48 protein-coding genes and 1 tRNA gene are annotated in these 48,277 nt (G+C 47.4%); 19 read left to right on the forward strand and 30 right to left on the reverse strand.

What is annotated here, in order from left to right; all coding sequences use genetic code 11:
- The 5 genes from QZT80_RS06245 to QZT80_RS06265 all read left to right on the forward strand — a co-directional run.
- The coding region (locus QZT80_RS06245) for a RagB/SusD family nutrient uptake outer membrane protein (protein ID WP_295119260.1) at positions 1-833 on the forward strand (833 nt) is incomplete at its 5' end.
- A gap of 79 nt (positions 834-912) precedes the next feature.
- Positions 913-1,857: an ABC transporter ATP-binding protein gene (locus QZT80_RS06250; protein WP_295119263.1), complete on the forward strand. Its 945-nt coding sequence runs from the start codon at positions 913-915 to the stop codon at positions 1,855-1,857.
- Positions 1,854-4,064, forward strand: coding sequence for a Gldg family protein (locus QZT80_RS06255; RefSeq protein WP_295119266.1), 2,211 nt, complete (start codon positions 1,854-1,856; stop codon positions 4,062-4,064). The genes QZT80_RS06250 and QZT80_RS06255 overlap by 4 nt, the downstream gene beginning before the upstream one ends.
- Before the next feature lie 138 nt (positions 4,065-4,202).
- Positions 4,203-4,433 (forward strand): hypothetical protein, encoded by a 231-nt coding sequence (locus QZT80_RS06260; RefSeq protein WP_295119269.1) that lies wholly within the window; start codon positions 4,203-4,205, stop codon positions 4,431-4,433.
- A gap of 94 nt (positions 4,434-4,527) precedes the next feature.
- Entirely contained in the window at positions 4,528-5,169 is a 642-nt protein-coding gene (locus tag QZT80_RS06265; protein WP_295119272.1) for a DNA alkylation repair protein, read from the forward strand.
- Positions 5,170-5,628: 459 nt separating this feature from the next.
- On the opposite strand, the gene QZT80_RS06270 is transcribed toward QZT80_RS06265, so the two are convergent.
- A complete protein-coding gene (locus QZT80_RS06270; RefSeq protein WP_295119275.1) occupies positions 5,629-6,402 on the reverse strand; it encodes a hypothetical protein in 774 nt (257 codons plus the stop codon).
- Between the two features lie 755 nt (positions 6,403-7,157).
- On the opposite strand from QZT80_RS06270, the gene QZT80_RS06275 reads away from it, so the two are divergent.
- Both QZT80_RS06275 and QZT80_RS06280 read left to right on the forward strand, forming a co-directional pair.
- Complete coding sequence (locus tag QZT80_RS06275) at positions 7,158-7,697, forward strand: hypothetical protein (protein WP_295119277.1); 540 nt, start codon at positions 7,158-7,160, stop codon at positions 7,695-7,697.
- Positions 7,698-7,758: 61 nt separating this feature from the next.
- Positions 7,759-8,013 carry a hypothetical protein gene (locus QZT80_RS06280; protein ID WP_295119280.1) on the forward strand — a complete coding sequence of 85 codons (255 nt, stop codon included), beginning with the start codon at positions 7,759-7,761 and terminating at the stop codon, positions 8,011-8,013.
- A gap of 60 nt (positions 8,014-8,073) precedes the next feature.
- Here QZT80_RS06280 and QZT80_RS06285 read toward each other — a convergent pair whose 3' ends face one another.
- Complete coding sequence (locus tag QZT80_RS06285; RefSeq protein ID WP_295119282.1) at positions 8,074-8,415, reverse strand: helix-turn-helix transcriptional regulator; 342 nt, start codon at positions 8,413-8,415, stop codon at positions 8,074-8,076.
- A 162-nt stretch (positions 8,416-8,577) separates the two neighbouring features.
- Between QZT80_RS06285 and QZT80_RS26695 the strand changes: the two genes are divergently transcribed.
- Genes QZT80_RS26695 through QZT80_RS06295 form a run of 3 tightly spaced genes read left to right on the forward strand, consistent with a single transcriptional unit; the run spans position 8,578 to position 9,475 of the window.
- Entirely contained in the window at positions 8,578-8,829 is a 252-nt protein-coding gene (locus QZT80_RS26695) for a SymE family type I addiction module toxin (RefSeq protein ID WP_367112855.1), read from the forward strand.
- A gap of 32 nt (positions 8,830-8,861) precedes the next feature.
- Entirely contained in the window at positions 8,862-9,317 is a 456-nt protein-coding gene (locus QZT80_RS06290) for a hypothetical protein (protein WP_295119285.1), read from the forward strand.
- Complete coding sequence (locus QZT80_RS06295) at positions 9,317-9,475, forward strand: hypothetical protein (RefSeq protein WP_295119287.1); 159 nt, start codon at positions 9,317-9,319, stop codon at positions 9,473-9,475. Before QZT80_RS06290 ends, QZT80_RS06295 begins: the two co-directional genes overlap by 1 nt.
- 158 nt (positions 9,476-9,633) lie before the next feature.
- Here QZT80_RS06295 and QZT80_RS06300 read toward each other — a convergent pair whose 3' ends face one another.
- Entirely contained in the window at positions 9,634-9,861 is a 228-nt protein-coding gene (locus QZT80_RS06300; protein WP_295119289.1) for a hypothetical protein, read from the reverse strand.
- 878 nt (positions 9,862-10,739) lie between these two features.
- On the opposite strand from QZT80_RS06300, the gene QZT80_RS06305 reads away from it, so the two are divergent.
- From QZT80_RS06305 to QZT80_RS06315, 3 genes are all read left to right on the forward strand, one after another.
- Positions 10,740-13,460: a hypothetical protein gene (locus tag QZT80_RS06305; protein ID WP_295119292.1), complete on the forward strand. Its 2,721-nt coding sequence runs from the start codon at positions 10,740-10,742 to the stop codon at positions 13,458-13,460.
- A gap of 311 nt (positions 13,461-13,771) precedes the next feature.
- A complete protein-coding gene (locus QZT80_RS06310) occupies positions 13,772-14,791 on the forward strand; it encodes a hypothetical protein (RefSeq protein ID WP_295119295.1) in 1,020 nt (339 codons plus the stop codon).
- A gap of 48 nt (positions 14,792-14,839) precedes the next feature.
- A complete protein-coding gene (locus QZT80_RS06315) occupies positions 14,840-15,796 on the forward strand; it encodes an STING domain-containing protein (protein ID WP_295119298.1) in 957 nt (318 codons plus the stop codon).
- A 69-nt stretch (positions 15,797-15,865) separates the two neighbouring features.
- Here QZT80_RS06315 and QZT80_RS06320 read toward each other — a convergent pair whose 3' ends face one another.
- From QZT80_RS06320 to QZT80_RS06355, 8 genes are all read right to left on the reverse strand, one after another.
- Positions 15,866-16,381, reverse strand: coding sequence for a hypothetical protein (locus QZT80_RS06320; protein ID WP_295119301.1), 516 nt, complete (start codon positions 16,379-16,381; stop codon positions 15,866-15,868).
- Between the two features lie 88 nt (positions 16,382-16,469).
- Entirely contained in the window at positions 16,470-17,330 is an 861-nt protein-coding gene (locus QZT80_RS06325; protein WP_295119304.1) for a hypothetical protein, read from the reverse strand.
- Positions 17,330-17,617: a helix-turn-helix domain-containing protein gene (locus QZT80_RS06330; protein WP_295119307.1), complete on the reverse strand. Its 288-nt coding sequence runs from the start codon at positions 17,615-17,617 to the stop codon at positions 17,330-17,332. Before QZT80_RS06330 ends, QZT80_RS06325 begins: the two co-directional genes overlap by 1 nt.
- A gap of 150 nt (positions 17,618-17,767) precedes the next feature.
- Entirely contained in the window at positions 17,768-18,964 is a 1,197-nt protein-coding gene (locus QZT80_RS06335; protein ID WP_295119310.1) for a hypothetical protein, read from the reverse strand.
- A 261-nt stretch (positions 18,965-19,225) separates the two neighbouring features.
- Positions 19,226-20,485, reverse strand: coding sequence for a site-specific integrase (locus tag QZT80_RS06340; RefSeq protein ID WP_295119313.1), 1,260 nt, complete (start codon positions 20,483-20,485; stop codon positions 19,226-19,228).
- A 241-nt stretch (positions 20,486-20,726) separates the two neighbouring features.
- A tRNA-Lys gene (locus QZT80_RS06345) sits at positions 20,727-20,799 on the reverse strand.
- A 62-nt stretch (positions 20,800-20,861) separates the two neighbouring features.
- Positions 20,862-23,270, reverse strand: a complete 2,409-nt coding sequence (locus tag QZT80_RS06350) for a penicillin acylase family protein (protein WP_295119316.1) — start codon at positions 23,268-23,270, stop codon at positions 20,862-20,864.
- A gap of 56 nt (positions 23,271-23,326) precedes the next feature.
- On the reverse strand, positions 23,327-24,484 hold the full coding sequence (locus QZT80_RS06355) for an 8-amino-7-oxononanoate synthase (RefSeq protein WP_295119319.1): 1,158 nt from the start codon (positions 24,482-24,484) through the stop codon (positions 23,327-23,329).
- A 54-nt stretch (positions 24,485-24,538) separates the two neighbouring features.
- On the opposite strand from QZT80_RS06355, the gene QZT80_RS06360 reads away from it, so the two are divergent.
- The 4 genes from QZT80_RS06360 to QZT80_RS06375 all read left to right on the forward strand — a co-directional run bounded on the left by QZT80_RS06360 (position 24,539) and on the right by QZT80_RS06375 (position 27,231).
- A complete protein-coding gene (locus tag QZT80_RS06360) occupies positions 24,539-25,141 on the forward strand; it encodes a tRNA-(ms[2]io[6]A)-hydroxylase (protein ID WP_295119321.1) in 603 nt (200 codons plus the stop codon).
- A gap of 191 nt (positions 25,142-25,332) precedes the next feature.
- A complete protein-coding gene (locus tag QZT80_RS06365) occupies positions 25,333-26,178 on the forward strand; it encodes a polysaccharide lyase (protein WP_295119324.1) in 846 nt (281 codons plus the stop codon).
- A gap of 170 nt (positions 26,179-26,348) precedes the next feature.
- The gene (locus QZT80_RS06370; RefSeq protein WP_295119327.1) at positions 26,349-26,561 is read left to right on the forward strand and encodes a hypothetical protein; all 213 of its coding nucleotides are present in this window, start codon (positions 26,349-26,351) and stop codon (positions 26,559-26,561) included.
- 31 nt (positions 26,562-26,592) lie between these two features.
- Positions 26,593-27,231 carry a hypothetical protein gene (locus tag QZT80_RS06375; protein ID WP_295119330.1) on the forward strand — a complete coding sequence of 213 codons (639 nt, stop codon included), beginning with the start codon at positions 26,593-26,595 and terminating at the stop codon, positions 27,229-27,231.
- Between the two features lie 17 nt (positions 27,232-27,248).
- Here QZT80_RS06375 and QZT80_RS06380 read toward each other — a convergent pair whose 3' ends face one another.
- Complete coding sequence (locus QZT80_RS06380) at positions 27,249-29,477, reverse strand: patatin-like phospholipase family protein (protein WP_295119333.1); 2,229 nt, start codon at positions 29,475-29,477, stop codon at positions 27,249-27,251.
- A gap of 216 nt (positions 29,478-29,693) precedes the next feature.
- On the opposite strand from QZT80_RS06380, the gene QZT80_RS06385 reads away from it, so the two are divergent.
- Positions 29,694-31,208, forward strand: coding sequence for an MFS transporter (locus tag QZT80_RS06385; protein WP_295119336.1), 1,515 nt, complete (start codon positions 29,694-29,696; stop codon positions 31,206-31,208).
- Here the strand turns inward: QZT80_RS06385 and QZT80_RS06390 are convergent.
- From QZT80_RS06390 to QZT80_RS06430, 9 genes are all read right to left on the reverse strand, one after another.
- Positions 31,195-32,172 (reverse strand): GSCFA domain-containing protein, encoded by a 978-nt coding sequence (locus tag QZT80_RS06390; protein ID WP_295119339.1) that lies wholly within the window; start codon positions 32,170-32,172, stop codon positions 31,195-31,197. The two genes, QZT80_RS06385 and QZT80_RS06390, sit on opposite strands and share 14 nt — an antisense overlap.
- A gap of 15 nt (positions 32,173-32,187) precedes the next feature.
- Positions 32,188-33,054 carry a hydroxymethylglutaryl-CoA lyase gene (locus QZT80_RS06395; RefSeq protein WP_295119341.1) on the reverse strand — a complete coding sequence of 289 codons (867 nt, stop codon included), beginning with the start codon at positions 33,052-33,054 and terminating at the stop codon, positions 32,188-32,190.
- Positions 33,055-33,094: 40 nt separating this feature from the next.
- Positions 33,095-33,928 (reverse strand): 23S rRNA (guanosine(2251)-2'-O)-methyltransferase RlmB, encoded by an 834-nt coding sequence (gene rlmB / locus QZT80_RS06400; RefSeq protein WP_295119344.1) that lies wholly within the window; start codon positions 33,926-33,928, stop codon positions 33,095-33,097.
- Positions 33,929-33,953: 25 nt separating this feature from the next.
- Complete coding sequence (locus QZT80_RS06405; RefSeq protein WP_295119347.1) at positions 33,954-34,514, reverse strand: NUDIX hydrolase; 561 nt, start codon at positions 34,512-34,514, stop codon at positions 33,954-33,956.
- A 94-nt stretch (positions 34,515-34,608) separates the two neighbouring features.
- Positions 34,609-35,544: a GNAT family N-acetyltransferase gene (locus QZT80_RS06410; RefSeq protein ID WP_295119349.1), complete on the reverse strand. Its 936-nt coding sequence runs from the start codon at positions 35,542-35,544 to the stop codon at positions 34,609-34,611.
- Entirely contained in the window at positions 35,531-36,472 is a 942-nt protein-coding gene (locus QZT80_RS06415; RefSeq protein ID WP_295119352.1) for an EamA family transporter, read from the reverse strand. Before QZT80_RS06415 ends, QZT80_RS06410 begins: the two co-directional genes overlap by 14 nt.
- Positions 36,473-36,826: 354 nt before the next feature.
- Positions 36,827-37,345: a methylated-DNA--[protein]-cysteine S-methyltransferase gene (locus tag QZT80_RS06420; protein ID WP_295119354.1), complete on the reverse strand. Its 519-nt coding sequence runs from the start codon at positions 37,343-37,345 to the stop codon at positions 36,827-36,829.
- The gene (locus QZT80_RS06425) at positions 37,305-38,183 is read right to left on the reverse strand and encodes a hypothetical protein (RefSeq protein WP_295119357.1); all 879 of its coding nucleotides are present in this window, start codon (positions 38,181-38,183) and stop codon (positions 37,305-37,307) included. Before QZT80_RS06425 ends, QZT80_RS06420 begins: the two co-directional genes overlap by 41 nt.
- Positions 38,180-38,710, reverse strand: coding sequence for a metalloregulator ArsR/SmtB family transcription factor (locus QZT80_RS06430; RefSeq protein ID WP_295119360.1), 531 nt, complete (start codon positions 38,708-38,710; stop codon positions 38,180-38,182). Before QZT80_RS06430 ends, QZT80_RS06425 begins: the two co-directional genes overlap by 4 nt.
- A 108-nt stretch (positions 38,711-38,818) precedes the next feature.
- On the opposite strand from QZT80_RS06430, the gene QZT80_RS06435 reads away from it, so the two are divergent.
- Positions 38,819-40,258, forward strand: coding sequence for a PLP-dependent aminotransferase family protein (locus QZT80_RS06435; RefSeq protein WP_295119363.1), 1,440 nt, complete (start codon positions 38,819-38,821; stop codon positions 40,256-40,258).
- Between the two features lie 227 nt (positions 40,259-40,485).
- On the opposite strand, the gene QZT80_RS06440 is transcribed toward QZT80_RS06435, so the two are convergent.
- From QZT80_RS06440 to QZT80_RS06480, 9 genes are all read right to left on the reverse strand, one after another.
- Positions 40,486-40,989, reverse strand: a complete 504-nt coding sequence (locus QZT80_RS06440) for a hypothetical protein (RefSeq protein WP_295119366.1) — start codon at positions 40,987-40,989, stop codon at positions 40,486-40,488.
- A gap of 23 nt (positions 40,990-41,012) precedes the next feature.
- A complete protein-coding gene (locus QZT80_RS06445; protein ID WP_295119369.1) occupies positions 41,013-41,363 on the reverse strand; it encodes a hypothetical protein in 351 nt (116 codons plus the stop codon).
- A gap of 341 nt (positions 41,364-41,704) precedes the next feature.
- Positions 41,705-42,823, reverse strand: coding sequence for an ABC transporter permease (locus QZT80_RS06450; protein ID WP_295119373.1), 1,119 nt, complete (start codon positions 42,821-42,823; stop codon positions 41,705-41,707).
- Positions 42,823-43,929 (reverse strand): ABC transporter permease, encoded by a 1,107-nt coding sequence (locus tag QZT80_RS06455; RefSeq protein ID WP_295119376.1) that lies wholly within the window; start codon positions 43,927-43,929, stop codon positions 42,823-42,825. Before QZT80_RS06455 ends, QZT80_RS06450 begins: the two co-directional genes overlap by 1 nt.
- Position 43,930: 1 nt before the next feature.
- Positions 43,931-44,671, reverse strand: coding sequence for an ABC transporter ATP-binding protein (locus QZT80_RS06460; protein ID WP_295119379.1), 741 nt, complete (start codon positions 44,669-44,671; stop codon positions 43,931-43,933).
- A 1-nt stretch (position 44,672) separates the two neighbouring features.
- On the reverse strand, positions 44,673-45,584 hold the full coding sequence (locus QZT80_RS06465; protein ID WP_295119382.1) for an ABC transporter ATP-binding protein: 912 nt from the start codon (positions 45,582-45,584) through the stop codon (positions 44,673-44,675).
- A 5-nt stretch (positions 45,585-45,589) separates the two neighbouring features.
- Positions 45,590-46,483, reverse strand: a complete 894-nt coding sequence (locus QZT80_RS06470) for an HlyD family efflux transporter periplasmic adaptor subunit (RefSeq protein ID WP_295119385.1) — start codon at positions 46,481-46,483, stop codon at positions 45,590-45,592.
- A gap of 3 nt (positions 46,484-46,486) precedes the next feature.
- The gene (locus tag QZT80_RS06475; RefSeq protein WP_295119387.1) at positions 46,487-47,749 is read right to left on the reverse strand and encodes a TolC family protein; all 1,263 of its coding nucleotides are present in this window, start codon (positions 47,747-47,749) and stop codon (positions 46,487-46,489) included.
- A gap of 47 nt (positions 47,750-47,796) precedes the next feature.
- Positions 47,797-48,277 (reverse strand): hypothetical protein (locus QZT80_RS06480; RefSeq protein ID WP_295119388.1); only part of this gene is annotated, 481 nt, incomplete at its 5' end.

Genomic DNA, 48,277 nt, shown 5'->3' on the forward strand with positions numbered 1-48,277 from the left:
CTGTAAAAAATAAACTCACGAAATTCAGGGCTTCCAAAGCGGGCGGATACGCGCTGCTGGCCAGAACGTACCTGTTCATGGGCGATTATGAGAACGCACGTAAAAACGCGGAGCTGGCCCTTTCGCTGCAGGGTGAACTGAAGAACATGAATGATTACAGCATCATCATTCCTGGCCCGTTCCCGAACGTACCAGGCGCACCGCTGGGCTGGACCAACATCCCCGACGCGCAGCTGAATGCCGAAACCATCGTGGCGCGCCACTTCCTGCGGCCTTTCGGGCTGGGTATGGACGTTTGTGCCTCCCCGGAACTCAGCGCCCTGTTTACCAACGACGATAAACGCTGGACGCTTTACTACGCAGATGGCTGGCCGCCTGCGCCGCCGTTCAATTATATGTCGAGGTACCAGGTAAAGATCTTCCTGCGCGGCGATTTCTATTCCAACTACCTCAACGTACCCGAAATGTACCTCGTACGCGCCGAAGCTTTTGCCCGCGAAGGCAAGAAGCAGGAAGCGCTGGACGATATCAACAAACTGCGTTTGAACAGGATCACTCCGGCTGCGTATAAAGTATTTACACCGGCCGATTTCGGTAACGACGACGAACAGGTGCTCCGCTTCGTGCTCGAGGAAAGGCGTCGTGAGCTGGCATTTACCGGCATGCGGGTGATAGATCTGAAACGACTCAACAAAGAAACCCGTTTCCGCAAAACCATTAAACATACCGCCGAAGGAAAAGAATATGAATTGCAGCCCGGCAGCGATAAATACCTGCGGCAGCTGTGGCCTAACGCCACCATATTTAATCCGGACTGGCCACTGAACCCATAAACCATCGCACCAACCATATACCAACCCGGCGCCGGAAACTTCCGGCGCCATTCATCTCTTATTGCGTAATAAATTGAATATGCAAGATAATATCGTAAAGATCGAAGGGCTGTTTCACCGCTACAGTAAAGACTGGGCGGTGCAGGACATCAACTTCGAGATCAACAGGAACGGTATTGTAGGACTGCTCGGTTCCAACGGCGCCGGAAAATCTACAACCATGAACATCCTCTGCGGCGTGTTGAGTCAAACCCGCGGCCAGGTGCTGATAGAAGGCATCGACATGCGTACCGACCCGGAAGAGGCCAAGAAACGGATCGGCTTTTTGCCACAAAACGCGCCGCTGTACCTGGAACAAACCGTAGACGAATACCTCACCTACTGCGCGCACCTGCGGCTGATCGAAAAAAGCAAGGTCCGCGAATCGGTAGACAGGGTAAAGGAAAGATGCGGTGTAGCGCATTTCTCCAAACGGCTGATCGGTAACTTATCCGGCGGCTACCGTCAACGCGTAGGCATTGCCCAGGCCATCATTCACCGCCCCCTGCTCGTGGTGCTGGACGAGCCCACCAACGGCCTCGATCCTAACCAGATACTTGAAGTGCGACAACTGATCAAAGAAATAGCGACCGACCGGGCCGTGATCTTTTCTTCCCATATCCTTTCGGAGATACAGGCCACCTGCCAGGATATCATCATGATCGAAGGTGGTAAGATCGTGTTTAAAGACACGATGGATACCTTCAACAATTACATCGAACCCGATAGCCTGGTAGCCACCATGGAAAACCCGCCGGCAGCCGAAGAACTGCGCACCATCGAAGGCGTGAAAGAAGTGGTGTTCCTCACCGACAAAACCGTTCGCATGCGCTTCGACCCTACCGCCGACATTGCGGAAGGACTGGTAGAAACGAGCGTTCACCGCAAATGGCGCCTGAAAGAAATCACACTGGAGAAAAGTTCGCTCGACGCCATTTTCGCACAGTTATCCAACAAAACATCTAAACCGACCGTTCAATCATGAAAGTAATTACCAGAATAGCCCGCCAGGAACTGAGTCTCCTGTTTCATTCGCCGGTGGCCTGGCTTATCCTGATCGTGTTTCCCGTACAGATAGGCGTTAATTTTTTGTATTACATACAGATGATCGGCCGCGCACAGCGGATGGGCAACCATTTCAGCGATGTTACCTCCATGGTGTTCGCAGGTTTACAGGAAGGATTTTATCCCGGTATGAAAGGCACCCTGTACTTCTACATTCCACTGCTGACCATGGGCCTGATCAGCCGTGAAATGCACAGTGGCTCTATCAAACTGCTATTATCATCTCCCATCAAAGTAAGGGATATCGTACTCGGCAAATTCGTGGCCATGATGGGCTACGGCGCACTGCTGCTCGTGATCATTTGTTTATACGGCGTAGCCGGTTCGTTTTTTATCACCAATATCGACTGGCAGTTCTTAGCTTCCGGCGCTATCGGCCTGTACCTGTTGATCTGCGCCTATGCAGCCATCGGGTTGTTTATGTCGTCGCTCACCACCTACCAGGTAGTAGCGGCCATCAGCACCCTGGCCGTATTAGCAGGACTCAACTTCGTAGGCGGATTGTTCCAGGGCAACGATACCGTACGCCATATCACCTACTTTATGTCCATTGCCGGCAGGACCGAACAATTCATTTTCGGCCTGATCAGCACCCAGGACATCATTTACTTCCTGATCGTGATCGGCTTCTTTTTAGCCATCACCGGCATGCGCCTGCAAGACCAGCGCGAAGCCCGCTCCGGGACAGCGCGCACGGCCCGCTACCTTGGCTTGATCGGAGTGTGCTTCCTGGCAGGCTACCTAAGCACCATCCCTGCTTTAACCGGTTATATCGATATGACGGCCACGCAAACGCATACACTCGGCAAACAAAGCCGCGAGTTGATCTCCAAAATGGAACATCCGCTGAAAGTAACCACGTACGTGAACATCCTCGATAATAACTACTACCTCGGCGCACCGGAAAAGAAAAGTGAGGACGAACGCATCCTCACCCCCTACCGCCGGTTCATGCCCGATATGAAGATGGAATACGTATACTACTATGACTTTTCCAACAACGAAGGCCTCTACAAAAACTACCCCGGCGAAACCGATGCCGCCATCGCCAAAAAGGTTGCCGACATCCAGGACCTCGACTACCGCAAAGTATTGAAACCGGATGCCGTAAAGAAACTCGTAGACCTGAACCCCGAAGAGAACCGCCTGGTGCGCCTGTTGGAGTATGGTGATAAGAAAACCTTTTTACGCTATTACAACGACATCCGCATATACCCTGGCGAACAGGAATTCACCGCAGCCCTGAAAAGGCTGATCACCCCGGCGGATATCCCCGTTATTACGTTCCTGCGTGGCAACGGCGAGCGCAGTATCACCAAAGCCGGCGATGCCGAATTCAAGACCTTCGTAAATGAATTGACGTTCAGGGGCGCGCTGATCAACCAGGGCTTCAACGTAGACACCGTAAACCTTGCCCGGCAAGACATACCCGCTACTACTTCGGTGCTGGTGATAGCCGATCCCAAAACCGCGTTCTCCCCCGAAGTGCAGCAGAAACTGGCCCAATACGTAGCCAGCGGCCGAAACCTGTTCGTGATCACCGAACCCGGTTCGCAAGACGTGGTAACACCGCTATTGCAGCCGCTCGGCATACATCCCGGCGCCACGCCCATCCAGGAAGAAAGCCGCGATTACGCCCCCGACTTTATCCTCGCCCGCTTTGCGGACAGTGCAGGCACCATAGCGCCCAGATTGGCCGGTTACAGGGCTGATAAGGGCGTAGTGTCGATGGTGGGTACCGCGGGTATCAGGTACGCAGACACCGCCGGCTTCCACACCGTTCCGTTGCTGATCGCGAAAAACAACGAAGCACTGGCCATAGCCGCGCAACGCCACGTAAACGGCAAAGAACAGCGGATCGTAGTAACCGGCGACGCTGATTTCATGAGTTCCGGAGAACTGGGCCGCCGTAAACCTTACAACTGGAACCAGCCGTTGATTACGGAGATGTTCCGGTGGTTTACGTATGGCGCGTTCCCGGTTAATACTGGCGCTATCCGCTCGCAGGATGCGATCGATAGTGATGATCAGGGGATTTTGATGATGCGGGTTATTTTCTTTGGGGTGATACCTGGAGGGTTGTTGATATTTGCGGCGGGCCTTTTGTTGTACAGACGCAGAAGATAGGATTACGGAGCAGCTGCGGTGTCGCAGCTGCTTTTCTTGTTTTCGGCAATATGTTACATATAGTCGCTGCCTGCATGCAGCAGTGGATCGCGCTATCTTAGAACAGATACAGGCATTCCATTACCTTAAACCCTTCTTATGCTCCAAAGTACCTTTCAACGTATTGGCCTATTCCTGCTGCTGGTAGCTGCTGCGGCCACCTGGCAGTCCTGCAGCAAGGATAACGAAATACAGCCGGAAAAAGTTTCCCTTGAAGTTGAAACGGCTTCCGTGCCACCGCCAGATCCGGGCGACATTGAACTGCCACCTCCCCCACCAGGATATCCTGATCCGGTTGGTCCGGATATCCCCCCGGCCCGGCCATTTTAAATCCTGGAAGCCCGCCCTGCGGCGGGTTTTCTATTTGTGGATGTCAGATCGTATTAACTCCGTATTTTTAGCCTCAACAAACCAGGAGATTGCAATGAAAGTTTCTTCGAAAACAGCAACCATTTTGGGTCAAATCGATACCAAAACTAACCTTGGAGACTTACGGAAAATCGCCAAAAATATAAAAACGGATCACGACCTTGCTATGGAGTTATGGTCAACCGGCAAGTTCTATCCCAGGCTATTGGCAATCTTAGTTATGGATAACAAAAGTGTTTCACAAGATATCGTCGATAAGCTGGATAAGGACATGCATACCCATCCATTTGATGAGCGAAATCAACTCATGGACTGGCTGATGGCTAACCAACTCATGAAAAACAAGAAAACAATTGCGCTGATCGAATCGTGGGAAAACAATTCTTCGGCGCTGCAAAGGCGGGTATTCTGGTACTACCAGGCCCGTTTAAGATGGACAGGACAAACGCCGCCTGCCAATACACCAGCATTGTTAACTAAAATAGAAGCTCACATTGCCAAAGAAGACCCAGCCGTTCAATGGGCAATGAATTTCACTGCCGGTTGGATTGGCGTTTATGAAAAGCTGTATCGAAATAGGTGTATCGCCATTGGAGACAAAACAGGTCTTTATAAAGGTGAAATGGTGTCAAGAGGGTGTACGCCGGATTATTTGCCGGAGTTCATTGCTATTGAAAGTAGGAAGCGGAATTTGTAAGGTGCGAGGCTGTTGTGGGAATGGCTGCTCATGGAGTCCTTGGGGGAGTGAATGGTTCGTATTCTCCCGCTGGGACTCACAAGATTTTCAGAAAATTCACACTGTGCGTATAGATCGGGCGCTTTTAAAGGATATGTAACCTTTTTTGCGACCGCTCCAAATAGCCTATTTTGACTAGGTTTAAAATTAAGATCTTATCAATGCAAAGGTATGCATATAAGCCCAAAACATAGCAAGGTAAATTTAAAAACAAGAACGTACCTAGTCAGCGTGAAGTCTCTTTGCAACCCGCTTCATAACATCGTTGAGGGTACGCATATTGAACATACCCTTCTTTCCTTCACTTCCCCAATAGGAGTACCGAAAAATGACGCTCAGAAAGTTATAGAAGACAATCACATTAATTCCGTACGCCATCATGTTCGGCATTATTGAACTTGATTTTACATACATCTGATATTAGACACCAACACGATTCCTGGTCACTGCATTGAACCCCAAACCCCTCAGAAAAAATGGAAATTCCACAATAAAATCTTCATGACATCGATTAACAATATACTCCAAATCAGTAATCACATCCCTCACATAATTAGGATTAATGTTTCGCCTATTAATAGCTATTTTAGGTCTATCACAATTGTGTATACAATCATGCCTTCGTTGAAAGATCATCGTAAGCCGCTCTTCCATTTGTGCTATCGCCTTTTTGCGTAAAGAGGATTTTGCCGCCCCCGTAACTCCGCGATATTGCGTCCTCGTACAACCAAATAATCGATTCATAGTCTGTTGCCTTTCAATCCATCTGTCTATTGGTGCTCCGCTTTCGGTAAAAAGTTTATGACTGGGTCTAAAAAAAACATTAAAAAGTTCCTTTATTTTTTTGACTGATAAAACGTTGTCCTTTTCTATTAAGTCTCTTGCAATCATTCTCCACAACCATCCATCATTTAAATTATTATCCAAAACAACCAATATCGGTACCATTATGTTTTTCATTTTCGGTGGTAGATTGACGGCTGGCTGGATTTTTTTGGCCCTAAGTGTTCTTGCAACAAGATCACCGTAAGCATCACAAAAATAGGCGTCGATCGAACCTACAGCAAGCATCCATGATGTCCTTAAAATATCATCTTTAATTGCCCCGACAGGCAGTCCGCCTGCGTGATCTTTAAGATCTTTTGCTCTTTGAATATCCTGATTAAAATGAGCAATTGCTGTTTGTAAAATCATCTGTCTCCAAATATTGTAGAATAATAATACACGTATACTATATGATCCCTGCTTTTACGGACACTAATGTATATCAAATCAATCGAATTATTACGTCCAGTCACACATTAAATTCCGGTCGAATAATAACAAAGACTTTATTATAGTTCATACCTGCCCCAAACATTGAGTAAACCCTGATCAATCATATAAGAACCTTAGTACTTCGCATTCTCTTAAACCAGTAAATTCACAAAACTCTGCGACCGAAACAAACTGCCCCTTCTTTTTCTCTTTCATTAAACGTATTCGTTGCAGCAACGCACGCGGTACGTTCGGAGCCGCCCGTAGTATTCTGTACATCTTTTGCGTAAACCACCATGCGGCGAGGTATCATTTTATGCGAAATCGGCATAAACGGAATGGAAATTTTATCGATTAAAAATGCCGGCATACCTTGGTGTGGTATTACAAAATTACGACATCGTGCACGATTGGAAAAGCCTAACGGGGCGGGCTGTGTGAAGTGCTCCTTCTTTTTTATTAAACATCTTCAATTTGGCAAGACAAAAGGGGTTTATGCCCTTAGAAGGTACTATTGGTAATATTACCTTCTACAAATCAAAAGCCGGATACCTGGCGCGTGAAAAGGCGGCGTAGACGCTTCCCGCATCGCTACAGATCCGGCGTTCGAAAGGACCCGTGAAAACGGGGCCGAGTTCGGCAGAGCAGGGAAAGCCGGTAAACTGCTCCGCACTGCCTTCCGGGCTTTACTCATGAACGCTAGTGACAGCTACATGGCCGGCCGTTTGACCAGGCAGTTCGTAAAAGTGATCCAGGCGGATGCGACCAGCACACGCGGACAACGTAACGTGATCGACGGAGAAACGGAGTTACTCCAGGGTTTTGAGTTCAACATCAACGGCAGACTGCCGGGCACGTTGTATGCACCCTTCACAGCTACGATCAACCGCGTTACAGGCGCCCTGACAGTAGACGTGCCTCCGTTCGTGCCGATCAACATGATCGCAGCTCCTGCAGGAGCGACGCACTGCAAGCTGACGGCTGCCGCTGCGGAAATCGACTTCGAGGCGGAAACGTTCATAAACGACACGACCGGGTCTGGCGATATCGTACTGGGACCTGAAGTAACTGTCGGAAACAACCTCGAGCTTACTTTAACAGCAAACAGCACAAAACCGCTGTTCCTGGCATTCGGCATCGAGTTCTATCAAGAGGTTAACGGCAGCATGTACCTGCTGAAAAGCGGCGCTTTCAATGCGATGCAGCTGGTCAAAATATCCAGCGGTGTGTAATGCTCGCGGACAGGATCGCCCGTAAGCGGTTGGTATTCTTTAACAGGTAAAATGTGTGCGTATGAACATGTCGCGAAGTATGGCAACACCTGTTTTGACTTTTTTTAAACGGCTTAAAAATATCGGGATCTTCCTGGTCGCCCTGGCTGTTGCTATTATCGGCATCCCGTTTAAGCTGCCGGCTTATGTAGTAAGTGTAGCGGAGTACCTGGCGCTGGTTGGCGCGGTGATGATCGTAGTAGTAATGGCAACAGGGAATCTGGACAGACCGGGTGTCAGGTCAAAGACAGGCACCAGAATACGTTCTCCCGACTAATAGGTGTGGTTACCTTCGGGTTGTTTTGGTGTAAGGTCTCCGCTTTTGCGGGGGCCTTTTTTATTGGCCTAAAATCTCCTGCAACTTCGCCTTGGTGGCAAAGGCATCAAGTACCGCAAGTACGTACTCCTGATCTTTTTCCGATAATCTATCGAATTGCTGTAGCTTCTGGTTAACAGCTGCCGGGCTATTTGCTGGTAGCTCTTCCACCCCATTCACCAGGTGATCGAGCGAAACACCTAATGCTTTAGCAATGCGCGCCGCTACCTCCACCGACGGCGTGATTAAATCCTTTTCATAACGGCTCACCTGAACAGGGCCGATTCCCAACTGGCTTGCCAGTTCGTTTTGCTTCATGTCCTTTTCCTTCCGCAGTGCGGCAATACGTTCTCCGAATGTCATTCGTGTCAATTTAAATAATCTTATATGATATTAGATTAATATAAATAATAACAAATTTATTAATCAATGGTCTAATTTAACGAAATTATTTACAAATATGTTTATAACTATTTGGCTATTTGTTATCATTTTCGTAAATTTATATAACAAAAATGTTAACAAATGAATAGTAAAACAAGCCAACCTACGCAGCGATTCACCACCATTTACTCCCGTGATCATTCGGCCGCCGGTATAGAAATCCCTTCTATACGGGTACGCGGGCTGTGGCTGCATAACGCTGGATTCCAAAATGGCGAGATACTGGAAATAGAAGTACGGGAAGATTGCCTTATTCTAAGAAAGACAAACAAGCGCTGGAAACAAAAGTTGATTGTTGAGCGTACTATGGTCGATTGCACCGAGAACCGATAAAATTACTATCACTTCACTTTCGTATTTTTGTTATGGTTAATGTTTATACCGATACATCAGTTATAGGCGGATGCTTTGATGTAGAATTTAAGGAATGGAGCCAGGCATTATTTAAAGAGTTTGCCAGCGGCGCCAAAACGTTGATACTTTCGGAAAGCGTAATATTTGAGCTGGAGGGCGCCAGCGATAATATAAAAGGCATGCTAACTACCGTACACAGTAATAATCAGCTTATTTTACCGCTGACCGAAGAAGTTAAGATACTGGCGCGAACCTACATAAACGAAGGCGCGCTAAGCAACAAAAGCTACTACGATGCCCTGCACATTGCCTACGCTACCATTTGCCGGGCCGATGTGCTGGCCAGCTGGAATTTTAAACACATTGTAAACCTGAATAAGATTAGGCTTTACAATGCCATAAACGAGCGGCTCGGCTACCAACCGATAGAAATAAGAACACCGCGGGAAATTTTAAACACTGAGTAATGAAAAAGGACAAAAAATACGACGCTGTAAAAGAGGCACGAAAAGTTCGTGAGAAGTTAAGCGAGGAGTATTTCAAAGATCCTGAAGGCCAGGAAAAGGCCTCGAAGGCTGCACGCGAAAAGTACGAACAGCAGCTAAAAGATAAAAAGACCAAATAGCGCACACTGTTGCGCTTTTGGCATTACCGCCCTGCCCCACTTTCCCTAATTTAGGTTTGACCTGGTACACATTCCCCCCTTTGTGGTTTTGGGGTGCGTGCGGACGGCGGTGCCCTGCTTACGGCACCACTCACCATATTCTACATTGTGCACAACCGCTAGAAGAAAAAGCTGGGCATCTGGCCGAAGATGGATGGCACCGGACCACCCGTAATTACAAAGCATCGCTGTTGCCATCCATCTTCGGGCAGATGCGGGCCAAGATTGTTCCGCAGCTTAATAGAGATCCTGCCGCCGCCGTTCGCGGCAGGCCCTTCCTGCTGCTGATCGGCGTTCTGTCGCCAGGTCTTGGCGGACGTATACAGCCTGTACACAAGGCTACTCACTGTCGGCTACTACGAAAACGCACGGCCATACTAACTTTCTCCCTTACGTACCGGGATTGACGGCCGACCTCCACGACGTATTGCACGTATTATCCGGCCTTCTCGTCCTACTTTAGCCAATCAAGGTAAGCCAAACCATGTCCCCACATTATTGCTTCGTATAATATCGTTTACCAGTTGCGAATAAAAGATACGGGGCAAGTCGGAAGACGAAAAGAAAAACCTTAATTCTTAATTTTTCCCGCCACCGCCCGCCATGTGGCCGGGGTTGTTGGGGCGGGAGCGCGAAGCGCGAAGCCACAACCTACCCCGGCCACCGGCCGGTGGCGGACGTATATGGGGGCCCGTAGGGATTTTTGGCGTTTCGCCAAAAAGACCGGGAGGGGCCCGAACGGAGGCGCGGGGAGGTAAAATTTGCGCAGCCAAGGAGCGCAGCGACTGGCTGGCAAATTTTGCCGACACGCGCCGCAGTGAGACCTTTTAACCGGCTTGCGGGACAGGGAACTTCGTACGGACAGAGAAGACTACCGACTTGCTGGCTACATAGGATGACTGTACGGACGAGAGGTTCGGCATTTACCTGCACGAAGAATCTGTACCGAAAAGAACAGTTTCTTCTAATAGCCAGAGCACAGCCCTGCTTAATCGAAGAAGTCGGTACCTAATAATAATCGATACAAAATGCCAGATGCCAGATACGGACGCCGAATATTACAACGGAGGCATTTAGATTGATTACCAGTTAATTAATAGCAAAAATTTGAATTAACGAATAAAAAATCGCTAAAAATTTTAACGATTCAAAAATTGTCATAACTTTGGCGAGAAAATAATCGTTATCGATAATGTACGACAATTTATTAAAAAACAACTCGGGATTGAAGAGCAAAGAAGGGCTAATAGATGGGTTCGTCGTACGCACTGATGTATTAAATGTTCTAAAAAACGAGATTGATAAATCTAACCTGCATTGCGCGCCGGCCAATTTCCTAATAATTGGCCCCCGCGGCGCCGGTAAGACAACTCTCTTACATCGACTAAAATATGCCATTGAGGACGATCTAGGATTAGACAATGTGTTGACCGTGATGCTTACGGAAGAGCAATATAATATCACAGACATAACTACCTTATGGTTAAGAGTTATTGAATACGGCCAAGACTGGTATGGATGGAACGACATCTCTAACAGGCTACAGCATTATCTAGAATCTCCCAAAGTAAACAACCGCGACCTTTACGAACTTCTTCTAAGCCAATTGGGTAAACAGCGACTTTTTATTTTCATTGAAAATATTAATATATTCTTTAAAAAACTCGGCACGACTCAACAAGAGGAACTTAAAGCAATTATTGCACCTTCATGTCAAATAAACTTTATTGCTTCATCGACCGTTTCCACGGATTCGCATGTAGATTTTAGTGATATCGTTTTCGATTACTTCAAGCTCATAGAGTTAAAAGGCCTTACTAGGAAAGAATGCGAAAAGCTGTTATTGAACATTGCTGAAGACTTTGGCCAACGTCCACAACTTGAAGACATAATAAGAAATCACCCTGGCAGAATAGAATCACTTCGTCGACTTACTGGCGGAACACCAAGAACGATCACCTATCTCTTTCAAATTTTGCTCGACAACAAAGGGGGCCGAGCCCTTACCGATTTGTACCAAGCGATCGACACCTTAACCATTTTATACAAATCTGAAATTGATCAACTATCAATTCAACAACAACAAGTAATTGATGTAATGGCAAAAAACTGGGATGCTATCGCGGTTAAAGACATTGTGAAGTCTACACGACTAGAAAGCAAAAACGTTTCGTCGATCCTTGCCACGTTGGAAAAAAATTCCTTAATCGAAAAAATCCCGACTAAGACAAAAAACAATCTCTACCGAATAAAAGAACGATTCCTAAATATCTGGTACTTAATGCGCTTTGGCCGTAAAGCAGAGAAGGAAAATGTCAAGTGGCTAGTGCGATTTTATGATATGTGGTGCGATGAACTGGAACTATCAAAAAGAATTTCGGCTTACCTGGACGATATCAAGGGAGGAGGATATAACCTGACAGCAGCCATAGACATGGGAAACACCTATATTTCTTGCCAAAAAGCCCCTGCAGAGCTTCGATATAGGGTATATAAGGAGACTTTAAACCTCCTTCCAGGGCGGCTCGAAAAAACAATTAAGATCTCGGATGAAGTTCTTTATAAGCGTATTAATTCACTTGTTGAACAAAATAAACATGAAGAGGCTTTAGAGGTACTAGAAGAAGTTAAAGAACATGATGAAAAATACTTCGCATTTCTTTTATATATACATTTTGTAAAAAAGAATTTTGTAAAAGCTGCTGAAGCTGGCCAAAAGCTTCTTCAAATAGAACCTAAAAACGGCAAAGCGGCCATTACTCTCGGCCTCATTTATGATGAAATAAAAGACATTGAACAAGCAGAAAAATATTACGAACTGGCTCTTCGCCTAAACCACAAGTACGCAGCCACTAAAATGGCCAATATTGCCTACTACTACAAAGACGATACCCGATCAGCAATTGATCTTCACAAGAAAGCGATAAAAAGAAAGATAAAGGAATCTTATATAGAATTAGCGGGAATTTATGCTTTCAAAGGCGACTTGTCAGAAGCAGAAAAAATTCATCTTCAGGCAGTTCACGACAATATTGAAGGCGCTCACAGGCGCTTAGGTCTCCACTACGAGAAAACCGGAAAGTATGAACTGGCCGAATCGTCGTTTGAACAAGCAATTCAAAAACGAGATTGGATTGCTGAGGTATTTCTAGCAACGCTAGAATTAAAAAAGACAACGCCTTCCCTTGATCGCGTTCAAAATTTACTAGAAAGTGCTATTAATCATGAAATCACTCAGGCTTATGCCAAATTGGGTAAATTTTTCTTATATGAACGAAACGACAAAGAAAGAGCTAAGGATATATTAAAAACCGGGGTAGAAAAAGGCGATGCCGATTCAGCCCATCAACTTGGACACTTTTATGACGCCGAACGTTTATTCGAACTTTCCGACGAGATGTTCGTAACGGCAATTAAACTAGGGCATGAATCGTCTGTTTTTTGTCTCGCGAATAGCATTTACAATAGCGCGAGGAATTCGAGTAAAGCATTTGCTTTAGAACAACTTGAAAAAAACTCAAGTATCGTAAATAAATATGCACCTTACGGACCATTACTACACGCCAACATCCTACTGTGGAACGGTAAAGAACAGGATGCCATCAAAGAATTCAGGTCGACTTACAGCCAAATCTCGATCCTTATTAATTCATCAGAAACCGACCGACGGGAACAGGCCTTGGAACAAGCCGCCAATAGCCTATCAAAGTTCATGCTTCAACTATTAGCCTTAGAGCGCTATGATTTATGCATTGATCTTTTTGAAGACCAAATTGACGGAGTAGACATGAGATCCGTATTAAAACCGCTCTACTTTGTGTTAATGGAAGCCAGGAAACAAGATTTTCCGGTCGAATATCTTAAGGCAGGTGCCGAGTTCACCGAAACCATAAAAGAAGTTAAAGAAAAAATATCTGAACTTAAAAAAAACCTAAATTATATATGAGTTAGATTTCATAAAAATGGAGGCCTGACATAGCCTCCATTCAACCAAAATTTTTTCTGCTTGGGGAAGCGAATAAAAAATGGGATAACTCACCCATTCTAAATAGCGGTTGTTTCTTGGTCAAACTTAGTAGTAAAACTTTGAACCACCAAATTATGTCCGGAAATTTCAGCGCCGAAGGATAAATGGCTGTGCAACCAAAAGGAATCAACCAAACAGTAATTCTTACAAATTTCAAGCGTTAACGAATTACCGTATCACTCTATAAACAGTGATGGGATTGGCTTCTTTTCCCAAAAAACATTATTAACATGGCTGTAAATTATTCAAAACGGCTACAGAACGTACAGAATCGAAAATTCGACAGGGGACTTAATGAATCACTGACATCTCAATCATTTGCGAAAAGAGATCTGCCAGAAAACATGAAATACTTGTTAGAAGCAATGAGACCAATCGGCAAGAAATATAACGATCGAACAATCGCTGCTGCCGAAGCGGTACAGAACCATTTAGAGAATGGATACAATCTACATTTCTTGCGAACCTATAGACGGCAAGGATCTGTAGAAACAAATACAAATATCGAAGCGCATAGCGACATCGATTTGCTGACAATTATTGGTCGATACCACTTCCTCGCGCCAGGCATACCAAACAACGATCCGTATACCTACTCAGAACCGCAAGACGACATTAAGTTATTGCGGACGCAATCCAATCTAATTCTTAGCAGGCAGTACGATGAAATTGACAACAGTGGGGAAAAGTGCCTTTCAATTTTCAACAAACATTACCAAAGAAAGGTAGATGTTGTGTTTGCCTTCTGGTATAGCACACCAGAGTACATATCGCTGTTAGACGAAAGACGTAGAGGAATATTGATAGGATCAAGGCACGCAAAAGCAGACTACCCCTTCGCGCACATCGACGCTGTAAACAACAAAGGTAACCACACCTTCGACGGATCAAAAATGGCTATAAGGCTTCTCAAAACACTGAAGGCTGATGCAGACACCGATTGGGATCTGCTAAAAAGTTTTCAATTAACAACAATCGTCCATTCGATGAATAACAACTCTCTTCTCTTTCTGCATTCAAATCAAATTCAGATTGCATCGGCAATCTCTGAACACCTCAGCAGAATTATTGATGATAGGGATTTTCGTCGTGGGATTTGGAGCCCGAACAGCAGTGAGCTTCCATTACTTGACGAAAAAATAGTTCCTCAACTCGTTATGCTAAAACGGGATTTAGATGAACTTATCATCGACACTAGTAACGAATTAAGAAACAGCTTCTTTATTAAACAAGCCATGCAATCTTACTAATTCATCATGCCGTGGTTACTAGGTAACCACGGCATTAAAAACTAATATATGAAACCAAAAATATTTATTGGATCATCAAAAGAGGGCCTACCTGTAGCCGAGAAAATTTTTTCGGGTCTAAGTCATGTCGGCGACTGTCAAATGTGGAATACCGTATTTGATTTTGGGAGCAGCACTTATGATGATCTTGTTTCTCAAATACCATTATTTGATTTTGCTATATTGCTTGCCACAGCAGACGACTTCACAATATCAAGAAAAACTGAATTTCATACCGTTCGAGATAATGTGCTTTTTGAATTCGGTTTATTTGCTGGCGGCCTTGGAAAAAGTAAAGTTTTTTATATTGTTGAAGAAGGGACCAAGATACCATCCGATTTGTCAGGAATTACATTACCCTTTATCCCTAAAATTAAAGACAAAGGCTTTGAAGATGGCTTGAATGATATTTTGCAGAAAATTGCTTTGCATATCACAAACCAAGAAAACACCTACCAACTCGGACTACTTCCTTCAACTGCCATAGCATATGGCTATTTCAATAATTTTATTGAAAAGACTACCCAGAGCCTATTAGAAAGCAAATCTAAAGGAAAAGCGATAACGGTTGGCGAACAGCAAATCTTCATCACCGACTTAAAGTTTACCATTCTCGTTCCGAACGACTTGAGCGAAGATATGTTCAAAAAAGTCGCTGCCAAAAGGCTGATACACGGCTGGGAGAAAACAAAGGTCGTAGCGGAGGGTGTAAGAGATTACGATTTTTCTGTTGACACCAGCAAGGTTAATAATGGACATTTGCTTCTAATTGACATTCCTCTAACACTCAATGCGCTCAATCTAGCGATTGAGCTATATGCCGGCAAAAGGCATCTCGGAAAAAATGCTAAAGAATCATTATTGGAATACAGAGAAATTAGGAATTTCACCAGGACCCTTGAATACCTAATCAATAGAAGCTCATTTACAAAAAATGTTGTTACTGTGGAAATTGTAGAAATTTAATTTGATAGTTGACCAACGGGCATTTCAGAATTCTGAAATGCCCGTTTTTTTTCTGCATGCCGATCATACTCATTTTCTTTTATCACTAGACTTCTCCGAAAAACCAACAACGTTAAACATCTCCCGCATCCTACTCCGCAAACGATTCCCATACTGCGCCTCCAGCTCCTCGCTGTTCTTATTCGTAGTAACATGCGTCACCATCTTATGCGAAATAAACAGGTCATACCTCGATAGCAGTATCTCCGCCATCACATTACAAGTATTCCCCCAAAACGTAGTCACCTGCTCCAGCCCCAGGTCATCGAAGCAATGCACCCGCGGCGCGTTCGTATACGGAGAAAAAGCCTCCCGCCCATACTTCAACACCACATTATACCCCATACGGCTAAACTCCATCGCAACATCCCTTGCCGCTGCCATCACCGGCCGGTATTCATCCGGGCACAGTAGGCGCATGATGTTCATCAGGGAGGTCTTTCCGCAGCCCACTGGCCCACGGAGCATCAGCCCTTTCGCCAGGTCAATCCCCTCCGACGGCGCCACGTCCTCGTCCTGAAGGAAATAACAGAGTAATTTCAGCACTACCGGCCGATCAATTTCGTGGATGGTGTACTTCGGGCCGTAGATGGCCTTCCCCTGCTGCTCGACTATCTGCAGATAGCGGTGGTAGTCATAACGGGTCCGAATAGTTTTTGTCGGGATTCGAGTGGAGTCGTCCTGCGGTTGGTGTTGGTTCTGATCTTCGGTAACCATTTTGGGTGTTTTTGTCGTGAATGTTAAGTACCCACTTATGCGCGGCAGCCTGCCAATCGCTTATGGGCGTTTTTCCGGCCTGTTTCCAGCCGTTTGCCTGGTAATGGTGATAGAACTTCAGCGCCTCATCGGAAGGGTACTTATTCGCACTAAAAAACGCCTTTACGTCGGGAAGATCGGGAGCGATCGGCGCGCAGGACGAAAAAACGTCCGCGGCGGCGCCAGCCCCATTTACCTTATTATTTTTTTTAATGGGTGGGTGCGTTTCCTCCCTATCAGTTTTATTACTGTTTATATTGTTTATATAAGTGTCGCAATTTTGCGACAGGGTCTGTATCATTTTTGCGACAGGGTGTGTCGCAATTTTGATACTGCTAACCTCCGGGGCTGTCGCAAAATTGATACTGCCCGGTACCGGATCTTCCTCAAAAAGCGCGAGCTGCGTAAACCGTGAAGGCGCGGCGCCGGCAGGAACCAAATAAACAATACGGATAAGGCAAAGGGGGTGCTGCTTCCCTCCTGGTTGGTACAGGATGTACCCAAATGCGTGCAGGTCCTTCAGACAGCGGGTGTAAGTGTTAGCCGATCCGATCCCGCTAAGCCGTATAACGGCATCGCGGAGAACGGGGAATGGCTGCCGGAACTGCTGCTGGTTCCAGTGCTGGAACAGGGCCAGGTAAAGACTGATGTGATTAGACTTTAATCGGCCATCCTCCTGCACGCGGGCAAAAAAGGCGTTGAGGTGACGAACGTAGTTCACCTTGGCGGGCGCGTTCATCAGAACATGCGGGGGTTAGGATTACCTTTTTTCCGGCCCTCCATCAATCCCAGGATGTCGTCGTAGTCGTAAAAAATGAGCCCGCCGATCTTTGAGTAGGCGATGGTGCCGTTGACACGCATGTTCTGCAGCGTGCCAGGAGAAATACCGAGCATATCGCGTACTTCGTAGGACTTTACCCATTTCTTTTGGGAGGTAGCCGGGGATACGATTATGTCCCGTATGGCCTGGAGCAATTCGGCCTTGAATACTTGCAGATCTTCTTTTGTGATGATTTCTGCTGCCATAGTTTGAGGTTGTTTGATGAGGCAGCAAAACAATTGCAATCATGCGGGTTAAAACAGTCACAGGGGTAACAGTACCCCTGTGACTTGCCTGATTTTCAATTCATATAAAAAATAAAATTCTTTGTTCTATTTCACTAATCATTCAAATTTTTAGTTTTTGCGCGATTGATTCATGAGGTTCGCCAAGATACCGCGAACAGCTTCGCTGACGCTGGCGTTTTCATTATAAAAATTCTTTCGTAGGCTGATGACCGATATTGCAGTTTGCCTTTGTGACGTAAAGAATGTGGCGAAGAACTCAAGAACCTCCGATTTGTTTTGATTGGTGTATTGCTCGCTGTCCATCAGCAGGCGCAGTAAATAGCCGATCTGCGGAACGGAAAACTTCGTGTGGATTTTAAAGTCCTTCCACCGCAGCAGTTCCTCCGGCAAATCGGCGCGGTTATAGGAAAGCTGGTCACGCTCTTTAAAGTACTGAACTTCGGCAGCCGTCCATTCACGCAAACATATATTCAGGGCCGTAGAGCTGGGGTTGTAGGCGACACCCGGCTTATGGCGTAATTGCGCAACTTCCTTCTGGCGGAACAACAGGCGCTCCAATACATCGCGCAGGGGAAGATCTTCCATATCTTCTTTTATCCGGGAGGTACAGTAGGCCAAAAATTCGTCAGAATTATAATTCAGTTCCATCAACTTCCACCAAACGGCTTCATCGATACTGTCAAGCTTAAGCGTGGTAATTTGAGCCAGTTCCTGCATAAGTATCTTCATATAAAACAACTTATGGTAGGTAATGCGTGGTCCATTTTCATAATTCAAAAGTTCACTGAACGGCTCGGCCATCAGCACAAGGAGTTTATCACAGATTCCCCTCTCGGCAAAGCTGTTTATCAGGGCAGGAACTTCAGCAGCAATATTTATACGTGCGTTAATCAGGTATAAGACTGGGATGCGTAAGTGTATATCCAGGTATTGGGTAAACTCGTTCTCTACAGTCCATAGAATCTCTGAAAGGTCGGTATAGAGCTGGCGGTAAATGTTAAGCCAGGTGTTGTTTTCAGAAATTTCACTTTTATCTTCAAGCCCCTCTTTCCCCAGCCGATCTGATACCTCTTCGATCATCATGACCAGCTTCTGCTGATAACTTCGGACGCGCCTTTCGGTTTTTTCCTCGCTACTGACGCTACTCATTGTACTCAGATTATCGAGGGTTCGTTGCCGCTCGGCGCTGATTGCATCAATAGTTTTGAAGTAATAGCTTCGATCTGGTTCCGTTTTAACTTTCTCCTTTTCTTTTAACTCAAACTTGATAAGTCGTTCGTAAAAAACGAGTGCATGTTCTTTCATTTGATAAATAATTGTTTCTAGATATAAAAATTGCCATGTTTCCGCTTTTGGGTTGGAGAAAAAAGGATTGGTTAATCTGCACGGTTTTCTATCAAACTAATCGGTATAAGCGCACATTGATAGTGCGATTTTTATGATGGCGAATAAATTGAAACTAATGTTATTCCAATGTTAAGAACTAGTTAATGCACTGTTAATCATCAAAATAGATAAGTCCAACCTGCGGAAAAACGCAGGTTGGACTTATCATATTTTTTTGCCTCAGGCAGCGTTGGGCTTCAGCAATGATGCCGGCAACTCTATAGATATTTTGGACTTAAGGCTTTTCATATCGGCACTCACCTTGGAAGCTACTATTCGTGCATATATCTGCGTTGTGCGAATGGACTTGTGGCCAAGCAGCGCACTTACTGTTTCCAATGGTACGTTGTTGGCCAGCGTTACCGTGGTAGCGAAGGTATGACGGGCGGTATGCGTTGTAAGATTCTTGGAAATACTACACACGTCTGCAATCTCTTTGAGATAGCTATTAAACCGCTGATTGCTGCGTACCGGGAACAACCGGTTATTAGCAACACAATATGGATGGTCTTTATATTTCTTAAGTATTTCCTTAGCGTGCGGTAGTAAGGGTACATTTTCACGGCACCAGGTCTTTTCGCGGTTCTTTACGATCCAATCTTCTCCATCAAAGAATTTCGCGATATGATCGGGTGTGAGATTAAGGGTGTCTTTGTAGGCGTAGCCGGTGAATGCCATAAACAGATAGATATCCTTCGCCTCCTGCAGACGAGGTACTGGCAACTCTTTATGTAGAAGTACCGCCAGTTCCTCCGCATTCAGTATATCCCTGTCCGGATCGATGTAGGTACACTTGTAGGAATCGAGCGGGTTCTTTTGTAGCCAGTCGCGCCGCACAGCCACCGTTATGATCTGCTTCGCCTGCTTAACGTATTTCATCGCCGTATTATCCTCAATGCCGTCGGTAAGTGTAAGATAATTGTACAGATCCTCCGCGAAGGAATACTTAACACGGTCCAGCGGCAGGTCGGGTAACTTGTACTCATGCTTAATAAAGGCCGCCAGCTTGTTGCGCGTACTTTTCCATTTTCGGAGGGTTTCGTAAGACATTTTGTTCTTCTCCACCTTCTTTTCAAAAAGCGCATACTGGTAATCTGCTACCTGCAGGAATGTCTTTTTCTCGATATCGATACCCAAGTAGGCGTTCTTTAAGATAGCGGAGGTTACTACCTTGTCGTTGTCTTTTAAGGAATAATAGTGGCGGAGAAGTTCACTGCGAACTCGGACGAGTTGGCGGTTAATAGTTGCGGCTTCTTCTGTTCTTCCGAGAACAGCGCCGGCTTTACTGTCGAATTTTTCAGGTAATACCTGGTAACCCAGTGAGAAGTTCTCCCTTATGCCCTCTATGGTGATCCTTACCATAATCGTGGCCCTCGCATCTCCGTTGTTGTTTTGTTTACGTAACCAAAACAGGATTGATAACTCTTGACTTACTTTCATAAGTAATGCGTTTAAGGTGTGGTGTAAATTGGTTTGTTTTGATATGGATCATTCACCTTAAACCCAGTGCGGATAGGCATCTTCAGAGAAAAAGGTTACACTAACTTAGATTTTTTATGTGTAACCTTTTTTGCGACCGTTCAGATTGAAATAATACGGTTTACCTTTTCAGGCTAAAAAGACAAAAGCCGTATAAATCCTACGATCTATACGGCTTTAAGTGCGTTTGAATTTGTTTCTGTGATCCCGCTGGGACTCGAACCCAGGGCCCATACATTAAAAGTGTATTGCTCTACCAACTGAGCTACGGAATCATCCCCGTTTGTTTTGGGATTGCAAAGATAGGATTTAAATTATTTCTGCCAAATAAATCTCATCAATTGCGGAAAATTATTTTGTACGTCCCTTTGTCGGTTGCGCTGAAAACCTTTAGGGCGTAGTATTTCCCGGCGGTCCAGTCATCGATACTATTGTCGTAAAATTTACTTCCGGGGTTACCACTTTGACCTCCGGGGTATATACCATACGCCTCTGTTTGCCTGCCCAATTGTACAATCATCTTCCACGACGGGCCATGGCGCAGTTTGGTGGCGTTTACGATGTGCGGGCCTCCGCCGGTGTACAGTCCCTGCCTGCTAAAGGCGGGTAATCCTGCGAGGTGATTGATGTTCGTACCACGGTATTCACCGAAGGCGAGTTTGTTTTCGCGCTTTAGCCTGCGGGCTTCGTTGGCCGAGCGGGCAAAACTGCGCAGTACGATATCGGGCAGGGTTTCTACCTGGGGCGTGGCCCTATCGTCTACGAAGTGCATGGCACTATCGCGCAGTAACCATAGCAGTGTGGTTTTGGATTGTGGCAGTTCCAGTACAAGGCTGTCTTTATTGGCGAAGTCGTCTTCCCAAATCTCTTTCTCAAAATCTTCCCACCAAAGATTAAAAATGGTCGCGGCACTGCTGGAAGGCGACTGCACATAATCCCAACGCGTAAGTGAATCATAAAATTCACGCAGGTTAGGTCGCAGGAATTCTTCGTTCAGGTTCCTCAGCAAAAACGGTAATGCGGTGGCGGCGAATAAGTTCTTATTATCATTCTGCAAAGCCATCATATCCTGCACGGTTACACCCCGTTTGACTTCCAGTGCTTCGTTAATACGTTTGCCCCGGTACAGGTCGTAGGTGCCATATAGGTGATACGGGTACGTACTGTCTGTAGGATGCTGGTTGGCGGAGTTCAGGTAACCTCGTTCGGGATTACGGATATGCGGCAGTTCGCCGCGCGGTATGTAACCTTGCCAGGCATAGGTGCTATCCCAGCCGGGCATAATGAATTTACCCTGGTCTTTCCAACGCAGTGGGTACACCCCATTATGCCATATCGCGATATCGCCTGTTTTAGCGGCAAATAAGAAGTTTTGAGCCGGACAGGTAAAGTGTTGCAGGGCGGCCAGGTATTCGTCGTAATTCCGGGCTCTATTTAATTTATAGAACGTAGCCAGTTCGTTGGTGGCATCATGTGCCTTCCAGCGCATGGCTAAAAAATCTTCTTTGGCCGATTTGTCGGGGAACACATTATCGAACATCACGGGGCCCCAAACGGTATAGGCAACGGTATCATAATACGAAGACTGACCTTTGATCTTAATTTCTTCCACGCGCAAATCGACATTGCGGTATTCGCCGTTAAACAGGTATTGGTGGCGACCGTTGCGGAATTTCACGCGGTAATAATCTTTCACGTCCTCGCTCCCATTGGTAATGCCCCAGCCGATAAAGTCGTTAAAGCCAATGAGCACGCCGGGGGCACCGGGCAGCGATACGCCGTATACATTCATAGTGGGCGTGTTGATCTGCACTTCGTACCATAATGAAGGCAGGTTAAGGCCCAGGTGCGGGTCGTTACACAGGATGGGCGCGCCGCTGCGGGTGCGGTTGCCGCTTACAGCCCAGTTATTACTGCCATTGTCCGGGTCGGGCTTTTGTATTTTAAAGTGAAGGTCTTGCTGATCGCGGTATAGTATGCTGTCGGATGGACGTTCAGGATGCACTGATGCCGCCGGGTACGGGGTGCCCGATGGGATGATCGGGTCAAGCGTATCGGTAAAGTCCGGGAACATCTGCGCTACGTCCTGTTCGCTGAACAGGCGGCGGGCGTTCGTGTATTCGAGGTCGTTAGCAGCACCGGCAAGGTCGTCGGCCATATACTTAATAAGCAGGCAGGTTTTCAGGTTGCTCCAGGACTCAGGTTTGTAGTTCAGGAGTTTGTATTCAAGCGGCAACCTGCGGGGGCGCAAGCTGGCAATATAGGTGTTAACACCACGGGTGTATGCATCCAGCTGTGCTTTCATTACAGGGTCTTTTTCAATCACCCTTAATGCATTTTCGGCTGCATAAGTCATACCCTGCCGGCGTTTCAGGCGATCGCGTTCCAGTAACGACGGGCCGAGTATTTCGCAGAGGCGCCCTGCAGAGGCCATGGTTTGCACTTCCATTTGCCAGAGGCGGTCGCGCGCGTGCAGGTAACCTTGTACAAATACGGCATCGTTCTCGTTTTTTGCAAAAATATGCGGCACCATGCGTTCGTCTTCCCACACCTCCACAGTGCCGGCCAAACCGGGTATCCTTATTTCGGCATTAAAGTTTTTATTAACCGGCTCGGCGTTCTGCCAAAATCCATGTTGTGGACTCAGCAGCTTCCCTAATGGAGGAAGGGAGCCCCAGCTCTTATTAAGGCACCAGATGAGCGCCAGGGTCAGTAACGAGGAAAATAGGAAGGCGATGGTTCTCATGATTGAAAGTTAGCCCATAAATTTGAAATTTCAATAATTTAAGAACCGGCTTTCGTTCACTTTTCAGCCGCCGTTGTGTCACTCCCTTCAACGGCAGTACTACTATCAGCTTTAATCAACCATATCAATTGATCTACTTCCTCTTCCGTATTAAAAGCATGTAATACCACCCTTAACCGCTCCTCTCCTTTCGGCACCGTCGGGTGCAATATCGCCCGTACGTCCAAACCCGCCGCCTGTAAACGTTGTGCCGTACCACGGGCAACGGTATTACCAGGCGTCATGATAATCTGTATAGGTGTATCGCTGTTCAGCAACTGGCTTTCGTGTATGCCGTTCCGTAAACGGCGAATGAGCTGCAGCAAATGGGTACGTTCTTCCTCCATCGAAGGAAACAGGTTATAACTCGCCAGCACGGCAGCTATTGCCGATGCAGGCAAAGCCGTGGTATAAATAAACGAGCGGGAAAAATTCACCAGGAATGTTTTCAGTACTGGCAAACCCAATACAATGGCGCCATGGCAACCCACGGCTTTACCGAATGTATGTACACGCGCAAAACACGCATCTTCTAAACCCAGTTCTTGCACCAGCCCGGCCCCCTGCGGACCTGTTACACCTGTTGCATGGGCTTCGTCTACAATCAGCTGCGCACCATGACGGGCACATATGTCAGCGATTTCCTTCAGTGGTGCTTTGTCGCCATCCATAGAGTACACCGACTCTACGGCCACAAACATGTTGCCTTCGGCCACCGATAACTTCTTCTGCAAATCATCCAGGTCATTGTGCCCGAACGAATGACGCTTCGCCAGCGATAGGCGCATCCCATCGTGTATCGACGCATGTATCAGCTGATCGTAAAGTATAGTATCACCTCTTTGTGGCACCGAAGAAAACAAACCAAGGTTAGCGTCGTAACCAGAGTTGTAGATCAACCCGGCAGGCGCTTTATGAAATTCAGCGAGTATGCGTTCGGCTTCTTCTATCAGCGCGTAATTCCCCGCCAGTAAACGCGATCCGCCGCTGCCATGCAGTTGCATGAACTGAGTAGCAATAGCGTGTGTCGCCTCCCGCAGCGCCTCGCTCCTGGCCAGTCCCAGGTAGTCGTTGGAACAAAAGTCGGTTTTCCCCCCGGATAGTTTTAAACTGCGTAAGGCATCTTCCTGCTGTCGCTTCTCCAATGCCCGCTGTAGAAAATCTTCTTTTCGCATAGGTCAAATCTAATTATCTTCTCTGTAACTTCGTGCCCGGTAAATTAAATGTACATGAGTAGCAGTAAAGTATCCATCCTCGGCCTTAAATTGCCTTCCGATCCCCGCTGGGTGAACCTGGCAGCCATCTCTTTAGAAGATGTGCTGACCGACCATGCGTTTTGCGAGCAAAAGGCGGCTACTTCCTGCATATCACTCATACAACGTTACCCGGACAGGGAGCGACTGGTAGCCGAACTCGCGCCTATCGTTACCGAAGAATGGGGCCACTTTCGCCAGGTACTGGCGGAGATGAAAAAACGTGGTTTCCCTTTGGGTAAACAGCGTAAAGACGAATATGTAAACGAATTGAAGAAACACGAACGTAAAGGCGGCCACCCTGAAGATGTACTGCTCGATCGCCTGCTTATATTCGCTCTCATTGAGGCCCGCAGCTGCGAGCGTTTCCGTTTGTTAAGTGAGGGCTTGGAAGATAAATACCTGCGCGAATTCTACTACAAGTTCATGGTATCCGAAGCGGGCCACTACCGCCTGTTTATCGACCTGGCCAACGAATACATCAATGAAGAAAAAGTACGTAACCGCTGGCAGGAACTGCTCAAAATCGAAGCAGAAGTCATGGAAAATCTCTCCGTGCGGGGCGACCGCATCCACTAACCGCTAACCAGTCGCAGCCCTATTACCCAGCCCTTTCATTATCAAGGGCTAATTCATCATTATTTAAAAAATGAGAGTTATTTTAGAATTTATTCTTTAACTTTCGATTGCAATTTAATTCCATCGAACAGAGACGGCCTTTAACTGTTTTCCGATTTTTTATTTTTTCACCCACGTAATGAAAAACAAAAATGAAAACACCCGTTCTCTTCCTCGCCGCAGGCGTTATGCTCGGCGTTTCATGCAAAAAACAAGACAGTACTGAAAAACTAACTGTCAACACACAAGCTGCAACTGTACAACCCTTAGCCGTTAGCAGCAACATTTCGGTAAACTGGGACAACTACGCGAACCAGACCACTTACACCAGCAGTAATGCTGCCGCCGATTTCGGCAATGTAACTGGCTGGGTGAATTCCCGGGCCATGATCTCTAACGGCAACCTCCGGGTTACGCTGTTACCTAACGCGCTTTCCGGCGCTGGTGGACTGATTGGCAACGTAGACATTTCGGACGGTTCTGAGTACGAACTGGATTACTCCATTCGTTTTCACAGCGCGTTCGACTGGAGCCGTGGCGGCAAGGTGGGCTTCGGCTTCCTGGTGGGCGATGGCAACACCGGCGGCGATCCGGGCTGGGATGGCAACGGCGGCAGCTTACGCCTTATGTGGTACCAGACCGATGCAGGCCGCGTATTCTTCCAACCTTACGTGTACTACCGCGATCAATCGGGCCAGTACGGTGAAACTTTTGGCAAGTCGTATCCCTCTTCGGGCAGCATCAGCAAAAGCACCACTTACAATGTACACATGTACATCAAAAGCAACACGGGCAGCAACAACAACGGCTGGGTGCAAATCCGCATCAACGGCACCACCCTGCTCGATCAGGCCATCCGTTGGACTACGAACGACAGCAAACGCCTGATCCGCACACTGTCTTTCCACACCTTCCGCGGTGGCAGCCAGTCGTACTGGCAATCCACTTCTACCGGGTATATTTATTATGATAACCTGGTGGTGCATAAGATCAATTAGCAATGAACGGCTGATCGTATTAAACGGTCAGCCTTTCATTTTCGTTCAGTCGCCTGGAAAGCGTTGCAGCGGAGGAATAATAACAAAAAACCATCAGTATAGAGGTAATAAAACATTAAAAAGTTATTCACATTTGTGCGACGAAAATTGCTTTTTCTTATCTTTAGGATATGACAGATAAAGCATATAAAGCACTTAAAAAAGCCTTGCAGGAGCGGCTAAGGCTAGTAAAATCGTCACCTGCCGAAGCCAGCAGGGTAATAGACGAACTGGGTATCCGGCACCTCTTGGTTAAGAAAACTGATGAAGTCCGCCAACCTATCGTTCGCAAATCACAAAAAGCCATTTCAAAGAAAACTGCCTCAAAGAAAGCTGCCAGATAGTTATAGACTATTTCAACTTTAGACCAACCTTATGTTAACCTCAGAATTGGTGTACTCTTCTGATCATGGACTCATGATCGGCTTTCACGGATGCGATGAAAGTGTACGAAACAAAGTTGTCCTGAGCCTGGACATGCTCAGGTCCAGCAACAATAATTGGGACTGGCTGGGCGACGGCATGTACTTTTGGCAAAATAACTATGAACGGGCACTGGATTTTGCCACTCACCCTCCTCCTAATGTTAAGATTTCTAATCCGGCTGTTCTCGGAGCTGTATTCTCATTAGGCAATTGTTTAGATCTCGCTGATAAGAAATACCTTGACTTAGTAAAAATGTCATACGACATACTGGAAGCCTCTGCTAAAAGTGGGGGAAATAACTTACCAGTAAACAGAACTCCCGACAGTTTTCCGAACTCGAAGGACAAAATTATCCGTGAATTAGATTGTGCTGTGATAAGGCAACTTCATACACTACAGCATCAAGCAGATGAACCACCATTTGACAGTGTTAGAGCCCTTTTTATCGAAGGGGATGAACTATATAAAAACGCAGGTTTCTATCAAAAAACACATATACAAATTGCGATAAGAAATCCTAATTGCATCAAGGGATTCTTCATCCCAAGAAAAAAAGTTGGGTGGCCTAAGAACAGTAAATACGGATAAATAAAATCCCCGGAGTACTAAAAATTAAACCCAAGATTCACATACACCCTCAAATCCCTCGACTGATCGCTATACATCAACGACACATCCAACGGGCCTACACGGGAGGAATAACCAACCGAAAGACCATAACCACTCAGGTAATGGTAACGGGTACCACTGGCCCCGTAAGTAAAGTCGTACAAGGCTAGCCCGGCCCGGGGTGTGGTGAATAAGTTCTTGTATACCTCGTACTGGAAACTGATTTGTGTAGCGACCACGCTGGGGGAAATTACTTCGCCTTCATAAATACCAACGAAGGGCACATTGTTCCGGGTAAAGGCATTTAAACCGCCCAACAGGTATGCGTTTACAAGCGATTGGTTGTAATCGAAGTTCACACCGCCATTTAAACTTAATTGCAGCGCGCCTTTGTAGCCAATAGGCAGGTTATAGTTGATCTTACCCAGCAGGCGCTGGTAATTGGAAAAGTAGAGGTTCAGCGTATCGATGGGTACCGCCCTGCCATCGTCGTAAGCGGCAAAGTCGGGATGGTGGCCATATATATACCCCGTTTCCAACTGGATATCCCATCCACTGGAAGGGTACATTTTCCTGTTGAGGGTATTAAGCCCGAACGTGAAATAACTATTGTACTGCCACACATCGCCCTTCAACTGGATAAACTGCGAGATCTTTGGTTTCAGGCGTACGTTTTCGGTACGAAAGCCTCCGCCCAGCGACATGTTACGGTTAGGCATATACTGCACATTGGCGCCTACGGCGAAGTACTTATTGCGGTACACCTGCTGGCGATCGTGGTTCTGGTATATATTAAGCGGGTTATCTTCGTAATGCAGGTTTAAACCAAAACCGACGTTACGTTTATTCCCCAGGTACTTAAAATATTCTGCCTTCAGGCGCGGACTTTCACTGATGCCGATCGTTAAAAATGAACGGGAGTTAGGCACAATGAAGTTGCGGCGCATGAAGTTGATATTGGCAGCAATGTCGGTAAACGTATTATAGTGCAGCGAGCCCTTTACGTAAGTAAGCGGCGTTTCCTCTACGGTAATGTCCATGCGGTATTTGCCGAGATCTTCGGGCACCAGGTCGTAGGTGATCTGTTTATAGAAACGCGTGCCATATACGTTCATCACCGCTTCGCGCAGGTCTTCGGAACGGTAACAACCACCTTCATCCAGCCCAAGACGGCCCATAAAAAAGCTTTCGTCGGAATGTTTAAGGCCGCTTACACGGATAGAAGTAAGTTCTATATCGTGCGGGTAAGGCAAACGCGGGCCGGCTACATATGGTTCTTCCTTAATAGCGTTCAGCGAATCGGCCAGGCGTTTGAAGATGGGATAAAACTCCCGGCCTTTACGTTTCCCTTCCTCTATAATGGCTTCGGCGCTATTAAAACTTGCCGCCGTGTATTGTTTAAGTTGATGTTGAATGTAAACATTGGCGAGCGGCCTTGCTACTCTGAAGTCTTCCGCATCTTTATAAAATCCCAGCTGGTAAAGGATATCGATAGGTGTTACCAATTCGTCGGCCGGGCGCAGACCATGACTTACGTTGGAGCCGATGATAAACTCGGCCCCCATATCGCGGGCCGTAATCGTTGGAAAGTTGCGTACTACGCCCCCATCCACCAGTTTGCGGTCGCCTATTTTAACGGCCGTAAAAACAGAAGGAATAGCGATACTGGCACGAATACACGATACCAGCTCGCCACTGTCTAACGTAACGATTTCGCCCGTGGCCACGTCGGTGGCTATACATTTAAAAGGAATATTGAATTTAGAGAAGTCTTTGATGTCTTTGGCGGGATAGTACAGTTTAGCCAGTTCCAGCCACAACTGCTCGCCCGTAATCATACCCGAGGTAAACTTCGGTTTGCCGTATTCGAAAGGTACCTCTATCAGGTAGCGGTTAAACTCTTCTTTTTCCTCGTAACTAATATCGCTAAGCGGAGGCTGGTTAGCAAATAACGCCGTCCAGTCGAGTTTGCGGGCCATAGCTTCGATAGAATCGGCCGGGTAACCGATCGCGTACAACGAACCTACAATACTGCCCATACTGGTACCGGCGATGTAATCGATTTTGAGCCCGGCACTGTCAATAGCTTCGAGGATGCCGATGTGGGCCAGGCCTTTTGCGCCGCCGCCACTAAGCACAAGCCCTATACGGGGACGCCTGGCTCCCGTAACGCTTATCTCTGCACCTCCGTTTACCTGCACAACATCTTGTGCATCAGTTGACATAGGGAGCAACGTAATAACAGCAATCAATATCAGCCCTAACTTTCGCATACTGGTCTTAGCACCCCACCCCTATTTATAAGGAGTTTCGTTAAAGTTAATGGTTTTAGTAAAACGATGATTACACCATTAATAAATAGACGTCCGCTAAATTCTGTTACCCCTATACAATATCTTAAAGTTATTTTCTATCTTTTCGAGATAACTTATGAAAGCAACATGCAAAAGATCCACGGTTCGAAAAACATCTGGCAGGTTATACTGGCTTCATCAGCTGGCACACTGATAGAATGGTACGATTTTTACATTTTTGGGAGCCTCTCCCTCATCATTTCCGAAAAGTTTTTTCCACCTTCTAACCCCACCCTGGCTTACATTGCCACCCTGGCTACTTTTGCCGTTGGCTTTATCGTACGCCCTTTTGGCGCGATTGTATTCGGCAGGCTGGGCGACCTGGTAGGGCGCAAATACACCTTTTTGCTCACCCTGTTACTGATGGGTGGATCAACTTTCGCGATTGGCCTGGTGCCGGGTTACGAAACCATTGGCATGGCCGCCCCTATCCTGGTACTACTGCTACGCCTGGTCCAAGGCCTTGCTTTGGGCGGTGAATATGGCGGAGCAGCTACTTATGTAGCAGAACACTCTCCCGCCGACCAGCGCGGTTACTTTACCAGCTTTATCCAAACAACGGCTACACTGGGTTTTTTCGTATCCATCGGCGTTATACTGGTCACTAAAATGACGCTTACCGGCGATCAGTTCAGCGACTGGGGCTGGCGTATACCGTTCTGGCTGTCTATTTTACTGGTAGGCATGTCGTACTACATCCGCATCAAACTACAGGAATCGCCTTTGTTTGCACAGATGAAAGCGGAGGGCAAAACCTCCAAGAACCCGCTGAAAGAGAGTTTCGGGAACAAAGAAAACCTGCGTTTGGTTTTGCTGGCACTCTTTGGCGCTACCATGGGCCAGGGTGTGGTTTGGTATACCGGGCAATTTTATGCTTTGTCATTCCTGCAAAACACAATGCACGTAGAATTTGTGCAATCGAACATTATTATTGCAATGGCTCTGCTGGCAGGTACACCCTTCTTCATCTATTTCGGGCGGCTCAGCGATCGTATAGGCCGTAAAAAAATTATGATGATGGGCATGCTGCTGGCCGCGCTTGCCTACTACCCCATTTACCGTATGATGGACCATACGGTGGATGTAAAACAGAAAGAAGAACTGGTAGATAAGTTCCGGATAGAATCGAGCCTGAATACTAACAGCAAAGGTGAACTGGTACAAAAAACTTCGCGTATCCATGTATACAGCGACAGCACAGAGGTAAAGGAAATTACGACTGTAACGTCGCTTGCAGGCGCTGCCACACCGCTTAAAACAGAAATAAAAGAGGAAGTGAAAGTAAGCATGGGCAACGTCTTCCTGCTGGTGTTCCTGATCTTTATACAGGTGTTTTTCGTGACCATGGCTTATGCGCCCATTGCGGCTTTCCTGGTGGAATTGTTCCCTACCCGTATACGTTATACGTCGATGTCGCTGCCTTACCATTTGGGCAATGGCGTGTTCGGCGGACTGCTGCCCACCATTGCTACTATATTGGTGGCAAAAACCGGCAATCACTTCGCAGGCCTCATTTACCCGATAGCGATATCGCTGATTTGTCTGGTAATTGGTGTGTTCTTTTTGAAAGAAAGGAAAGTAGAAGATCTTAGCCTTGACTAAAATACTGTAGCTCCTCCTGTAAATCCAGGTAAGGATGCTGCTCCATTAAACCGCGCACTTTTTGCGCATACCCGGCGAGGAACTGCCGGTGCTGCTCCGAGTTTTCGATAAAGGGGCGGTGCCGGCGGGCCCGGCCGATTTCCTGCACAGCTTTCAATAACTCCTGCGCCTGCGGATGCAAACAGGCCGTTGCAAATTTCTCCCAAACATACTGAACAGCCTGTTCGTTGGGATGCACCATATCTTGCTTATAAAACCGGTAATCCCGCAAATCATCTATTACCAGCTCATAAGCCGGGAAATAATAAAGCCGGTCGAACTTATTTACCAGGTGATGAACAGCCTGCAGCAGGATGGCTTTACTGAGATTGTTTTCCACTACCCCATCGCGCACATACCTCACCGGGCTTACGGTAAACATGATTTTCACTTTACGGTTCGCGAAAAACAAGCGGTGCATTACGTTGTCGATAGCGGTGATGATCTCTTCTGCACTAAATAACTTCTTATTAAACTGCTGCTGCGGCACTTTATGGCAATTACTCACCAGGCGGCCGTTTTCTTTTAAGGTATAACCAAAGGCGGACCCAAGGGTGATAATAAGCCAGTCGGCCTCCAGCAATTGTTTGGTGGCAGCGGTTTGCGAGTTATTGATGTTTTGCAGCACTTCTTGCTGGTTAACGCCCGAGAAACGGCTGTGATGATCGTAACTGTGCCAGGCGCCGTTTTGCTGGAACAGGTCGTGCGGTGTATACACCTTCGCATCGAGGTAAGTGTGTAGTGTTTTTACGATACTTACCGGGTTAAACAGGATACCATGCGGGTTAAGCAGCACTTTAAAACGGTTCTCCGCCATCAGCCCCCCTATTTCTTCTGCGAAACAGGAACCTGCCATCAGGATGTTATGATCGTACTGAACAGGTTGTGGTAACGGTGGTATCGGGAAACTGAGGTGAAAGTCCATACTGCAAAAATAAGATTATCTGAATACCAGTGCGGCCAGGCGTTGTGCCTCCAGCAAAGCCTCCGCGTTCAATTGCGGGGCCGTTTGCTTATTGCGGAAGAACTGTAGCAGGTTCTCAGTAGCAAGATTGCCTACCAGCTCGTCCTTCGCCATCGGGCAACCGCCAATACCATTAATGGTACTGTCAAAGCGGCGGCAGCCTTCGTTATAAGCCGCAGCTACTTTTTCTTCCCAGTTGTGGGCGGCCGAGTGAAAATGCGCGCCAAATTCCACTTCGGGGTAAGCGGGTATAAGGGTGGAAAATAAATATTGAATGTTAGATGGTTCGGCTACGCCCACCGTATCGGCCAGCGAAATGATCTGGATATCCATAGCAGCCAGTTCATCTACCCACTTCAACGCAATTTCAGGACTATAAGGATCTTCGTACGGATTACCGAAACCCATGGAAATATATACCACCAGCTGCATCCTGTTTTTGATACAGAGTTCCTGCATGGTTTGCACTTCCTCCAGCGACTCTGCCATAGTTTTATTGGTATTACGCAGCTGGAAGGTTTCGGAAATAGAGAACGGAAAGCCCAGGTAACTGATTTTATCTACGCCTACTGCCACGGCTTCCTCCGCCCCGCGCACATTGGCCACAATGGCCAGCAGTTTGCTTTGGGTGTTGGAAATATCGAGGCTGGCCAGCACTTCCTTCGTATCCGCCATTTGCGGGATCGCTTTAGGGGATACGAAGCTGCCGAAATCGATCGTATCAAACCCAACTTTCAGCAGAGTTTGGAGATATTCCGTTTTCTGTGCTGTTGGTATCTGGTGATGCCAGCCCTGCATGGCATCGCGGGGGCATTCAATTAGTTTTACAACCGGTGCTGTCATGATATAAAACCTTTTGATTTTGAGCCTTTAATCCATTCCGTTACGCGCCTGCAGCCAGTAAACGCTGCTTCATTGCCTCATAGAGAATAATGCCTGCCGCTACTGAAACGTTAAACGATTCGAAGCCGCCGGCCATGGGTATATTAAACACACCATCCGCTGCTTTTAACAACGCCGGGTATACGCCTTTATCTTCCGAGCCCATAATGATGGCAATAGGTTCCTGCCAGTTGGCATCGAACAACTTCTGTTCGGCCGTCATTTCACTCGCCACCACCCTAATACCATTGAGGTGCAGGGTGTCAACCGCCTTTAAAAGGCTGTTTACCCGGCAAACTGAAATACGTTCCAGTGCCCCGGCAGATGATTTCACCGCCTCCTCATTAAGTGCGGCAATACCTTTGTCGGGTATAATAATCGCCTGTGCGCCACAGCAAACCGCGCTGCGGGCAATGGCGCCAATGTTGCGCACGTCTGTAATACCGTCGAGAATAAGGAATAACGGGGTTTCACCGCTTTCAATTACGTGAGAGATCACATCCTGCAGGTCGAGGTAGCTAACTTTGGCCGTGATGGCGATAATACCCTGGTGAGTAACCTGGGTCAAGCTGTCGAGCTTTTCTGCAGGTACGAGGTTAATAGGCACCTGTTTACCCATGGCCAGGTTGCGTATTTCGGTCATAATTTCACCGCCTGCGTTGCGCAGCATAAAAATACGCTCGATGGCCTTACCGGCATTCAGTGCTTCCATTACAGGCTGGCGGCCGATAATCAGCGACGATTGTTTCGGCTTTGGCGCCTGTGGTTTACGCGGAAAACTTCCGCCTCCTACCCTCTTTTCGCCTTTGAAAGGCTTAAATTTTCTTTGATCCATTGCCGCAAAGATAGGAAAACTATCTTCAGCCTAGTTCCCCCTCCAGCATCATCAGCCGGATCTTTTGGATAGCTGCTACGGAAATGGAATCGGTGATCTTGTATTCTTTCACCATCTGGTAAGCTTCTTCGAACGGCAGTTTCTTAATGGAAAGGTCTTCTGTTTCCTCCGGCATGGGCGCATGTTGCTCCAGGTCCCAGGCCAGGAACACGATGGCTATTTCGTCGCTTACCGAGTTGGAAAGGTGCATCTGTAAAATGGGTTTCCACCGGCGGGCTACCAGTCCGGTTTCTTCCAGCAGCTCTCTTTTGGCGGTATCGAGCGGTTCTTCATCGAACGGGCCACCGCCTTCGGGAATTTCCCAACTGTAGGCTTCCAGGGGAAAACGATACTGGCCTACCAGGTATGTGTTCATCTCATCATCGAGCGCTATTACCCCAATGGCCAGGTTTTTATAACTCACCACCCCGTAAACACCAGGGCCGCCCGCCGGGTTCAGCACCTGGTGTTCGGTAACGGTAATCCATTTATTGTCGTACTTCACCTCCTGCGAGAGGGTGGTCCATGGGTTTTGCGTTGGTTCCATTGGCTTATAACTTGTGAGCCGCGAAAATAAGCAAAACAAAGGCGCTTTAAAAAGCGCCTTTTCTGATTTGCATCCAAAATCTATGTTGTATAGATTAATACCTTACTTCTGCCGGAACGATCTGCGCCAGGTGATGTTCCAGGTGCGCGAGATAATCCTCGGCCAGGAACTGCAGGGTAACCGGCGCATAATCGCCTACACTTACGATGTGGGCCAGCGACTCGTCGCGGATGAGTTCCAGCACCCGGGCAATATTATTATTGACACCCTGCCACAGTGCAATCAGCACTTTCCAATCCGCATCCTGGTAATGTTGCACTGACACCCAACAGTCCTGCTGATACGCTGGCGTTTCCAAAAAGGCAGCCTGTTGCGCGCGAATGAAACGTGCGTGGTTATTAAAAGCGGAGTCGATCAGGTGACCGAGTTCCTCTTTACGGCTCCATTTATCAGGAGCGCGCTTTTCCGTCGCCTCTTTTTCCGTAAACAATTTCATTTTTTCGGCAGATGCAGCTACTACGCGTTTGATATCGCCCGCCACCTGCTTTAACCCGGGTGGTTGCAGCGGAATCTCCATCTGTATATTACAGCGCTCATAAACACCCGGATCAACCGGCACCTCGATAAAACCGTAGTTACGGTACATCTGTATCGCCACCGCCTGAACAGTATTGGAGTACAACACCATCTTTGTATAACCCTGTAACCTGGCGCGTTCTATAATTTCCACCATCAGCAAATGCCCCAGTCCATACCCGCGAAATGCAGGATCTACACCCAGTTTGGTCATCTCTACTGTGTTATCGTCCTGCTTACGCAGGGCTACCGTTCCCGCTATCTTATCCTTCACCGCCACAAAAATGATATCGCCGCCTTTGGACAAAATATGTTCTTCAGGATGTTGCAATACCGCAATATCCCCATCTTCCATCTTAAACTTTTCCTCTATCCATTGCCTGTTTATACTTTCGAAGTACTGTTTGTACTGCGGATGCCAAGAAAGGACGCGAACATCATTAACTGTGCTCATAAATATTAATTTTTACTTTTGCTTTTGCTTCTTCCTTTGCTTTATTAAACGACCTGTTAACCAGGTAAACACCCAGGAGTATCACCATACTAAACAGCGCTGTATTCCAGTTTAACTTTTCGTGAAACCACAACCACCCGAGCAGCAGTGCTACAACGGGATTGATGTAAGCGTACACCGACACCAGTGATGGCGGCAGGCGGTTCAACGCAAATATATAGGAAGAATAACCTACGATAGATCCGAAGAAGATCAGGTACAGCAGGCTCCCCCACAGTTCGGCTGTAAAATTGGAAGCGCTGATATGTTCGCCCATTAACACGGTGATCAACAGCATCACCACACCACTGAACACCATCTGGTAACCCGCGCCGTATAACGGGTTAATATCCATGGCCCATTTCGCGGTCAGCACCGAACCCAGGCCCCATAATACACAAGCCACCATAATTAATATAATGCCGAAACGGAACTCAGGGTTCATGAGTTCTGCAAAATAGTCGTAGAAAATACCAGCCACACCTGCAAACCCCAATAGTATTCCTATAATCAGTTGCCAGGAGAATTTACTACGTGCTACCAGGAAAAAACTGAAAATGGTGATCCATATAGGAACAGTGGCACCGATGATAGCACCGAGACCACTGGGTATATAATGCATGGCCCAGGTCATCAAACCGTTGCTGCCGCAAAGCATCAGGGTGCCGATGATAAAGAGCCGGCCTAATGTTTGTTTATCAGGCACTTTATAACCGCGCGACAGGAAGAAACCTGCCATCAATATACCAGCCACCGTTTGCCGGATACCAGCCAGCGAAATACCGTGCATATATTGCACGCCAATGCGGGCGGCCAGGTAAGTGGTTCCCCAAAATATACTTACCAGTGCAAGCGCGGTATAGGCAGCAGCATTCGACTTTTGTTTCATCTTCCACAGCGGATTTAAGGCGTATCTGTTCGCCCGTATGAATTGGCGAAAAAAGCAACCTGGTTTATAATCAGTCAAACATGTGAAAACGATGGGTCGATACAGCTTTAGCTTCTCTTTGAGGTCATAGCAGGTAGTGCGCAGGCAATGCTTATCACATAACGGATGCGTGGAGTGGCCTAAGAAAAAGCGCAATGGGTGGATACCCATCGCCCTGGCTTAAATCAACCTAATATCTTTTCAACCTGTAACCTGTCAACGGCCTAACAATTACCGTTCGATTACGGGTACAAAATTCTTACAAAAAACAGTAACAAAACAGATTCAGTTTTGAAAACTTTGACCATATCAGATTTAAAACAGCGTCAGCGAACCGTGTTTTACTTTATGTTCATGCTCCAGCAGCCACTTCTTCCTCCAAAGGCCACCAGCATAGCCTGTAAGGCTTCCGTTACTCCCTATTACCCGGTGGCAGGGCACGATGATCGCAATCTGGTTCCGTCCGTTTGTCGTACCTACCGCCCGGATGCTTTTGGGGTTGCCAATACGGTTGGCCAGCTGCTGGTAACTGATGGTAATAGCATACGGAATAACGCATAACTGCGACCATACCGTTTGCTGAAATTCGGTACCCGACTGACTGATGGGCAGTTCAAAACCGAGTCGTTTACCTGCAAAATACTCTTCCAGCTGCCTGGCGCAGTCAAGCAGTACCTGCGGCGGCGATGGATCTGATATGCCCATTTGTTCGCGGAAGTTTACCCCGCTTACAAACTGGTCGTCGCCTTTAATTTCAAGCGGACCAACGGGCGTGTCGATATACAGCAGGCGCTCATTTAGTATAGAGAGAGCGCCAGAGGTAGAAGGTTGCATAAGCAGCATTATTTTTCCAGTGAGCAGTATATTCTTTTACATCTGATATGGCTGGTTTAACCGGCAACTGCATCCTGTTTTTCAGGGCGTTGTGCAGGCCGGCGTCTTCCAGTGGCAATGCCTGGGGGAAGCGGGCGTACTTCATTAGTACATAGTTGGCCGACCAGTTGCCGATACCTTTCAGCGATATCAACTTTTCAAGCGCTTCTTCATAATCCATTTGCAACAACGTTTCGGCAGTCAGATGTCCCTCTGCCATTTGCTGTGCCACATGCAGGATATAAGCCGTTTTACCTTTGGAAAACTGCATTTCCAGCAGCTTTTCCGGCGGCACTACCGCTAATACCTCCGGTGGTGGATATAAATAGTAAGGATGCCCATCTATCAATGTTTCGTAACCAAAAGCCTGTACCAGCCGCTGTTTCAATGTATAAGCAAAAGCCAGGTTGATTTGCTGGCCGGTGATCGTCCAGGTAAGCGACTCGAACAAGTCGGGGATGCCGATAAGGCGCAGGCCTTTGTACTCGCTCACGAGTGGGCCCAGTATGTGATCGTCGGCCGCGAAGCGATAGAAACTTTCCATGTTACCATCGAGGTGTAACCAGCGGGTGATATAAGCTGTAACGGCGGCTTCGTTTACCGGGGCGTTTGGTTGCACCTGTATCTCCCCGTTCTTGTAACTGATATCTAATAATACAGGAGTAACGCCATCGGCGAACAGCTTGTATAAATGCCCCTCCTCTACCCTGTGCATGCACTCGCGCGGCGAGCGGTTAAGGAACAACAGGCATTCATCGAAGCTGAAGCGCGATTTATCTTTTACCGGGATCCGGATCATGGTTTACATCGTTTGCAGGCACGGAAACCGTTCTTTTCGGCATCGTCGCGCTGGAGGTAAAAAATTACGTTATCGGGACGTGGATTGGCAGAACAGGATGGTTTGCAGAAGATGCCCGTCGTTTTTACCGCGTTGTAAAACAGCCCGTCGAAGTCTTTGTCCTTGCTCAACATAGCCTGCAACATCACCGGGTAAGTAAGCGCCTCCCCTTTGCGGTAGCCCGTTTTTTCCAGGAACACACCGTGGTCGTTTCGCAGTGAAGAGCGGTCGATGTCGAGGTATTCCTGCAGCCATTCCTTAAGTTCGTAAAAAGCTTTGCGGTTCAGGTAACCGTAACGCTCACGGCCAGCCTGGTAAATCTTTATCCAGCCCGCGTCTTCCAGTACACCCAGGTGTTTACTTACCGCCTGGCGGGTAATATGTGCGAAGTGTTCGTTGATCTGGTTTACGTTCAGGGGCTGGCGGGCCAGCAATTCAAGAATTTGCCGGCGCACCGGGTCTGATATGCCTTTAAATAACTCATCCATAATCTGCAACTTTTGAGTTGCTCGAAATTAGTGCAATTTTTCAGTTGCGCAAATTAAAATTCAGAATTGGTGTACTTTTGACCTGCACCGTGATAAATCGCTCCTCTTATGGCAGATCATCTTTACCAGCAGGTGGCAGACCGCATCGAACAACTTATAGAGAAAGAAGTAATTAAAATAGGCGACAAACTGCCATCTGTACGCACGCTCAGCAAGGAACAAGGTATTAGTTTAAGCACCGCCTTCCAGGCGTATTATCACCTGGAACGTAAAGGCCTGATAGAACCGCGGCCGAAATCGGGTTATTATGCGCGCTTTTCGCCGCGCAAACTGCCCGACATGCCCAAGACCTGCGCACCGGTAAAAAAGGTGGCCGATGTAAGTGTGAGTGAAATGATCACGCAGGTGTTTTACGACATGCCCGACGACCGCATCCTGCGTTTTTCGCTGGCAGCTCCGCCCGACAGCATACTCCCAGGTGCGAGGTTGAGTAAAGCCATGATACATGCCATACGTACGCTGCCGGGCGGAGGTATCAACTACGAAAGTTTGCAGGGCAACATCGATCTGCGCAGGCAAATTGCCCGTATGAGCCTTCACTGGGGCGGCACACTTACCGAAGAGGATGTAGTGACCACCACCGGTTGTATGGATGCGTTAACCCTCTGCCTGTCGGCCGTTACCGAACCGGGAGATGTGATCGCGCTGGAAAGTCCGGCTTACTGCGGGGCATTCCAGTTAGCGGAAAGTTTGGGATTAAAAGTATTGGAAGTACCTACCAACCCCGTGTGCGGCGTAGATCTTAAATACCTTGAACAGGCCATCCCCCGCTTTAAGATCAAAGCCTGCCTGTTCGTAACGAACTTTAACAACCCGCTGGGCTCCCTGATGCCTGATGAAAACAAACGGGAGCTGGTGCGCATCGTTAATAAATACGATATAGCTTTGATAGAGGATGATATTTACGGCGACCTCTATTTCGGGAAACAACGCCCTACTACCTGCAAAACTTACGATACCAACGGCAACGTGCTGCTCTGTAATTCCTTCTCAAAATCGCTGGCCCCCGGTTACCGTGTTGGTTGGACGGTGCCAGGCAGGTACAAAGAGAAAGTACTGCGTCTTAAACTGAATCACTCTATTTCCTCTGCCACCTTACCGCAGGCGGCGGTTGCACACTTCCTGGAGAACGGCCGTTACGAACACCACCTGCGTAAAATGCGGAAGATGCTGCACATGCAATGCCTGCGTTACATGCAGGCCATTACCGAATACTTCCCCGAGGACACTTGTGTAACCAGGCCACAGGGTGGTTTTGTGCTGTGGCTGGAACTGAACCCGCGTATTAACACGTTTGAGTTATACGAACAGGCATTAAAGAGAAAGATATCCATTGCGCCGGGCAGAATTTTCACTTTACAGGAACGTTATGGTAATTGCCTTCGCATTAGTTACAGTCATCCGTGGAGTAAAAGGATAGATGATGGATTGAAAACGTTGGGAAAATTGCTGACGAGTATGTTAAAGGAGGCGGAGGCCGCTAATTAATGAGTGGCTGATGTTGTTCCTGCAATAGGTATCGGACGGTGTAAATACCGCTGAGATGGAAAAGAAAAAAGTTGCCCGGTAGCATTTCTGTCGCTGAAGGGAGTGACACAACGGCGGCTCAATAGTACCCCGAAAGCTTGTCCCAGCCTATGTTTCAGAAACACAAAAGCCGTTTCGCTTTGAACGAAACGGCTTTTGGTGAAAATGGGTTAGTAAGTAAAAAAGTTTTATTGAACGGCTTCGCGATTCGTAATTTGAACACACTTTGCTTCCAATATCTTTTTAAAGTTAGTAAACTCTCCCATTGATTCAAAATTCTCAGCAAAAAATTCGTAACGATTTTTACTGTTCTGAGTATAAAGTATCATGGATTCTCCATCATCTTTGTCCTCTTTGTTCCATAATTCGTTTACTTCAGCGAACAAAAGGCTGGTGTTTACGGGCGCGTAACTTTTGATTTCGGAAAAGCTCATGCCTTCGTTAGACACCTGAACGGCGGAACCACTGTTGATGGCGCGCATCTTAAAAAACTTGTGAATAGCGTAGGCGATAAACAGGATGCCCGCTGCGATAACCGCGTACTTGCTGTTAGGATACTCCAGCAGGGTGAAGTTGCGGTACCTAAGGTTAAATGGTTTCATAAATGCGTACACAATGCCTGCCAGGCCAACGGCGGCCGTAAAAAGAAAGCCCCAGGAATACTTCTCCCTGTAATTAAAGGTTTGATTCATAGATGATAGTTATTGTTTATTAATTATTGCTGAATTTCGAGTATCCACTCTTCAACCTGGTGCGCTACTTTCCATTGTCCACCGTTAATAAAAAGGTTTACCACGAAGGCCGCCATACCGCGCCTGAAACTGCTGAAGAAGGTGCTGGGTGCAATGGGCAGTATGTCTACCACATTGGGTTCTACAAAAACCACCTTAGCACCGGCGGCGGCCGATTTTTTAATAACAAGGCAGCGCTGGTTAGCGTTCACAACAAAGTCGACCCATTGATCTATTGCGATGCTTGTGGCGTACGCGCCTCCGGATTTACTGTCGATAAACACCTTGAGCTTGTCGAGGTTATCAAACGCGGGAAGTACTTTCCTTAATGCCATAGGGGTGTGTTAAAGCTTTAGAATATGATTTTTAATTTGCCCAGGAATGATACCCGTCTTTTTTCTGTACGTGGTGATATGGGTGATGCCTGCAGTTCTGTTATATACTTGCATTAACAAAAAAAAGTTTTCCGGATATAATTTCTTTAAAAGGTCTGGTAATTCATTCGCAGCTCAAAGGTCACAAACCGGTTAACGGTGGCCACGAACAATCAACATGCGCTTTAATGGCATCAAAAGTACAAACTTTAGTATATACATTGCAAATTTTTTTAATCCCTGATAAATTTGAGAAAGCCCGGGCATGATTACCCGGGCATTGTTTTACCTACAACTGTTACTTAAACCGTTTTCCTGTAATTCCATACAGCGATGGCGTTTATGACAACGGCAAAGGCACACATAATAAAGAAGTAGTGCCTGATATGTTCCCAGCCACTCCCCTTTAACATGACCATACGGATTACTTTTACGAAATAGGTGATGGGATTGAACCAGGTAATTTTCTGCGCCCAGTCTGGCATACTTTCCACCGGCGTAAACAAGCCGCTCATCAGTACGAAGATGATGATGAAGAACCAGGTAATGAACATGGCCTGCTGCTGCGTGTCGGTAAAGGTTGAAATGAGCAATCCCATACCCAGCATAACAACCAGGTATACGGCGGCAAACAGGAATATGAGTAACACATTGCCTTCCATCGGTAAATGGAAGATGAGTTTACCCAGTAATAAACCGAAGGCGAGCTCAAACAAAGCGATAATCCAGAAGGGCAATAACTTGCCTATTATAAAGTGATGTTTGCGGATGGGCGTTACGTTCAGCTGTTCGATAGTACCCACCTCCTTCTCCTTTACGATGTTCATGCCCGAGAGGAACGCACCGATCATGGTGACTAATACCACCAGGATGCCTGGTACCATAAAGTACTTGTAATTCATTTCCTGGTTAAACCAGTTGGAATAAGTAACGTCGATGCGGGGCGGACCGTTGCGCTCATCCATCGCCAGCCACTCTGCCCGTACATCTTTATTGAAACTCCTGATGATGTTGGTAGCGTAGCCGTTTGCCAGTCCGGCCTTACTACCATTGATGGCGTTTACCAACAGTTGCAGCGAGGCCTTATCCTGCCGCACCAGGTTACGTTCAAAGTTGGGGGGAATAACCAGGATAAGATCTGCATCATCCTGCGCGAGGTGTTCGTAAGCCGCTTTTACGCTGAGCGGAGCGTCATTTAGTTCGAAGTAACCGGAAGCTAAAATTTTGTGCGTCAGCCGTTGCGACCACGACGACCGGTCCTGGTCTACAATATCGATACGGATGTTTTTGATTTCGTAGTTGGCAGCAAAGGCCAGGATAAGCAGTTGTATAACCGGCATTACGAATATGATCGGCAACATGGCCCGGTTGCGGAACACCTGCAGGAACTCCTTTTGCAGTATAAAAAAGATGGTACGCATCAGCTAAGGCGGGTTTTGAAGTTACGCACACTTAGTGCAATAAAGAACACCGTCATACCCAGCAGCACGGCAGTGGGTTTCCATACGGCGAGCAGTCCCGAACCCTTGAGCATCACATCTTTCAGAATGATAATGAACCACTTGGCGGGCAATATGTTCGCGAACATCTGTAATGGCAGGGGCATACTTTCTAACGGGAATACGAAGCCTGATAGCAGCACGGTAGGCATGAGCAGCCCTACCATGGAGATCATCATAGCCGCCTGTTGAGAAGCCGTGATGGTAGAGATGAGGATGCCGAGCGAAAGGGCGGTGAGTACGAACAACCCGCATTCCATCAACAATAATAACAGGCTGCCTTTTACCGGCATGCCAAACAAAAACACACCTAAACTAAGGATTACCAACGCATTGATAAACGACAGTATAATATAAGGCACCACCTTACCCACGATAATCATTCCCGGCGACAACGGCGATACCAGTAGTATTTCCATGGTGCCGGTTTCTTTTTCCCGGGTGATGGTGATGGAAGTCATCATGGCCGATACGAGCATCAGTATCAATGTCATTACGCCGGGCACGAACATGAACACACCTTTTAACGCGGGGTTGTACTGCATACGTGGATGCACATCAATGGTCAGAGGCAGTTTTAATTGCCCGCTCATTTCCTGCTGGTAGTTACCAACAATAGCGGTGGCGTAGTTCAGTAACGTCGTGGCCGAATTTGGATCAGAGGCGTCGGTGATCAGTTGCACGGGGGCTTTATGGTTGTGGTAAAAGTTGTACCCGAAGTTTTTGGGAATAACGAGTGCTACTTTAATATGCCCGGCGCGAAAGGCTTCGGTGATCTCCTTTTCGCTTTGCAGCGCGGTGGTTATTTTAAAATAGCCAGATGCGCCTATCTTTTGAACGAGGCGACTGCTATAATAATCATTCGACTGGTCCAGCACGGCTATTTCGGCATTACGTATTTCGTTGGTAATGGCGTACCCGAACAGGATGATCTGTATAACGGGCATGCCGAACAATATGAGCAGCGTGCGCCGGTCGCGGAAGATGTGATAAAACTCTTTCTTTATAAATGCCAGGAACTGGAGCATATTACTGGTTTGAAACGGTTTGTTGGCGGGCCAGTTGCAGGAACACGTCGTTCATGCTTACGGCCGAAAATTGTTCTTTTAGTTTTCGGGGTGTATCCAGTGCTTTTATCTTTCCATCCACCATCATAGAAATGCGGTCGCAGTACTCAGCCTCGTCCATGTAGTGGGTGGTAACGAACACGGTTACATTCTGATGCGCCGCTTCGTAAATCAGGTCCCAGAACTGGCGGCGGGTTACGGGATCTACACCGCCCGTAGGTTCATCGAGAAATACGATGGAAGGATCGTGCAGGATGGCGATGGAGAAGGCGAGCTTCTGTTTCCATCCCAATGGCAGCGAGCTTACCAGCTGATTGGCTTCTTTCGTGATCTGTAACTTATCGAGCAGCTGTGCTGTTTTTTCTTTGATACGCTGGTTACTGAGCCCGTAAATGCCTCCGTAGAAACGGATATTTTCCTTCACGGTCAAATCTTCGTACAGCGAGAACTTCTGGCTCATGTAACCGATATTCTTTTTTACTAGTTCTGTTTGGGTGGCTATATCATAACCCGCCACTTTTGCATGGCCGGAGCTGGGTTTAAGCAGTCCGCAGAGCATACGCATAGCAGTAGTTTTACCGGCACCATTGGCACCCAGGAAGCCGAATATCTCCCCCCTGTCTACCGAAAACGTAATGGCATCGGTCGCAATAAAATCGCCGAAGCGGCGTGTAAGCTGGTCGGTAACGATGGCTTTGTCCATGTTATTGATTTTGTTCCTGCATGAGGTACATGAAACAATCTTCGATACCCGCGCTGGTGCGGAACATCGTTAAATCCTGGTGTGGAGAAAGGTACTGGCACAGTGCATCTTCTCCTGCCCCGCCGCTCTTCAGCGTTACATGCAGGTATTCACCGAATGCGTAGCAGCTTGCGGTATCTTCATAACTCCTCAAATCCTGCATCAGCCGGTACCGGTCGCCCGCCCCTACGGCCCACATCGGCTGGGCAAAGCGACGCACAATACCTTCGGGTGTGTTAATATCCATCAGTTCACCTTTTTGAATAAGCGCTACCCGGTCGCACAACACCGCCTCGTCCATATAAGGTGTAGATACCAGGATGGCAATCCCTTTTTCCCGCAGGCGTTGCAGCATTTCCCAAAACTCTTTGCGGGATACCGGGTCTACGCCCGTAGTAGGCTCATCGAGAAACAGTACGGAGGGTTTGTGTACCAGGGCGCAACAGAGGGCCAGCTTTTGTTTCATACCACCGGAGAGTTTACCGGCCGGGCGTTTTTTAAACGGCTCTATCTGCACGTAAATATCTTTTATCAGGTCGTAGTTCTGTTCCACCGTTGTATTAAAGATGGTGGCGAAAAAGCGAAGGTTCTCTTCTATGGATAAATCCTGGTACAGCGAAAAGCGGCCGGGCATGTAACCTACCGAGCGGCGGATTTTTTTGTAATCCTTTACCACGTCCATACCCATTACCGATGCACTGCCCTTATCGGCCAGCAATAAAGTAGTAAGAATGCGGAACAGGGTAGATTTGCCTGCGCCGTCGGGACCAATCAGCCCGAACAACTCCCCTTCTTCTACGCTGAAGGAAACGTTGTTCAGCGCTTTTACATCGCCGAACTTTTTGTCTATATTGTTGATAATGATAGGTTGCATAACCGCTATTTATCGAGGATGATCTCTCCCGGCATACCGATCTTCAGCGTACCATCGTTCTTTACCTTCACTTTTACCGCGTACACCAGCTGGGTACGTTCTTCTTTGGTTTGTATGATCTTGGGCGTAAACTCTGCTTCTGAGGCCACCCAGGATACATTGCCGGAAGTTTCGTGATACTTACCGTCTGCCGCATCGGTGCGCACTTTAACCTGCTGGCCCAGTTTCACCTGCGATAACTGCTCCGCCCCGATGTACACCCGTAAGGTCATTTCGGAGAGGTTGGCGATGCGGTAGAGCGGTTTGCCATAGTTCACCACTTCCCCCTTTTCCACGTATTTCGTCAGCACCGTTCCGCTGATCGGGTTCATTACGCGCGATTGGTTTAACTGGTCGCGCACCTGGTCTATTTGCACTTCCAGCGGTTGTGTTTCACTTTGCAAACCACTGATCTGCGTTTGCAGGGAGGAACTGGTAGAGCTGTACTGCTTCTGTAATACCGCTATCTGCGCATTGATGTCGTCCAGCTGTTTAGGCGTGGCCGCATTGGCTTTCAGCAGGTTTTCGATACGTTGCTTTTCTTTTTGCTGCGTGGCAATTTGCTGGCGTATCACGTCCAGCTGCGGACCCACGTCCGGCTTTTTGCTCAGTACCGCTTTAATGTTGGCGCCCAATTGTTGCTTTTTCAAATGGAGCTGGGTAGAGTCGATACTGCCAACCACTGTATTTTCCTGTAGCATGGTACCTTCTTCCACGTTAAACGTTTGCAGTTTACCCGTACCTTCAGCCGATACGATGACTTCCGTAGCCTCAAAGTTGCCATAGGCATCCGCCGCGTGATCGTCGCCTCCACAGGCGTATAACATCAGCAGTGCCAGGGGTGTTAATGTTGCTTTCATATATTAAAGTCCTTTAGTGGTGTTATAATTGATGATGGCGTAAACCAATTGAATTTCATGTGTTTTGCGGCTGATCACCGCCTGCGTTTCGGCACTCAGGTCGCTGAGGTAGTCGTGTACGGTTAGCACGCCGTTATCTACCTGGGCGCTGGATACCTCCCGCACTCTTTTCCGGAGTTCCACGATGTTGTGATCTTTTGCCAGCGCATTTTCCAGGTTCCGTATGTCTGCGTTCTGTTGCAGCAGCTGGCTTTGTGCGCCTATCACGAAAGTTTCCGATTGTTTGGCGAGCGATTGTTGCTGCAGGGCTATCGCTCGCTGCTCCGTTTTATTATACCGCCAGTTCCAGATCGTCCAGTTAAAACGCAGCCCGGCGAGGTAAAAGAAATCGAATTGATTGTCCAGCATATTCAGTCCGGGCCTACCGTAACCGCCTTGTGCAAAGGCGCTGAGTTTGGGCGTATTGGCCAAACCCGTGATCTTCGACTGGCGCGAGAGTACGTCTGTTTGGAAACGATACATCGCCACCTCCGGGCGCAGTTGTACATCCAGTCCTTTTTCCAATTGGGTTGGGGGGATGATGAGTTGCACGTTTTCGGAAATGCTTATGCCCGTTAACAGCGACATTACCTGCATGGCCGTGCTTTTCCCGTTATGGGCTTCGAACAACTGTTGTTCCGATTTAAGCAATTCTGCGTTTAGTATGTCGGCCTGACTGGCCAGCGTGGTACCATTTGTAATGCCGGCCTTCACACGTTCCAACCGCTGGCGGATGTCGTCCATCATCACGGTGGTGGCGTTGGCACGTTCTTCCCAGATAAGGGCGTTGAAGTAAGTTTGCGTTACCTGCTGTTTCAACTTAAACAACTCTACTTCCACCTTTTGCGATTCCGCTTCCTGCTGCGCGCCACGCAATTGCTGGCGGGCGTTGGTGGCGCCCCCGTCGTAAATCAGCTGTTTTACATCTACCGTTGCCTTGTACTGGTCTTTCGGCAGTACCGGCACTTTCATATTCGGCAGTGCAATGGGTATGCTGGTAACGTCCGACTGGTAAGTGGCCTGGGCGTTAAGGTCGGCCTGGGGCAGCCAGGCAGTACGGTCGTTTTTTACCTGTAGCGCCGCGATTGACTGCAGCAATTGTTTCTGTTGCAACAAGGGGTAATGCTCCCTGGCCTTTTGCTGGCAGGTTTCCAATGTAAGCAGGGAGTCCTGGCCGTAAAGGGCACGGGCGTACAGTAAAACGAACAGACAAAACGTCTTTTTCATTACTAACTTATTTGTTTAACTAAATGGTTAATACAGGGGCAAAAAAACTACGGCCTGAGTGCCGCCATTACAAAATCGACGATAAAAAATCTCCTGGCCTCAATAAACTGTTCAAATTCCTTTTCATCTATATGAAATATCCCTTTCAGCATGGGCTTGGCCACGAAGGGGAATATACACATCGATAAAACACTGATCAGGAGTTGTAAGGGATCCGTTTTGCGGATCAATCCTTTTTTTGCGGCTGTTTGTATATCTTTTAAAAACGGGTGTATTTCGGGGAAATTGGGCACGCCTGTTAACTGCTTCACCATCCTTTCGGGGTTCTGGTTCACCTCGTGCAGTATAAACAGGGGCAGGTAGGGGTTTTTAGCGATCACGGTGATGTAACTGTTCACGACCACGCTCAGCTTTTCCTGCAGGCTGGCGTCTTTTTCGAGGATGGCCTTAATATCGACCATCATTTCTCCCATGGCGCTTTGAAACACCATATCGAACAGTTTGTCCTTACTGCGGTAATAATAATGC

This window comes from uncultured Chitinophaga sp., from assembly GCF_902168175.1.
Lineage (GTDB): Bacteria > Bacteroidota > Bacteroidia > Chitinophagales > Chitinophagaceae > Chitinophaga.

Bases quoted from the DNA above. Each gene is read 5' to 3' on its own strand.
- QZT80_RS06370 (WP_295119327.1), top strand. From the start codon at position 26,349: ATGACAGATAAAGCATATAAAGCACTTAAAAAAGCCTTGCAGGAGCGG.
- QZT80_RS06265 (WP_295119272.1), top strand. From the start codon at position 4,528: ATGAAAGTTTCTTCGAAAACAGCAACCATTTTGGGTCAAATCGATACC.
- QZT80_RS06420 (WP_295119354.1), bottom strand. From the start codon at position 37,345: ATGCAACCTTCTACCTCTGGCGCTCTCTCTATACTAAATGAGCGCCTG.
- rlmB (WP_295119344.1), bottom strand. From the start codon at position 33,928: ATGGATCAAAGAAAATTTAAGCCTTTCAAAGGCGAAAAGAGGGTAGGA.
- QZT80_RS06280 (WP_295119280.1), top strand. From the start codon at position 7,759: ATGAACATGTCGCGAAGTATGGCAACACCTGTTTTGACTTTTTTTAAA.
- QZT80_RS06315 (WP_295119298.1), top strand. From the start codon at position 14,840: ATGAAACCAAAAATATTTATTGGATCATCAAAAGAGGGCCTACCTGTA.
- QZT80_RS06440 (WP_295119366.1), bottom strand. From the start codon at position 40,989: ATGAATCAAACCTTTAATTACAGGGAGAAGTATTCCTGGGGCTTTCTT.
- QZT80_RS26695 (WP_367112855.1), top strand. From the start codon at position 8,578: ATGAATAGTAAAACAAGCCAACCTACGCAGCGATTCACCACCATTTAC.
- QZT80_RS06385 (WP_295119336.1), top strand. From the start codon at position 29,694: ATGCAAAAGATCCACGGTTCGAAAAACATCTGGCAGGTTATACTGGCT.
- QZT80_RS06340 (WP_295119313.1), bottom strand. From the start codon at position 20,485: ATGAAAGTAAGTCAAGAGTTATCAATCCTGTTTTGGTTACGTAAACAA.
- QZT80_RS06350 (WP_295119316.1), bottom strand. From the start codon at position 23,270: ATGAGAACCATCGCCTTCCTATTTTCCTCGTTACTGACCCTGGCGCTC.
- QZT80_RS06375 (WP_295119330.1), top strand. From the start codon at position 26,593: ATGTTAACCTCAGAATTGGTGTACTCTTCTGATCATGGACTCATGATC.
- QZT80_RS06270 (WP_295119275.1), bottom strand. From the start codon at position 6,402: ATGATTTTACAAACAGCAATTGCTCATTTTAATCAGGATATTCAAAGA.
- QZT80_RS06455 (WP_295119376.1), bottom strand. From the start codon at position 43,929: ATGCTCCAGTTCCTGGCATTTATAAAGAAAGAGTTTTATCACATCTTC.
- QZT80_RS06445 (WP_295119369.1), bottom strand. From the start codon at position 41,363: ATGGCATTAAGGAAAGTACTTCCCGCGTTTGATAACCTCGACAAGCTC.
- QZT80_RS06360 (WP_295119321.1), top strand. From the start codon at position 24,539: ATGAGTAGCAGTAAAGTATCCATCCTCGGCCTTAAATTGCCTTCCGAT.
- QZT80_RS06285 (WP_295119282.1), bottom strand. From the start codon at position 8,415: ATGACATTCGGAGAACGTATTGCCGCACTGCGGAAGGAAAAGGACATG.
- QZT80_RS06435 (WP_295119363.1), top strand. From the start codon at position 38,819: ATGGCAGATCATCTTTACCAGCAGGTGGCAGACCGCATCGAACAACTT.
- QZT80_RS06460 (WP_295119379.1), bottom strand. From the start codon at position 44,671: ATGGACAAAGCCATCGTTACCGACCAGCTTACACGCCGCTTCGGCGAT.
- QZT80_RS06355 (WP_295119319.1), bottom strand. From the start codon at position 24,484: ATGCGAAAAGAAGATTTTCTACAGCGGGCATTGGAGAAGCGACAGCAG.
- QZT80_RS06295 (WP_295119287.1), top strand. From the start codon at position 9,317: ATGAAAAAGGACAAAAAATACGACGCTGTAAAAGAGGCACGAAAAGTT.
- QZT80_RS06475 (WP_295119387.1), bottom strand. From the start codon at position 47,749: ATGAAAAAGACGTTTTGTCTGTTCGTTTTACTGTACGCCCGTGCCCTT.
- QZT80_RS06470 (WP_295119385.1), bottom strand. From the start codon at position 46,483: ATGAAAGCAACATTAACACCCCTGGCACTGCTGATGTTATACGCCTGT.
- QZT80_RS06275 (WP_295119277.1), top strand. From the start codon at position 7,158: ATGAACGCTAGTGACAGCTACATGGCCGGCCGTTTGACCAGGCAGTTC.
- QZT80_RS06450 (WP_295119373.1), bottom strand. From the start codon at position 42,823: ATGCGTACCATCTTTTTTATACTGCAAAAGGAGTTCCTGCAGGTGTTC.
- QZT80_RS06310 (WP_295119295.1), top strand. From the start codon at position 13,772: ATGGCTGTAAATTATTCAAAACGGCTACAGAACGTACAGAATCGAAAA.
- QZT80_RS06335 (WP_295119310.1), bottom strand. From the start codon at position 18,964: ATGAAAGAACATGCACTCGTTTTTTACGAACGACTTATCAAGTTTGAG.
- QZT80_RS06425 (WP_295119357.1), bottom strand. From the start codon at position 38,183: ATGATCCGGATCCCGGTAAAAGATAAATCGCGCTTCAGCTTCGATGAA.
- QZT80_RS06330 (WP_295119307.1), bottom strand. From the start codon at position 17,617: ATGGCAGCAGAAATCATCACAAAAGAAGATCTGCAAGTATTCAAGGCC.
- QZT80_RS06290 (WP_295119285.1), top strand. From the start codon at position 8,862: ATGGTTAATGTTTATACCGATACATCAGTTATAGGCGGATGCTTTGAT.
- QZT80_RS06415 (WP_295119352.1), bottom strand. From the start codon at position 36,472: ATGAAACAAAAGTCGAATGCTGCTGCCTATACCGCGCTTGCACTGGTA.
- QZT80_RS06380 (WP_295119333.1), bottom strand. From the start codon at position 29,477: ATGTCAACTGATGCACAAGATGTTGTGCAGGTAAACGGAGGTGCAGAG.
- QZT80_RS06325 (WP_295119304.1), bottom strand. From the start codon at position 17,330: ATGAACGCGCCCGCCAAGGTGAACTACGTTCGTCACCTCAACGCCTTT.
- QZT80_RS06365 (WP_295119324.1), top strand. From the start codon at position 25,333: ATGAAAACACCCGTTCTCTTCCTCGCCGCAGGCGTTATGCTCGGCGTT.
- QZT80_RS06390 (WP_295119339.1), bottom strand. From the start codon at position 32,172: ATGGACTTTCACCTCAGTTTCCCGATACCACCGTTACCACAACCTGTT.
- QZT80_RS06395 (WP_295119341.1), bottom strand. From the start codon at position 33,054: ATGACAGCACCGGTTGTAAAACTAATTGAATGCCCCCGCGATGCCATG.
- QZT80_RS06255 (WP_295119266.1), top strand. From the start codon at position 1,854: ATGAAAGTAATTACCAGAATAGCCCGCCAGGAACTGAGTCTCCTGTTT.
- QZT80_RS06430 (WP_295119360.1), bottom strand. From the start codon at position 38,710: ATGGATGAGTTATTTAAAGGCATATCAGACCCGGTGCGCCGGCAAATT.
- QZT80_RS06410 (WP_295119349.1), bottom strand. From the start codon at position 35,544: ATGAGCACAGTTAATGATGTTCGCGTCCTTTCTTGGCATCCGCAGTAC.
- QZT80_RS06465 (WP_295119382.1), bottom strand. From the start codon at position 45,584: ATGCAACCTATCATTATCAACAATATAGACAAAAAGTTCGGCGATGTA.
- QZT80_RS06260 (WP_295119269.1), top strand. From the start codon at position 4,203: ATGCTCCAAAGTACCTTTCAACGTATTGGCCTATTCCTGCTGCTGGTA.
- QZT80_RS06405 (WP_295119347.1), bottom strand. From the start codon at position 34,514: ATGGAACCAACGCAAAACCCATGGACCACCCTCTCGCAGGAGGTGAAG.
- QZT80_RS06250 (WP_295119263.1), top strand. From the start codon at position 913: ATGCAAGATAATATCGTAAAGATCGAAGGGCTGTTTCACCGCTACAGT.